We start from the raw sequence: 57671 nt of genomic DNA, 5'->3' as shown, positions 1-57671 counted from the left end.
CGCGGCACGTGTTTCGGCGTTCGCACGGCGAGCTGCGGTAGGCACCAGGCGGCCGGACGGCCCGCACCAGGAGTGGGCGCCGGAGGGCACAGTTGCCCCAGAACGACGCCGGCGGCATTGTCGGGCAATGCCGTTCACGGATCTACGGGACGTCCGTTAGGAAAGCCTGTCGTCTACCCGACACCGCGTAACGGCTGGCGCGGTGTCGACGGGAGGGTGGGTGATCGGGCCTGCCGCCCGCACGTTGTGCCCTGGCCATGACAGAGGCCACCGGACGTCCGTCAGTCTATTGTGGTGCCTCGGCTGCCGTCGGGCGGCCGAGCGTTGATTGACGGTGAACGTTCGGTTGTCTTGGCCGACTGTCCACCTTGGTATGGTCCAGATCGATCCTTGGGGGGGCTATGTCGGAAACCGAACTTGTCAGATTTGTAGTCCGTGATGGCACCTCGGTCATTGTCGAGGTGGAGGAAGAGCGTCGCGGCTCAACTCCCGCCGGCAGGCGGGTGAATGGCGTCCGGGAGGCACGCGAGTTCTTCGAGGCGAATCTGAGCCATATCCGCGACGCGGCCGAAGCCGTCCTCGCCGACCTGCGTCGAGCGTCGAGCCCTGACGAGATCAAGATCGGATTCGGGGTGAAATTGACGACCGAGGTCGGCGCTGTGATCGCCCGCTCGGCCGTGGAGGGCAACATCTCGGTTGAGCTGCTCTGGCGACGCGACGACTCCACGGACACCCGCCAGCCATGACCGGCGTCGATGAGGTGTGGCGATTGGAGGTGACCGGCGCGACCACGGGATGTGGCTTCGCTGTCACGCCGACCCGCGCACTCACCTGCGCCCACCTCATCGATCCCGGCCAGCGGCAATGCCGGGTCGCCTCGCTGCCCGGCGCCCGTACGGTAGACATCCCCAGCGCATTCGACGGCAACGTCAACCCGGTGCCGGACGTTGCCACGATCGACATTGCCGGTCATCCGGCGGACGCGGTCGCGCCGATGGGGCCGGCGACCCGACCCGCTGTGGGAACGATCCTCGATCTCTTCGGGCTTCCCGACCGGGGCCAGGAGGGGCGTCGAAGTCAAGCGCGGGTGTCCGGCCCGAGCCGCACCGGCGAGTGGCTCCAGATCGACGCCGTCCATGGTCACACGGCGTGGGTCGAGCCCGGCTTCAGTGGCGGTGCCGCTACGGACGCGGCAACGGGACTCGTGGTCGGCATGGTCGTCAGCGCGGACCGGTCGCTCTCGGAGCGATCGGCCTGGATCATTCCTAACGACACCATCGTCAAGAGCGCGCCCTGGCTCGCCGCTGTGCTCGCCGATCCGCTCGCCGGAGACCCCGACTACGTCACCCTGCTGCGGTCTCTCAACGCCCGGCGCTACACCGCAGCCCTCGATCGGCTCCCCGATCTGCACAGCAGGCACCGCCGTAGCTCGGATCTGTACTACTACTGGGCACTCGTGCTGCTGCAGGGTGTCCGCCCGGCGAATCACTCCGGCGAGGTCGTCGACGGCATCGAGCGGCTGCTGGGCGAAGCATGCCGCCTCGACTCGGGCTCGGCTCACGCACGGGCGCTCCTGGCGCTGGTCCGTGAGGACTACTACCGCCTGCGCAGCCTGCCGGTGTCAGGTCACGCCAGTCAGCACGCACTGGTCACGAGCCGTGTGTCGACCGGCCACGCAACCGAAATCGTCAGCCACGTCCCGGCACCGGAGTGTCTGACCTGGCGCAATCTTTATCGTCGATCCATGGGATGAGGGGCATGACGCAGAACCACAGTAGGGAAGAGTTGGTACACAAGTACTTCAACCGGGTGCCACAGAAGCCCTCGTACATCGGGCCCCTGATCGCGCTCGGCGGCGGCGGCCTGCTCCTTGTCATCGGCCTCCTGTCGCTCGTCGGAGCCTCCAGCGACAGTGGGCCGACAGGGTTGGCGTGCCTGGGCTGCCTGGGCATCCTCGGCGGTGGTGCGGCCGTCGTCGTCGGTGGGATCAAGCTCGCCGCGTCGTACTCGGCCTACAATGCGGCAATCTCCGCTGCCTACCCCCGCGCCACCGATGCTCAGATGGACGGTTGGCTGCAGGAGGGTGAGAACTACGCGGCGGACGCCGGCCGGCGGCGTCTGAACCGCCACCCGGGCGAAGTCACCCTCAAGTGGGGCGAGAACCTTCTGATCTTCCACGGTCTGCCGCCGGACGGCCCGTGCCAGATCGCCCGCGGAGCTGACGGCGTCCTGCGTGCCTCGCTCTACAAGATCCTGGTCGTGTATCTCTCGAACTATCGGCTACTGACCTACGAGTCCATCCTCGACATGCGCACCGGCGCGACTGTCAGCGATGCCACCAAGGAATACCACCTGCAGAGCGTGGACGGGCTGGAGACCGCCAGTGACCGGGTGAACTTCTTCATCCCGCCGGCAAACCAGGCGCCGCTGCCCCCCGGCCAGCCGATGCCGCCGCACCAGGCGGTGACCGAGATCCCCACCGCCAGTGGGGGCATCGTGCATCTGACCGGCAGGCAGACCCTGCGGCTCATGGTCGCCGGACGGCCCGCCATCGAGCTGGTGATGGGTATTTCCGCGACCGACCAGATCCACATCGAGGGTGTCTCGGGCTCGACCACGGAGAGCATGATCCATACCCTTCGGGAATACCTACGCCGCCACAACGGCGGCACCTCGGGGCAACCGAGCGTGCCCACCAACCTCCCTCCGCTACCACCGCTCGGCTCGGAGTGACGCCGACGACGTGAGTGCGGTGACCACGACGGTTGACGGTGTTGGGGTCAGGCTGCGTCTGTAGCGGACTGGCCCCAACGTCGTCGCGACTCGATGCGTCCGGCGACCGGCCCTGGAATCACGAGTCTGTCGGCTGCCGCGGGCCGTCGCCGGATGCCTGGTGAATCGCTGGCGATGCCAGCTGACGCAGAGTGGGCACCGTGAGTCGACCGAGGCTCGCCACCTGGACCACTGGTGGCTGCCCGTGGTCACCGATCATCACCACCGGGCACCCGGCAGCAACCGCGCTGGCAAGGCCCGTGGGTGAGTCTTCTACGACGGCGCAGCGTGCTGGCGGAAGACCCAGCCGCCGCGCCGCCAACAGATACGGATCGGGTGCCGGCTTGGTCCGCTGCACGTCGTCGCCGCAGACCACAACGTCGAACCGGGGCGCGCCGCGATGAACCATGAGGGCGTCGAGGATGTATCGGCTGCTCGATGTGACGAGCCCGACGGGCACGCCGTCCGCTCGCAGAGCCGCGATCAGGTGCAGCCCTTCGGCGTGCCAACTCGTCGCGCCGTCACGGTAACGCTGCCGAACCGCCACCTCGACTTCCGCCACATCCTCCGCGGGGTCCAAGCCGGACCAGCCGAACCGGCGGTGAATCGTCGTGACGGCCTCCAGTGCGGTGAGGCCGAGCAGTCCATCTGTCGCCCCCGCCGGAACGGGCTGCCGCGCGTCGATCAGGGCCCCGAGAGCGGACCACCAGATCGGCGCGGTATCGACCAGGGTGCCGTCGAGATCGAACAGGACTGCCCACTCTTCCATGCCGGTCATGGTGCTCCTCGGCAGGCCACGAATCAACGCGTCATCCTGGCTGGGCCACAGTGCTGCCCGATACGATCGGCAAACCGCTTTCCCGACGGAGGATCTGCTGAATGTACCGGGTCGAGCAAGCGATCGCCTTCGTTCTCGGCCGGGCGAAAGCCGAGCCTGTCGGGCTTGCCTTCCTTGTCGGGGAGCGGCTGATGCTGACCTGCGCACACGTGGTGAATGCGGCGCTCGGCCGTTCCCTCCGACAGCCGGAAGGAGTTCCGAAGAACAGCCGTGTCTCGCTTCATTTCGCTCTGCTGGGGGCGTCGAACAGCTGGATCGAACGCAGCGCCGAGGTAGTGGCGTGGCTGCCGACCGGTGACGACTTCGACGTTGCGGACGTTGCGGTGCTCAGGCTCGGCGAGGGCCTTGCCGGCAGTGGCGCGGAACCGGTTCGCATCCGGGCGGATCTGACGGACCGCTACAACGTGGCGGTGCAGATGTGGGGGCCGGGTCAGGGGCGCGACCTGGGCAGGCATGTGCAGGGCCGGCTGCTCGGCGCGGTCGGCAAACACCGGTTGCAGGTCGATGAGGTGGTGCACCGGGTCTTCCGGGTGCAGCGTGGGTTCAGCGGCGGGCCGGTCTGGGACCCCTCCACCTCTTCGGTGCTCGGCATGCTCCAGGCGATCACCACTGACGACTCGGCCGAGGTGCTGGTGCTCGATGGCGCGTTGCTGGAGCGGGCGTTGGCCGCGGTCGCCACCGCGCGACCCGGGCTGGTGCTACTGCATGACCATGGCGAGGTTCACTACGACGGCACGCAATACACCCTGCGCCAACGGCGCCTGCTGCACCACGGCGGCGGCACGCCTCGTGCGAAGTACGAGATGAAAGTGTCCGTGCAGCGCTTTCTCAACGACGAAGCCGTGGGCAATCTGCGCCACCACGCGCAGCACCCACTCAGTGTCGAGGACCCCGTCCGGGACATCGACCTGCGAGCCTGGTGCATCTTCGACGGCGAATCCCATCCCATGGATGCCAAGCCGACAAAGGTGCGGCACGAGGAAATCAACTTCGACCTGTGTTTTCCCGGATCGAAATTGTTGGTCCCGGGGCAACAGGTTGTTGTCGAGTACACGTACCGCGTCAGTGACGAGATGTGGGGCCAGTGGTATAGGCGCAACATCAAACCGAATACCGACCGGCTCTCGGTAGAGGCGCACTTGCCGACAGAGTTGGAGCCGGAGTGCTGGGGCGTGACGTCGCTGCCGTCGGAGACGGACCTTGAACCCTTGCCGGACGTTGAGATGCGGGTCGAGGACGACCGCACGATCTACTCCTGGGACCGCACGGCAGAGGAGGACGACCTCGCCGAGGAGCGTCGCATCCGCCTTGACTGGTTCTTCTGGAAGCGCATCCCGGACAGCAGCGTCTGCGACGATGCGCCCAGCGTCCTTCGACAGTTCGGCATCAGGCAGTTGCGCAAGCCGGCCCGCGGGCGAAGGTTGTCGGAGTTGCCGGCCAAGACGAGGGCGATCAACTTCGAGTCGCCGAGCGATCGGCTACTGGCCGGGCGGGTGCTCGCGCACCTGCGCCGCGTCGCCGGATGGGTCAACCGATATCACTCGTTCAAACCCGAGGTGAGTATGGGGATCGCCGCCCCTCAACTCGGCATGGCGTACGCCATTGCGATCGTCAAGGAGCCAGGCTCACGGGACTTCATCGAGCTGGTGAACCCGAGCGTGGTCGAGCGGACCGACGAGGAGGTCCGTGACTATGAGGGATGCCTGAGTTTCTTCGACGTCCGGGGCATCGTCCAGCGCCCGTACGGTCTTCGCGTGCGTCATTGGACGGCAGAGGGCGACATGCGAGTTGTCGAACTCACGGGGGGCCTCGCCCGCAGCGTCGCCCACGAGATCGACCACCTGAACGGCAAGGTCTACACCGATGCTGACCGCATGCCCGACGGCGAGGGGCCCGTCGATGTCGCACGTTACCGTCGGCTCCGCGAGGGTGGCTTGTTCACTCCACAGGTGCCGCCGGAGCAGTTGAGTTGGCAGCAGCCGGAGGCTCACTCCGCCGCCACGTGATGTTCACGGTGAAGGTCGCCTCAGTGGTTCCCTTGGTGAAGATGAGGCCGGTCTCCCCGCCTATGGCCAGCCCGAGTTCGACGGAGATCTCGTCCGGTGTGGCCGCCGACCCGAGACGGTCGATGACCGTACGTAACGCGGGTAGTGCCCGCTCCAGGGAGGCGGCCAACGTGGTCGCCGACCACTGGCCACCCCCATCGCCTGCCGCAGCCAGTTCGATCCCTGCGATGTCGCGGCGGTCAACCACGACCTCGATGTACTCGTCGCTACCCTCGGTGACCGGAACCTTGAGCAGCACTGTGCTCATTCACCCTCCCTGAGCCCGCCGTGACGTGCGGTGTCCGTCGTCTGAGCAATGTGTAGCAGTCGATTGCCCGCCTGCGGAAGACGACGCGGGTCGCGACCGGTGTGGCGGGTCCGACCCAGGTCCAAGGCGCTGGCGTGGACGCATCGCGTAGGCCAGACTTGAGATCAATGGAGGGATGGGGGATGGGCGCCTCCGCTCAGGGTGAGGCAGCTGCGGCGTTCGTCCGGGAACTTGTCTACTGGCGGCACCACCGGGCCATGTCCAAGAAGACGCTCGCTGGCCGGATCGGGTTCGACCCTTCGTATGTCAGCCACATCGAGAGCGGGCGACACCAGCCCACCGAGGAGTTCGCCCGCCGCGTGGAGGCGGTGCTCGAGAGTGGGAACCGGCTCTGGCAGCGGTACGTCGCCTTCGCCGGCACCAAGCTCCAGCGAGGTCTGGGCCTGGCGCCTGCTCCCACCGCGATCCCGCCGCCGGCTGGCCCGCACCTGGTGATCGAGGAAGAGCTGGCTGCCCTCTCACTCGTCGATGGTTGGTACGAATGCCGGATCCGGCGCCACCTGCACAGCGTGGGCACCGAGCCGATCACCCGGCACACCGTGCAGATCGACATCGACCGGTTCCCCGAAGACCCGGAACGATCCATGGCGTTTCACGCTCGTCATCCGCTCAGCATCGACGAAGTCGACTTTCAGGCGTCGATCGGCGCCGACCAGCCTGAGCCGATGAAATGGAAGGTCACCCGTAGCCGAAACGCCTTCATGAAGATCGTTCTTATGTTCGGCACCGAGGAGGTTCCCTACCCGCTCTATCCTGGCCAGCGCACGTTGATCCACTACTCGTATCGGGTGCCAGAGTGGAAGTTTGGTGATTGGCTCCAGCGGGACATCCGCCTGCCCACCCGTCGGCTGACCATCCGGCTTACCTTTCCGTCCTCCAGCCATCCTGCGGTCTGGGGCACTGAGACGTCCTTCACCACCGACGTAGCGGCACGTGTGACTCCGTCTCCCCGAGAGTGTGACGGGCTGGTCGAGTACGAGTGGGAGGTGCCGCGGCCACGGTTACGCGCCCAGTACCGGCTGAACTGGCGCTACCCGACCTGAGCCGGCAGTGACTGGAGCAGTGCGCGCACGGCTCGGCGAGCGACCGACCCCGGGCCCCTGTCAACGGGGGCCTCAGAGGGTCAGCGGTCGCCAGGGCGGACCAGCCCGCTCTCATACGCGATGACCACGAGTTGGGCGCGGTCGCGGGCGTTCAGTTTGTGCAGCAGGCGACTCACGTACGTGCGGGCGGTGTCCGGGCTGAGGTGCAGGGCCGCGCCGATCTCCACATTCGACCGGCCGGTGCCCACCTGTGCCAGGACGTCGCGTTCCCGCCCGGTGAGCCCGGTCAGCCGGGCCGGGTCCGCGACAGGGGAGCGGGCCGCCGCGGCGATGACCCGCCGGGTCACCGCCGGTGACAGCAGCGCGTCCCCGCCGGCCACCACGCGGACGGCGTCCCGCAGGGCGTCGGGCGGGGTGTCCTTGAGGAGGAAGCCGGCCGCGCCGGCACGGATGGCCTCGAAGAGGTACTCGTCGTCGTCGAAGGTGGTCAGCATGACCACCCGGACGTCGGTCAGCGTCGGGTCGGCGAGGATGCGGCGGGTCGCCTCGATACCGTCGCCGCCGGGCATTCGGACATCCATCAGGACGACGTCGGGTCGCTGATCGCGAACGACTGCCACGCCGGTTTGGCCGTCGCCGGCCTCGCCGACCACCGTGACGCCCGAGGCGCGTTCCAGCAACGCGCGAAGGCCGGTGCGCACCAGGTGCTGGTCATCGACGAGGACGACGCGTACCTCGCTCATACCGCGACCCCGGCCAGCGGTAGGTGGACCGAGACCCGGAAACCGCCGCCGACGGTCTCGCCGGCCTCCAGGGTTCCGCCGAGCAGGGCAACCCGTTCCGACATGCCGCGCAGCCCCTGACCCGTCTCGACCGCGGTGCCGCCGGCGGATCCCCGGCCGTCGTCGACGACCTTCACCGACAGCCGGGCCGGGGTCGCCCGGATCGTCACCGTGGCGCGGGTGGCGTGGGCGTGGCGCAGCACATTGGTCAGTGCCTCCTGCACGATCCGGTAGACGGTGCTGCCGACAACCGCGGGCAGGGCGTCGACCGGGCCGTCGAGGTGCAGCTCGACCGGCAGCCCACCGCGGCGGACGCCCTCAACGAGCGTACGCAGCTGGCTGAAACCGGGGGCCGGCTCGCGCGGTCCGGGATCCCGACGCAGCGTGCCCAACGTGGCACGCAGCTCGGCCATGGCGCTGCCGCTCACCGCGTGGATCGCGGCCAGGGCGGCCTCGGCCTGCCCGGTTTCGGCATCGGAGAGCGCCTCCCGCGCCACGGCCGCCTGCAGGGTGACCACCGACATCGTGTGTCCGAGCGTGTCGTGCACCTCCCGGGCGATGCGCAGCCGCTCGGCCTCGACCTGCCGTGCAGCCTCCCGGCGGCGTTCCTCGGCCGCCGAGGCGGCCTGCCGGGCCAACGCGACCCGCAGCGAACGCCGGTTGCGGACGGCGTCGCCGAGAGCGATGACAGCGAGCATCAGGGCCGCCTCGGAGCCGAGACCAGCACCGATCACGACGGAGATGTCGTCTCCCTCGATGAGCCGGGCCACCACCGAAACGGTCAGCAGACTCCCGCCGACGGCGACGGCCGGGACCACCCGGCCCCGCTGGGCCGCCACGTAGAGGATGGCGGCGGCCGGGGCGGCCACGCCGACCGGCGGCAGCTCCAGCGCGTAGTAGCCGAGGATGCCGGCTGCTGTCGCCAGCAGCGCCGGGACCGTCCAACGCCGGGCCACCAGCAGAAGTACGGCCAATCCGACCCCGAATCCGCCGGCCAGCGCCACCTGGGAGGTTGACGCGTCCTCGGTCACGACCGCCGCCGTGACCAGGCTCAGGACGGCCACAGCGAGCAGCGCCTCGGTACGGGTGGGTGAGGTGGCCTGCACGTTCGTGAGCCTAAGTCGGTGTGGGTCCGCGCCGCTGCCGTCCGCAGGCAACACCCCCGCCCCGGCAGGTACGTCGAGAAGCGATGCCAGCTCGCGCGCCCGCGCGGCAGACGGTCCCGGACCGGCGACCTAGCGTCGACGGCGACATGACAGATCGTGCCCGCAGGGGCCCGAAATCCGGGGGAGAAGTGCCGCTGTGTCCCGTATCAGGCTGACGTGGATCGTGCTCATCGTGCTCGTCTGGGCGGCGATGATGTCCTTCGGTGGGGTCGCGGCCGAGACCGTGATGCTCTACCCGAACATCTTCGGGGACGCACCCGCCTCGCTGGACCGGGCCCGCGAGTTCCTGGTCGCCGGTGGCCCGAGCGACTACTTCCCGCCGCTGGGCGCCTCGGTCGTGCTGACCAGCCTCGCCGCGACCGCCCTCACGTGGCGCAATCGGCGACTGCGGTGGTACGTAGCCGCCGCCGCGGCGGTCTTCATCGCCTGCGAGTTCCTGTTCTCGGTCGTGTTCTTCTGGCCGCGCAACGAGATCATGTTCGTCGACCCGGTCGGCACGCACTCCCCGGATTACCTGCGCCAGGTCGCCGAGGAGTTCGTCGCCGGCCACTGGGTACGCCTCGTCGGCGGAGCGGTGACATCCGCGTTGGCATTCACCGCGCTACTGCGCTTCGCCCGGGAAACCGCGCCGGTACGGGGCGAGCGATGAGCGCCGGACGTCGTACTCTCGGTTTCTCGTGGCCGGCCCTGGTCGCGCTCGCCCTGTTGGCCGCGCCGCGGGTGGTCCTGCACGACCTGCACGTCGTGGAGGAAGGGCAGGCCGCCGCCGTGCTGCTCGCGGTCGTACCGCTGATCTGTTGGGTGGTCGCCGTGCTGTGGCGGCGTCCGCCGCGCCTGTTCCTGACCGTTCTGGCAATCGGGGCGATCCACGGTGTGCTTCTCGCGGTCGGTCACCAGATTCTGTGGGACGAGGCGTTCGGAGCGACCGGGCCGAGACTCGGGGACTTCGACCCTCGGGCGCAGGAAGCGATCCTTCGGCTGGCGGCGGTGTTTTCCAGTCTCGTTACCGGGGTGCTTACCGGGGTGGTGACCGGGGCGGTGGCGGTGGTGCTGAGCCGCGTCGTCATCGGGCCGCGGCGCGCCACCGAGCGGAAGGTCGAGAAGGCGCGGTGCGGGCCGTAGACGCACCGGCGAGGGGGATGTAGGTGGTTGCGGGGTCCGTCCGGGCTGGCCGGGGTGGCGCGGTTGCGGCGAGTCATGCCGCTGGCCCTCCTGACGCAACTCCTTCCGCTGCGGTTCGTTGGTGCGACAAGGGGCGGACGGAGGCGGCGATGGCGGAGGGGCGGGGTGCCCAGCTGCTGCGTCCTCCGACGAGTTCGGGCCGTGCGACGTTTTTGGAGCTGTTCTTCGATCTGGCGTTCGTTGTGGCCCTCACCCGGGTCTCACAACGATTCGCCGCTCTCGGCGATGACACCGGCTGGGCGCTTGTCCTGGGGTTCGGGCGTACGCTGCTGCTCTTTTTGGCGCTCTGGCTGATCTGGTCGCACACCGCCTGGATCACCAGCCGTTACGAACCGGAGCGGCCGGTCATTCAGGCCGTCGTGATCGGCACCATGTTCGCCGGTCTGATCATAGCGGTGACGCTGCCGCGTGCGATGGAGGAGCGAGCGCTGCCGTTCACGGTCGCGTACCTGATGGTGATGGTGGTGCGGCCGTTGGTGATCGCCGCCGCGCTGCGTGGCCATCCGCGACGGCTGGTGCCGATCCGGCTTGCCGTGTGGGCTTCGGTGAGCGCGCCGCTGTGGTTGGCCGGCGCGTTGGGTCCGGATGACCTTTGCCTGCCGCTGTGGGTCGCCGCGCTCGCTGTCGACTACGGCGCGTGGGCCCTGGGTTGGCCGCTGCCGCGGCTGGGGGTCTCGAAGGTGGCCCGCTGGCGGATCGCGGGGACACATCTCGCGGACCGGTATCAGCAGATGTTTCTCATCGCACTCGGTGAGTCGATTCTGGTCATCGGCGTGGTTTTCAGTGGCGCGGACTATTCCAAGCTTCGGGCCGCTGCCTTCGCGGTCGCGTTCGCGACCAGCGCGCTGCTCTGGCGAATCTACTTCCACTGCGCCGGTCTGCTGCTGACCGATGCGTTGGGCCGGGTGGTCATGCCTGCTCGGCTGGGCTTGGCGTCGGAACGGACGCACCTGTTGATCGTGCTCAGCGTGCTCGTCACGGCGGTCGGTTACGAGTTGGTGATCGATCATCCGTTCGGGCGGATGCGGCCCAGTTGGCTGCTGTTCGTGGTCGGCGGTCCGATGCTCTTCCTCCTCGCTCGGGTGCGGTTGGAGTACGAAGTCTTTGGTCGGATCTCCCGTTCCCACCTGATCGGAGTGGTCGCCCTGCTGCTGTGCACTCCGGTGTTGGTCCTCTGGGCGCCGATGATCGGGCTGAGCATCGTGGCCGGAGTGCTGGCAGTGGTCGCGCTGGTCGACGCGTTGGGGAGGTGGGGACAGCCAGCGGATGTTCCCGCTTCACCGATCGGTGGGGCGATCGCCGATGTTGGCGACTCCGAGGCGTGACGCGCGGTCAGGCGCAGCCAACCCGGCGAGTCCTCGTACGCGTGCCTACTACTATTAGGTTGTAGCCTGATAGTGTTAGGCAGCGGTCAGGGGGGTCATGGAGAAGCGAGGGTTGACGCCGGAGCGTCTGACGCGAGAGGGGGCGGAGCTGGCCGACGAGGTCGGCTTCGACCAGGTCACCGTCTCGGCGCTCGCCCGGCGGTGCGGCGTCAAGCTCCCGAGCCTGTACTCGCACCTGTTGAACTCACAGGACCTCAGGGTCCGCATTGCGCTGTTCGCGCTGGAGGAACTAGCCGACCGGGTGGCCGATGCCGTCGCCGGTCGGGCCGGCAGGGACGCCCTGTCCGCTTTCGCCGATGCCTACCGTGACTACGCCAAAGAGCACCCGGGCCGCTATGCCGCCGCTCGGCTCCGGCTCGATCCGGAAACGGCCGCCGCCAGCGCTGGTGTCCGGCACGCGCAGATGGCGCGGGCGATCCTGCGCGGCTATGAGTTGAACGACCCGGACGCAACGCACGCGGTCCGGCTGCTGGGCAGCGTCTTCCACGGCTACGTCAGCTTGGAACTGGCCGGCGGTTTCGCGCACAGCGCGCCCGATGAGCAGGAATCCTGGGACTGGATCGTGGATTCACTCGACGCGCTGCTACGCAGCCGCAGCAGTTCCTGACGAGGCGAAGGGCCGCACCGTCCGCGAGTGGTTCGCGGCGCGGTGCGCCGATGAACACCGATATCCCGCGAGAGGCCTGAGGCAATGACCACCGAGCATCACTGGACCACCCCGATCACGCCGGACCTGCTGCGCGGCTTCGTCGACCTGGAGACGACCACGCGCGGTCTGCTGCCACACCGGCTGACCGCACCGGCGCGCCGGCAGATCCCCGACGACCAACTGGCCGTGGCCGAGGCCCAGCCCTCCGGGGTGCGACTGGCGTTCCGTACCCAGGCCACCACGATCGAGCTGGACACATTGCCCACCAAGCGGGTCTACCAAGGCTTCCCGCCCCCACCGGACGGCGTCTACGACCTGCTGATCGACGGCCGCCTTGCCGCGCAGGCCTCGGTGGCCGGGGGCAACGTCCGGACCGTCACCGACATGTTCACCCAGACTTCCGTGCTCGCCGAAGGTCCGGCCGGCACCGCCCGCTTCGCCGATCTGCCCGCGGGTGCGAAAAACGTCGAGATCTGGCTCCCGCACTCGGAGATCACCGAGCTGATCGCGCTGCGCACCGACGCGCCCGTCGAGCAGACCCCACCGAACGGACGCAGGACGTGGCTGCACCACGGCAGTTCCATCAGCCACGGCTCGAACGCCGGTCACCCCAGCGCCATCTGGCCGGCTCTGGCGGCGGCTGCGGGCGGCGTGGAGTTGGTCAACCTGGGGTTCGGCGGTAGCGCGCTGCTCGATCCGTTCACCGCCCGCGCGATGCGGGACATTCCCGCGGACCTGATCAGCGTCAAGATCGGCATCAACATCGTCAACGGCGATGTGATGCGTCTACGCGCCTTCACCCCCGCGGTCCACGGTTTCCTCGACACCGTCCGCGAGGGGCACCCGACCACACCACTGCTGGTCGTCTCCGCCATCCTGTGCCCGGTGCAGGAAGACACGCCCGGCCCGCTCGCGCCGGACCTCGACGGCGGGAGCCTGCGGTTCAAGGCCACGGGAGATCCGGCCGAACGCAGCGCCGGGCGGCTGACCCTCAACGTCATCCGTGACGAACTCGCCCGGATCGTCCAACAGCGCTCGGCCGACGACCCGAACCTGCACTACCTCGACGGACGCGACCTTTACGGCGAGGCCGACTACGCCGAACTCCCACTACCCGACGAGGTCCACCCCGACCCCGCCGGGCATCGCCGCATCGCCGAGAACTTCGGGCGGCTCGCATTCGGCGACGGCGGCCCCTTCGCCACCAGGACCGGCTGACCGTCTGGCGGCTCGGCTCGACGATAGGTTGGCTCGATGGAAGACCTCGGGCACCTGTTCCGCTCGGCCGCCGAGCATGCGGCTTACTATCGAACGTCGCTGTCGGAGCGTCAGGTCGGAGTTCCCGTCGACCAGGTGGCGCTGACCGATGCCTTCTCCGGCCCACTGCCCTCCGCGTCGTGCCCGCCGGAGCAGGTGCTCGCCGACCTGATCGCTGCGGCCGAGCCGGGGCTGGTGGCCAGCGCCGGCCCGCGGTACTTCGGGTTCGTGGTCGGTGGCGCGTTGCCGGCGGCGACCGCGGCGGACATCGTGGCAGCTGGTTGGGACCAGCTCGCGACCAACGCTGTGACATCGCCGGCCGCTGTCGCGGCCGAAGCCGCCGCAGGTGACTGGTTGAAGGAGTTGCTGGGTATTCCTGCGTCGGCGTCGGTCGGTTTCGTCACCGGTGCCCAGGCGGCCAACACCGCCGGGCTCGCCGCCGCCCGGCACCAGGTACTGGCCGATGCGGGCTGGGACGTGGAACGGCGCGGGCTGCTCGGGGCGCCACCGATCCGGGTGATCGCTGGTCAGGAGCGGCACGGGACCATCGACCGGTCGCTACGGCTGCTCGGCCTCGGGACCGACGCGGTGCGCCCGGTGTCCGCCGAGCCGAACGGTGCCATCGACCTCGAATCGTTGCGGGAGGCGCTGCGGGCCGGTTCGTCTGGTCCCACCATCGTGTGCCTACAAGCCGGAAACGTGAACACCGGTGCCTGCGACCAACTCCGCGAGGCCTGCGAGCTGGTACGCCGGCACGGCGGCTGGGTGCACGTGGACGGGGCATTCGGGCTGTGGGCGGCGGCCAGCCCCGCCACCCGGCACCTGGTGGACGGGCTGGAGTTGGCCGACTCGTGGGCCTGCGACGGTCACAAGTGGCTCAATCTTCCGTACGATTCGGCGTTCGCGTTCTGCGCCCGGCCCGATGTGCACGCCGCGGCGATGTCCTACAGCGCCGCGTACCTGGTCGGTTCGGGCGGGGTGCCAGCCGGAGCTGACCTGACCGCGGAGTCCTCACGACGGGCTCGTGGGTTCGCCGTCTGGGCCGGACTACGCGAACTGGGCAGCCTCGGCGTCGCCGCACTGGTCGAGCGCTGCTGCGAACTGGCTCGCCGATTCGCCGCCGGCCTCACCGCGGCCGGCTTCGAGGTCGCGAACGAGGTCGTCCTCAACCAGGTGCTGGTCGGCTTCGGCGACGACGCGCGCACCGACCGGGTGGTGGCCGCGGTCCAGGCTGACGGCACCTGCTGGATGAGTGGAACAACGTGGCGAGGACGGCGGCTGATGCGGATCTGCGTGTCCAATGCCGCAACGACCGAAGCGGACGTGGACCGGTCGATCGCCGCGATCACCCGTCTCGCGAGCTAACCGACCGGCGGGGCACGCGGCGCGCTTTCCTGTCGAATCGGCGCTTCCTTCACCTGTAGTGGCGAGCGCCACCCGCGCTTCGCACGCTTTTGCAGCGGCAGATAGAACGATCGGTCTTGACGATGAGGATCCGGCTCGGTACGGTTCTCAAAGACAGAACGTTCGTTCCACCCAGCGTTCAGCTGGTTGTGCCGAAGGAGAGCCCCATGCCTACCAAGATCACCCTGATCATCGGCAATCCCGCCAACCCCGACGAGTTCGAGAAGGTCTACGCCGACGTGCGCCGGGCCGCGGAGACCTTCCCGAAGCTTCAGCGGGTCGAGTCGGCCAAGGTATGGCCGAAGGAGGACGGCACGCCCACTCCCGCGTACCGGACGCTCGACCTCTACTTCGCCAGCTACGAGGACGCCTCCGCCGCAGTCGCGACACCCGCTGCCGGCGCCGTCTTCGGTGGGCTCCAGGGCGCTCAGGTGGAGATCACCGGGCTGTTCTCAGACGTCGAATAGCCCCGCCACCCGTCCCGGCGGTGGTCTGCACCCCGCTGGGCGTCCGTTCGCCCTGGAAACACCGAGAGGATGACCATGACCACCGTTGCCGCTCCCGGCATCTCGACGACGGCCGCTGCCTTGCGGCGGCTGTACTTCGGTCGCTTCGCCTTCGCAATCGTCTGGGCTGCCGTGACGTTCCCACTCGCGAAGCACCTCAACCCGCTCACCGCCACGCTGCTCGTGCTCTACCCGCTGTTCGACGTGGCCGCCGCCATCGTCGACGTCCGCGCGTCGCGGGCCACCGGATCGCCCACCCTGTTGTACGTGAACGTCGCGATCAGCCTTCTCGCCGCGGTGGGACTGGGCATCGCCGGCACGTCCGGCGTCCCGGCGGTCCTGCGCGTCTGGGGTGCCTGGGCGGTCGTGGCCGGGCTGGTGCAACTGATCGTGGGCGTCACCCGCCGCAAGATGGGTGGCCAGTGGCCAATGATCATCAGTGGTGGCCTCTCCGTACTCGCCGGCGGATCGTTCGTCGCGGCCGCTGCCGCTGACAATCCGGCGCTGACCAACGCGATCGGTTACGCCATCCCCGGTGCGATCTTCTTCCTCATCGCGGCCATCCGCCTCGGCCGCACCGCGAAGGGAAACTGACGTGCAGAACGCCACCTACGACGTCGTTGTCATCGGCGCGGGTCCGGTGGGGGAGAACGTCGCCGACCGCGTCGTGCAGGGCGGCCTGACCGCAGCGATCGTCGAGCGGGAACTGGTAGGTGGTGAGTGCTCGTACTGGGCCTGCATGCCGACCAAGGCGTTGCTGCGCAGCCAGACCGCGCTCCGGGCGGCTCGCCAGCTGCCCGGGGCGCGCGAGGCGGTGACCGGCGAACTGGACGCGGCGGCCGTGCTGCGCCGCCGGGACTCCTTCGCCTCGCACTGGAAGGACGACGGACAGGTGTCCTGGCTGACGACAGCGGGGATCGTGCTGCACCGGGGCCAGGGACGCATCAGCTCCGAGCGGACCGTCGAGGTGACCGGCGCGGACGGCGCCCTGACCTCGCTCACCGCCCGACACGCGGTCGTCATCGCGACCGGAAGTAGCGCACTGCTGCCGGACACCGCCGGTCTGAGCGAGGCGACACCGTGGACCAGCCGGGAGGCAGCCGCCGCGAGCCAGGTCCCCGGCCGACTCGCCATCATCGGTGGTGGCGTGGTGGCCGCGGAGATGGCGACCGCGTACGCGGGTCTCGGATCGACGGTGACGGTGCTCGCCCGGGACGGAGTGCTCACGCCGGCGGAGCCGTTCGTCGGTGAGCGGGTCACGCGGTCCCTGCGGGAAGCTGGCGTGTCGGTCCGTCTCGGCGCCGAGGCCACGTCGGTGAGCCGCGACGGCGACGGCACGGTGCACATCACGCTCACCGACGGCGAACAGGTCGACGCCGACGAAGTCCTCGTCGCGATCGGCCGTACGCCGAACACACACGACGTCGGCCTCGACCGGATCGGCCTGAACCCCGGCGCCTGGCTCACTGTCGACGACACCCTGCGGGTGGTCGACGGTGCCGGGGCGTTGATCGGCGACGGATGGCTCTACGCGGCCGGGGACGTCAACCGGCGTGTGCTGCTGACCCACCAGGGCAAGTACCAGGCTCGCGCGGTGGGCGACGTCATCGTGGCGCGGGCCAGGGGCGAAGCGGTGGACGACCGCCCATGGGGTCGGCACGTCGCCACCGCCGACGCGCGCGCCGTGCCGCAGGTCGTCTTCACCGACCCGGAGGTCGCGTCGGTGGGGCTGACCGCAGCCGCCGCCGAGGCCGTCGGTCTGCGGGTCCGGGTCGTCGACTACGACCTGGCCGCCGTCGCCGGGTCCGCGCTGCACGCCGACGGCTACCAGGGGCACGCCCGGATGGTCGTGGACGAGGACCGACAAGTGATCGTCGGCTTCACAGTGGTCGGCCCGGACGTCGCGGAACTGCTCCACGCCGCGACGATCGCCATCGTCGGCGAGGTCCCACTGGAGCGGCTGTGGCACGCCGTGCCCGCGTACCCGACCGTCAGCGAGGTCTGGCTGCGCCTGCTGGAGGCGTACGGCCGCTGACCTGAGCCGGTCGGCCGTGTGTGCCCTGGCCGGCCGAGCACCGCCGAGCGACCAGCAACGCCGAATCTTGGACACTTCCGTGCACGTGCGGTCGAGGTGCGAGATCCGGCGCGGCTGGTCGCTGGTGCCTGGCTGAGGTCGGGCTCACCACCATTCGGCACAGGCTCGGGGCGGCCGCCCTGCGGGCTAACGTGCCGACTCTGCCGACTGACGCTCCGAGTTGATCCTGACGAGCCCTTCGACACCGCGCAGGAAGGTCTCGGACACCAGCGTGGGGTCGGAAAGGCATCCGGCCGCCATGGCGCCGTCCCGGAGCATGATGAAGTGACGCGCTGCGGGACCCGCCGTTTCTTGGTGGACCTGCGCCATGAGCATGGTGATGGTGTCCAGGAACCATTGCCGGTGGGTGAGGAGCTCTTGGTGCACGGGATGGTTCGTGTCGGGATATTCCGCTGCGGCGTTCAGGAACGCGCACCCGCGAAACCCGGGGGACTGGATGTTCTGCGCGATGGAACCGGCGATGGCCAGTAGGGGATCGACCGGCGAACGGTTGGCGGCGAGGGCCTCTTCCACCATTTCGCGATCCATCTGGTGCACCTCACGCAGGTAGGCCAGGATGAGGTCGTCCTTGCTGGGGAAGTGCCGATAGAAAGTGGCCCTGGTCACCTTGGCCTCGGCGATGATCCGGTCGACGCCAACGGAGTGAATGCCCTCCGTGTAGAAGATCCTCGTCGCCGTGCGGAGAAGCCTGAGTCGCGCCTCAGAGGGCCGGGCGTCGGGTTCGTCGCGCGTCATCTGACCATCTTAGCGAATAGAACGTTCGGTCGAGCTGCGCGACGGGTGGCCCGTACCTGAGTCTGATGGCCCACTCAGTTTTCTCGATCTCGGCGCCAGCGGCCTGACAGTGCTGGATTCTGGAAGCTGTAACCCACCCGGTCCGGGATTGCGGGCGGATGCGCGCTGCCGGGGAGATGCCCGTCGACCGTCCTCGTCGATTCGGCCTACGTGCCAGATGCCGCGAGCGGCGAGGAATTTCGAGAGGAATCCCAGATGAGCTCTGCTCCAGACAGCTCTGCCCAAGAGGCAGGAATGCCGACGATCGTGCTGGTCCACGGGGCATTTGCCGGCTCGTCGAGTTGGAATGGGGTGATTGCCAACCTCAAGCGCCGAGGTTACCCGGTCATTGCCGTTGCCAACCCGTTGCGCGGTGTGCAAAAGGACGCCGCTTACGTTCGGGCTCTTCTGGACAGCTTGCCCGGACCGGTCGTGATGGCCGCCCATTCCTACGGTGGGCTGGTCATGACCGAGGCCGCGGATGGCGCCTCCAACGTCAAGGCTCTGGTGTACGTCGCCAGCGTGAGCCCGGACGTGGGCGAGAGTGTGATCGGGTTGCTCAGCAAGTACTCCGGAAGCGCGCTCGCCTCGAGCATCAAGATGGTGCCGGTCCCCGCCGACGGGGGCGGCATGACCATGGATCAGTACATCCTGCAGGACAAGTTCCCCGAGGTGTTCGCCGCCGACGTCGACCGCGGCACCGCCGAAATCATGGCGGCAACGCAGCGGCCCGCCTCGGCGGGCGCCCAGGAGGAGGCTGCGACCAAGGCCGCCTGGAAGACGATCCCCACGTGGACCCTGATCACCACGCAGGACAAGGGCATTCCGCCGGACCTGCAGCGCTTCCTCGCCCAGAGGGCGGGGTCCACGACAGTGGAGATCGCCGCTTCCCACGCTGTGGCAGTCTCGCAGCCCGGCCCGGTCGCAGACCTCATCGACACCGCCGCCCGGGCCACCACGAGCTAGGTCCTCGCAGCCGGCCCGCCAGGGTCAGCCAGGAAAGTGGCCCCGAATCGTTCGATCGGCCGGCGTCACCGCAGCTCGCTGTGAGCGGCGATGGCGCGCAGACCGGCCAGGTCCAGCACCGCGATGCGCCGGTACCCGGTGCGGATCAGCCGCTTCGCGCGGAGCGTGCGCAGCGCCCGTTGGGTGGTGTCCGTCGCGGCGCCGACCAGGGTGGCGAGCTCCGCGTGGTTCAACTCCACGCCGATGACGAGTTCGTCGTTGTTGGTCCATCCGCAGCTCGCCGCGATCTCGGCCAGCACCCGGGCCAGCCGTACGTGCACCGGAAAGGCGGCGAACTCTGCCCGGCGCTCGTTCGCCCACCGCAGGCGCTGACCGACAGTCGCGGTGACCTGCGCGGCGACCGCGGGACGACGGTCGAGGAAGCGGAGGAAATCCACCTGCCGGATGACGGTGCACACCACCACCCCGCAGGTGGTCACGGTCGCGGAACGACCCTGACCGCTGATCGCCGCGAACTCTCCCACGAGATCGCCGGGTAGGCGGATGGCCAGCAGCCGGTCCGCGCCGTCCGTGCTCGTCGTGATCTTCACAAAGCCGCGCCGGATCACCTCGACGTGGGTGTCCCGAGCTCCTTCGGTCAGTAGGCGCCGGCCAGGCGACACCGTACGGGTCACGCCGAGGGCCAGCAGCTCCGTGCGGTCGGCGGGAGCAATCCGGTCCAGGAACGATCCCTCCGCCCAGACAGCGTCGACGTCCAGCGGTGCGGCAGCCATGACCGGGCCTCCTCAGGGGGCGGACGAGATCCCGTCCTTCCCCGGAATACCGCTCACCGGGCTGGGATGCAATACCCGCAGAGGCCCGGATCTGCCACCTGCCGAGGGGAGTTGACGTGGAATCCCACCGATGACAGTCGTTCCGCTGCCCCGAATGATGAGTCGGTGGCCCGCCGGGCCACCGACTCATCCGTCTGTCCGTCAGATGTTTGACAGATGACCCGCAGGGCGGTGTGGCACCGATCGGAGGGGATATGGCTACCTGCGACCCGTCGCCCGCGCGCCTTCGGGCGGTGGTGGAGCCATGAGCAATCCGCCGCCGCCCGGGGAGCCGCCGCCCGGAGGGCTGTCGCCCGAGCAACGGGCCCGCCTCCGACGGCTCTTGGAACTGGAGTTCGGCGAGGCGTGGCGAGCCGCCGCCGCGGCCGGAGCCGACCCGGCCGCCCTCGCGGACGCGGCTGCGCACCGGGTACGGAAAATGTTGTCACTTGCCGCCGTCGGCGACGATACGGAGCACCTCGTCGACGATCCGCCGGAGGGCCCGGTCGTCGGCGAGCACGACTGACAGCCGTTCCTCCGGTGCCGGCACACTGCCCGGCGTACGGTCCATCCGCTCGCTGTCGGTGCCAGAGCCGAAGACGACGCCGAGCACTTCCACCACCGCGTCGGCCGGGTCCGCGCCGCAGCGGAGACGCTGGCTGATCAGCTCCACCGCGGCGGCGGCGAGATCGGTGAGCTGGGCCTCGTCCCGCTCGTGCGAGCCGATCACGACCAATGGTCGGGGACCCGCCCCGTCGGCGGCGACGGCGAGCACGGGGGCGTACTTGTGGCCGAGCGGCCGCTCCACGTAGTCCGCGTACCACTGGGGCCGCCGCCGCATTGCGGCGAGCACCCGCTCGATCTCCACGGACAGCGTCGGGCTGTCGCTGCCGGTCAGGTCCCCGGTGGCGACCTCCCGTCGGAGCGCCCAACTGTCCAGTGGCCACACCTGCGTCCCGGCGGTGGTGGGCACGCCGACCCAGGTGAGGATCTGCACGGCCAGTTCGATCAGCCACTGATCACCGCCGAGTTCCGCGGCGAGCCACGCCGGAATCCGGGGCCGTTGCAACGCGCCCCGCTGACCACGCCGACGGCGGTGACCGTCCACGGTGGCCGCGGTGAGCCGGGCCGACGACCACCGCTCGACGTCGACGATCGGCACCTTGGCGTTGGTCAGCAGGTCGAACACGACGGACTCGACGTCGTCGTGGTGGCGGTCGAGGCAGTCGTCGGCAAGCTGCTCCACCGAGTTCGCGCAGACCCAGTGCCCTCGCCGGCGCTCCATGGGGCGGGTCACCCGGGCGAAGACGATCGGCCAGACGATCGTGTACGCGGCGCCGCTGAGCCAGGCGCGGACCTCGGGCGTCGCGGACGCCACAGCGTTCGCCAACTCCCCGCGGCGGGCCAGGTCGCGTAGCTCGTCCACGGCGAGACGGACGTCGGGCTTCCGTGCCGTGCGCGGTGCCGACCAGGGCGTCGACGATTCGACGGCCCCACCCGAGGGGCTTCGCACGCTCGGATCATCCACGTTCGTCATCACGCCCCCTCCAGAATGCCGAATGCGTCGCGTCGCCTGCGCGCTGCATATTGCGTCCGGGAAGATTCCGGCACCTGTCAACAACAATGTGGCGGTTAGGCCGGGAAGGCGAGCCCTCACTCACCGAAGAGGCGGTTCGTCGCACATCGGTGACGAATCCGCCGAGTTGCGTCCGCCCTCCCGTCGGCCCGGACACGGCCGTCAGGGCGACCGACGCCCGTTCGCGGCTCGGCCGATCGGGGGCTCGGCACCTGGATCGAGATGTGCTATGACCATCCATTGTCTTCACCCGCATGACGGGGATCGATTCCTTGTTCTCTGAGGCGGCGAGGGGACGCGTCCATCCTCGTGCGCAGGAGGCATCGACACTGGCCAGAAGGTGGCCTTTTTCGTGGCCAGATAATGGTCGTAGGCGGGATGCCCGGCGCACGACAGGACCACGGGCCCGCTGAAGTACCGGTAACCTCCGCACGGTCCTGACGGACCACCAAGAGAAGAGGAGAGGGCCCTGCGTCCCGGGAACGACACCCATGCCGCCGACGGGCTCCGACAGGAGTTGCTGGACCTTCGCCGGGGTCCGGGCCTACACAGCAGCCCGTTGCACCGCCGGCTGGGGCCGCGGCTGGCCGCCCTCTGCGGCGTCTCGCCGGCCGACTCGGAAGCAGCGGTACGGGCGAAGGTGCGCGCCACCCTGCTCGCCCTCTCCACCGACCTGCCCGGTGACCTGCGCCGGGCCGTCGTCCTCGCGTACGGCCTCGATCCCGCCCACGCCTATCTCCGGCTGGACCGCCGCACCGACCAACTCGCCCGTGAGCTGTCGGTCCAGCAGCGCACCGCCCGTCGCCGGATCGACGAGGCAGTCGCCCGGCTGGTCCGCGCCGCTGAACCGGCAATCCCCACCGGTTCGACCGACACCGGCCCCGGCTGGCACCTGCGCGCGATGAACGCGCTGCTCCGGCTCGACACGTCGACACCGGAGCTCTACGAGACGCGCAGCGTCGTGGCCATCCGCCCGATCGACGAGCTGACCGTGCAGTTCAGCCTGCCGCGCCAACCCGACGACGATGATCGCGAGCACGGCGTGCACGCCGATGTGCTGTTCGGCGCACGGATCCGCCAGCTGACCCGGCACAACTCGGGCCAGTACGTCCGGCTCACCCTCGCCCTGCCGAGGACGCTGGAACCGGGCGAGCGGCACGACCTCTGCCTGCACTACCGGCTTCCCGAGGGCCAACCGATGCGGGAGCACTACGTCTTCCAGCCGCTGGCGCCGTGCGCGCACTGCACCGTCCGGCTGCGGTTCCCGACGGACGGTGGGCCGGCAACGGCCTGGCGGCTCAACGGCGTCCCGCCCCGCGCGGTGGACGAACGGACTCCAGGCCCGGACCGGCTGCGACCCGACGCCGTCGGCGAGGTGACGTCGGTCTTCGACGGGTTGCAGCAGGGCTACGCGTACGGGATCGCGTGGACCTTCGCCGATGGTCCGCACACCTGAGCCGTTCGGCCGCGTCTCGTGCGCCACGGCGGCCCGTCTTCACGGCGGTCCGTCAGATCAGAACGTGGCGAGCTTTTCCGCCCGGCTTCGGGCCGGCAGGTTCTGGGGCCGACACCTCGTCCGGCGGTCGTCGCCGCGACCCGACCCCGAGCTGGGCACTGTGCACGCGACGTTGCAGCCGCGCGGGCTCGTCGAGACCGGCGGGGTCATCGTCGCGGCCTGGTGGGTCGGTGACGGGCCACCACCGGCGGCCGGTGCCCGTGTCCGTCGGCGGCCTGATCCGGACGGGCGCTGGCTGGCAGAGGCGGTGGTGGACACATGAACCCCTTCGCGCTGTTCGAGGAGGACAGCGATGAGCCGGACGAGATCCCGTTCATCACCGACACCCACCGACGTCGCTTCGTGGCGCTCCTGATCGACACCTCCTGGTCGATGGCGGCCACCCAGAACAATGGCGTACGCGCGATCGACGCGCTCAACCGTGAGCTCGCCCGGTGGCTGCCCAGTGTGCGTGCGGAAGGCCGCGGACCACTCCGGGACGTTGAGTTCCTGGTGATCACCTTCGGCGCGGGCGGGGTGGGTGTGGTCTCCGGCAACGGAACGCCGTCGGCCGAGGACGACGGTGCCTTCGTACCGGCGTCGCGGCTGGAGTTACCGACCCTGGTCGCGGGAGGCGCCTCGCCGATGGTGGCGGCGGTGGACCTGGCCCTCACCCTCGTCGAGCAGCGCCGCCAGCACGTTCAGACGGTGCACGCCCAACAGACCGGCGGGCCCCGGCTGATCCTGGTCAGCGACGGTGCGCCCACCGACGAGGAAGGTAACCCCACCGACGACTGGCGGCCTCTCGCCCGGCGGTTGGAGCAGTGGCGCTCGACGCGGCGCCTGCAACTGTTCGCGTTCGGCGTGCCCGGGGTGGACGACGAGGTCATGCGGGCCCTCGCCACCCCGAGCGGTTACTTCCCGCTGGACGACCTCGACCTGCGCAAACTGCTCGACCTGATCCTGGTGGCCACCTCCGACCACGTCGACTTCGAGCGGGTGCGCAGCCAGGTGTACGGAGACGACCTTCGATGACGACGCGATGGTCGGTCCTGGGCGGCAGCGCCGCGGGCGGAGCGCACGTCCGGGCCGGGGTCAGCGGCCAGGACGCGTACGCGGTCCACGAGGTCGACGGCAGCTTGCTGCTGGTGACGGCCGACGGTGCGGGCAGCCGCCGCTGCGCCGCAACCGGCGCGTCCCTGGTCGTCACCCTGGCCGTGCAGATACTCGTCCCGCTCCTCGGCGACCAGCCACCGACCTCCGCCGCCGCCTGGTCCGGGTGGCTCGACCTGGCGGGGGAGCGGCTGTTCCGCCGGTTCCGCCGGGCGTCGCGAGCGCTGGCCCGAGCCGTCGGTGAGTTCGAGCCGGACGACCTGGGCACCACCGTGACCGTCGTGGTCGCCCGCCCGCCGTGGGTGGCCGTACTCGCCGTGGGCGACGGCCTCGTGGTGGTCCGGGCCGCCGACGGCAACCTCGATCTGCTGCTCGCCCCACCCGGCGGTGCCGACCGGCACCCCGGCGCGACGACGCTCCTGCCCAACGCCCGCGCCGGGAAGCAGGCTCGTCGGCTCGTCGCCCGACTGCCCGATCTCACCGGGCTCGCCGTCTGCACCGACGGTCTCGACAGCCTCCTCGTCGAGTACGACGGCAGCCGAGCCCGCCAACCGGGCGCGGCGGTCTTCGCACAGCTGTTCACGCTCGTCGAGGGCGCCGAGACCGACCCGTCGGCGCTCGTCCGGCTGCTCAGCGGTCGGCGGGTCGGCGCCCTCACCGACGACGATCGAACCCTCCTGCTGGCGGTGCCCCGATGAGCCTCGACGTGTGGCTGACCGGCCCGCAGGGCCAGCAGACGGCCGACACCCTCGGCACGCCGATCGGCTCGGTCGGGTCGCAGGGGCAGGTCTTTCGGCTGCGGCAGCGGGCGGACACCGTGGTGAAGGTCCTGCACCGCGCTGACCCGGAGGAGTTGGCCGCCCGTACCCGGGTCATGCTCGCCGAACCGACCGGCTGGACCGTGCGGTCGGGGCGGCCCGTGGTGGCCTGGCCGACCGCCGCCGTGCACCGGCGTGTCGACGGGCGGCTCCTCGGCTACGCCGCCCCGCTGCTCGCGCCACCCCGGTTCGCGCCGCTGCCGCTGCTGTTCAACCCCACCGTCCGGGCCCGGATGCTGCCCGGCGTCACCTGGGCCTGGTGGCTGGCCCTGGCGGAGGATCTGGCCCGGCTCGTCCAGTCCGTGCACGCGCGTGGGCACCTGATCGGCGACCTGGCGCCCGCCAACATATTCGTCTCCGCCGGCGGCGGCGTCTGCCTCATCGACGTCGACGGTTGGCAGTTGCACGACCGGACGACCGGGAAGGACCTGGCGTGCCCGTTCTCGCGTCCGGAGTACACCGCACCCGAGGACCTCGGACGTTCGGGCCAGCGGCGGGAGGCGCCCAGTGACAACTGGGCGCTGGCCGTGCTGACCGCCCAACTGGTCTGCCTCGGTTTCCACCCCTACGGCGGGGTGCGGCCAGGGGCGACCGGTCCGGTCGAGGAGGTCGACAACGTCCGGCTCCGCTGTTGCCGGCTGCTCGGGGCGGACGTCCGGTCACCGGTCACCGCGGTACCGCCGCAGGCGCTGCCGGCCGTGCTGCTCCGCCGGCTCAGCGAGGCCCTCGATGTCGGGTACGACGCGCCAGCCGTGCGGCCCGGCCCGCAGTCGTGGGCTGCCGCGCTGGCGTACCTGCGGAACCAGCTCGTCGGCTGTTCCGCGAGGCCGACCCACGTGTTTTCGCGCGAGCACCGTGACTGCCCCTGGTGCCGGATGATGGCCGCCGGTGCACCCGACCCCTTTCCCGGGAAGCGACGATGACCACGACCATCCAGATCAGCCGGGTCGCCGACCGGACCGCCGTGCTCGGGCCAGGTCTGCGCGCGGTGATCTGGGTACGAGGATGTCCGTTGCGCTGTCCCGGCTGCGTCGCGCCAGAGGACCTACCCTTCGCAGGAGGGGTCACCCGCACCATCGACGACCTCGCCGAGTGGCTGGGCGGTCTGCCGTCCGACATCACCGGGGTGACCTTCTCCGGTGGCGAGCCGATGGCCCAGGCGGCCGGGCTCAGCGCGCTCGTCGAGCGGATTCGCGCCGACCGCGACTGGTCGGTGATGTCGTTCAGCGGGTGGACCATCGAACACCTGCGTCGGCGCCACGACGCCGATCAGCTCCGGCTCCTGGACCAGCTCGACATCCTGGTGGACGGCCCGTACGTGGCCGCACGGCACGCCGACCTGCTCTGGCGTGGCTCGACGAACCAGCGGCTGCACTTCCTCACCGACCGGCACACGCCGTCGGCGCAGGACACGTCCGCCGGCATCGAGCTGCAGCTGGCTGAGGGCGGCGTCCAGTGGGTCGGTGTCCCTCCGGTGCCCGACTTCCGCGCCGGATTCGAGACCGCCATGCGAGCTCAGGGCGTCGAGATCGCGCCGTGCACGCCCACCAGACCCGCCGACGAGGGAGGCCGATGATGTCCGGCAGTCCGAAGTACACGACCGTCGCGTTCGACAACGCCCGCCGTGAACAGTTGGCGGCCGCCCGGCGCCGGCGCGAGGAGGAACGCCGGCGGCGGCGGGAGGAGCACCGCCAGCGACGTCTCGCCGCCGGCATCCGGGCCGCCGACGTACGTCGTGACGCGCTGGCCGCGCGACTGGGCGAACTGGTGGACACGTCGCGTGGGTTGCCCCAGCATGCCCAGGTGACTGCGGCGGCCGACCAGGTCGCCGGCCTGCGCCGTCCCACCGACGAGGCCGGGCTGAGCCGGATCGGCCGGGAGCTGCGGGGCTCCGAACGACGTGCCGACGAACTTACCGTCGCGGTGTCCCGGGAACTGACCCGCCAGGAGCAGGGCCGGGCGGTCGAACTGGCCGTCGCGCCGCTGCGTGGGCTGACCGACGGGGCACAGTTCGACCCGGTGGGACACCGCAGCATCGCAGCGCTGGTGGACGAGACCAGGCGGCGCGCGGGGGACGCGCGAGGCTTCGCCGACCTGCACCAGCGGCTCGGCGAGGCGGTCGGCGCACACCTGGAGACGGTCCGCGACCGGCAGGCACACCTGCTGCGCCTCGCCACGCAGACCGACGAGCTCTCCTCCCAGCTGGTCGACGTGCTGGCCGACGCGGCGGCGGCGGGCCTAGCGGTGGGCGAGGAATCCGCGCTGCGCGCCGAGCTGACCGCGCTGCGCCAGGAGGCGGCCAGCGGCAACGTCGACCGATGGGAGCGGCGCGTCGCCGGCCTGCGTGATCGGGTCGAGGCGGTGACCGCGGCGACCGACAGCCGACTCGACCAGCTCGACCGGATGGCCCTGATCGTGGAGGCGGCCAGCGCCGCGCTGCCGGCGGCCGGCCTGCGGGTCGTGCCGGACAGTCTCGCGGAGCGCGCCGACGCCGTGGTCTTCGTCGCCGAACGCGCCGACGGCTCACCCGTGGAGATGACCGTCTACGCGGGGGACGCCGACGGCAACCGGTTGGAGTACCGTACCGCCGGATCCGACATCGTCGTGGAGAACGGGGTCGACGGGGAGATCTCCCGCTGTGACCTGACCGAGGAACTACTCGAACGCTTCCACGCCGAGCTGGCCGACCAGGGGGTGGAGACCGACGGCCTGCACTGGGAGGGCAAACCCGGCCAGCCTCGGCCACCGGCCGTGGAAGCGCTGCGCCGGCCGGCGCACGACGACCGGAGCCGATCGTGACCGGCGTGCCCTCGGGCCGGCCCACCGCACCACCGGCGGCGGCCTGGCTGGAACGGGTCACCGCCGAAATCGCCCGGGGCCGGCACATCGTGATCCACGGCAACGTGCGCGACCTGGTCCGCTGGGACCGCTCATTCCACCCGCTGCGCACCGCCGTCTCCGGCCTACTATCGATCTTCGGCTACCAGCTCACCGGCTACTTCGACCCGGTCGACGGGCTCAGTTTCGCCAACGTGGACGACCAGCGGGAGTTCCACCGACTGCTGGCCGGGCCGGACGTCGCCCGGCCCTCCGCAGCCGAGCCGCCCTCCGGCACCGATCGGGCCGGAACGGTGCGGAGCCGGCTCTCCACCGCGCTGCGGGACGCGCCCGCGCCGACTCTGACCAACCCGTACGACTCGCTGGCGGCGATTCGGCGGGTCCTGCGGAAGGCCGGCACCTCGTCGGCGTTCCTCATCGACCAGGCCGACCTGATGCTCTCCCCGCCGGAGCGGGGCGGCGACGCCGAGCGGCGGCTGCTCGGCACGATGGCCAAGGCGATGACCGAGGCCGCCCAGACCGGCAAGCTGCGTAACCTGCTCGTGCTGGTCGCCGACGACCTCGCCGCCCTGCCGGCCTGGGTCTACCGGGACCGCCCGTACGTGCAGGTGGTCGAGGCGACCCTGCCGACCTTCGACGAGCGGCACGTCTACCTGCACCAGCAGGCCCGCCACTTCCACCAGGCGGCCACCGCCCGGAAGGCCCCGGAGGACCTGCGGGTGCTGGCCAACCTGAGCGAAGGTATGGCGATCAGCGAGCTGGACGGGCTGTGGCGGATGAGCAACCTGCAGGAGATCCCGCTCGACGAACCTCGGACGCTGATGAAGCGCACCCTGTTCGGTCCGCGCCAGGACCCGTGGCGCCGGGTCCGCGACCGGCTCGCCCGGTTCGGGCCGATGGCCGCTGAACGGGTCATCGGCCAGCCCGTCGCGGTCAACCGGGTTCGCCGGGCGCTGACCTCGGCCACCGTCGGCATCGACTTCGTCGCGGACCCGCACAACGCCGAGTCCCGGCCCAAGGGCATCTTCTTCTTCGTCGGGCCGACCGGGGTGGGCAAGACGGAGCTGGCCCGGACGCTCAGCGAGTTCGTCTTCGACGACGAGACCGCGCTGGCCCGCTTCGACATGTCCACCTTCGCCGAGGCGCACTCCGCGGAGCGGCTCACCGGCGCGCCGCCTGGATATGTCGGCCACGAACGCGGTGGTGAACTGACCAACCGGGTGAGCCAGCGCCCGTTCAGCGTGCTGCTGTTCGACGAGATCGAGAAGGCGCACGCGTCGGTGTTCGACAAGTTCCTCCAGGTGCTCGACGACGGTCGGCTCACCGACGCGCTCGGCAACACGGCCTACTTCTCCGAGACCGTCATCATCTTCACCTCGAACCTGGGCGCAGCCGAGACGTACGGCTGGCTCGACGGCGGTGAGCTGCCCGACTACGAGAAGGTCAGCGCCCATTTCGAACGCGCCGTACGCGACCACTTCACCACCACCCTGGGCCGGCCGGAGCTGCTCGGCCGCCTCGGCGGCGGCATCACCGTCTTCGACATCCTGCGGCCGGAGTTCGTCGATCAGATCGTCGGCAAGCTGCTCGCGCAGCTGGTCGCCAGCGCCCACCGGCAAGGGGTCCAACTGACCCTCGACGAGCAGAGCATCGTTGCCCGGGTGCAGGAGGTGATGCGCCGGCCAGAGGCGCTGCGGCTGGGGGTGCGCAGCATCCGTGACGTGCTGGACCGCCTGGTACGAGAGCCCCTGGTCGAGCACGTCTTCGCCAGTCCCGGGCAGGCCGCCCTGCGGCTGTCGGTGCAGCCACAGGGCACGGTGATCCGGGCCGACTGAGTTCAGCCGGCCCGGCTCTTGGTCGGCTTGGGCTTGGGTTTCGGACTGGTCGGGGTGGGTGACGGCGTGGGCGGGGGCACCGGTGTGGCCCGCTCCCGCAGCGGCGCCAGGAAATACGCCACGACCTGCCCGGCCTGCTCCCAGGCGCCCCTGGTGAACCCGTCCGCGGCGGGCGACACGACGCCGGCGGCGAACGCGGCCAGCAGCGCGCCGAGAAGCACCAGCCGTGCCGCCCGGTGACCGGGCGGCATCCCTCCCTGCCCCTGCTCAGCCAAGACCGCTCCACTCTCTGGTGAGGATCCAGTTCGTCGGCCCGAACCCGCCGTCCGGGCCGGCGTCCCGCCCGGACACCAGGAAGTAGCGCACCTCCCGGAAGTCCCGTTCGACCGTCAGCACGAGGTTGTTCAGCCCGTTCTCCCGCAGCCAGGTCCGCACCCCGGCGGGATCGTCGGGACCGGCGGACATCTTTTCGAGCAGGTCCGCCTTGGACACCACGAAGGCGAGCCGCCGTCGGCCGGTGGGGACGCCGAACTCCTGCAACCGCTGCACTGTGGCGTTGTAGGCGTCCTCCGGGTCGTAGGTCGCCGGGTTCGCGGCCGCGAAGACCTCCGGCGCCCCAGCGGCGAACTCGTCGCGCACCCGACGGACCGAGAACGGGTCGAGGACGTAGATCAGGGAACGCGCGTGGTCGAGGTATGCGAGCCGGGCATTCTGCTCGCGGTCGACCAGGTTCTCGCCGGCCGCGTCGAAGAGGTGCACCAGCGCTACCCGCGGCCCCTTGGTCAACCGGAGGGTGACGGCCACCGGCGGGCCGGCCGCCTCGGTCTTGGCCGGCGACGCTCCCTCGCGCATCAGCCGCGCGTACACCTCGTGTTGTTGCCGGCTGTGCTCGTCCGGCAGGGCCACCGCGACGTTGACCCGCTTCGCGGCCTGCTCCAGGCCCGCCAGGGCCGACATGATCAGCTGGGTCTTGCCCGCCGAGGCGGCCCCGAACACTGGCATCCGTACGTCGGTGACCACCCCGGCACCCGGGAGCAGCGCCTCGGTGCAGGCGGGGCAGCAGGCATCCAGCCGGCGGCTGAACGCGGCGCGCAGCACGGTGGTGGGCAGCAGGGCGCCGCAGCCGCAGCGCCGCCAGAGCACGCCCAGCCGCCCTGGACGCAGATCCCGGTGCAGGTCCGCGCCGGTCAGCCGGTCGCCAGGCGGGTGCGGCCCACGGCAGCGGTACGCCGGGACCGCCGCGAGCTGATGGCAGTGTTGGCAGCTCGCCCGCGCGCCGAACACCGCCTGCCAGCCCGCGTCCAAACCCCGCAGCAGCAGAACCACCGGTACGCCGACCAGCCAGGCGGCCGCCGAGACGGTGCCGGTCACCAGCCCGGCGCCCAGCACCGCGGCCACCACGCCCACCGCCACCCCGGCCTGCGCGGCGAGGACCGGCGCGTAGAACGGCCACCACCACTTCAGTCCGTGGGCGCGGGCCCACCGATAGGGCGCGACCCAGACCCCACGGGTGAGCAGCCGCACGCGTTGCACCACCGCCCGAGCGTCGAGCAGCACCTGCGCGGCGAAGTACTGCGGCCAGGCCCGGTCCCGCCGGACGAATGCCGGTGCCACCCGCCCCGCCAGGGTGCCGCCGTGCACGTCGTCGGGTGTGCGTACCCGAACCCAGGAGGCGCGTCCGACCAGGACGACACCGGCGACCCCGAGGACCACGGCGGCCCCTGCGGCCAGGCCACCGAGCACGGCGAGGTTGGCCAACGGCAGGGCGACGACGAACAGCAGACCGACGCTGAGCGTGAAGTGCAGGAGACGCCCGAGGAGTCGCACGGCTCACCGGTCCCGGAACGGGTGGGAGAGACGGTACATGCGGCGGCGACTGCTGTAGGCGTCGACGTAGCGCTGCCAACTCTCGTGCCAGGCGCTGCTGAGCGGCGCGAAGTGCCGACCGGCCCGTTCGAGCTGCCCGCCCGAGGACCGGGTCAGCCACCGTCCGAGCGCCTGTTCGAGGCGCGCGACCCGCTGCGCGGCGGGCGCACCCGAACCAGCGGCCAGGTAGAAGGCGAGCACCGCGGGCGCCTCACCGTCCTCCGTCGTCAACGCCTCGACGAGCCGGTCGACGAAGGGCGCCATCAGGCCCGGATGCCGGTTGAGGAGACCGTCGAGGCTGAGGAAGGCCACCACCCCGCTCATCGCCGTGACCACCTCGGCCTGCCGCATCTCGATCAGCCGTGCCGGGCAGTCGCGCAGCCGGCGCAGCAGAACCGCACCGCGACCGTCATTGGGTCGTTGCCGCAGCTCAGTGAGGGCGTCGGTCAGCTCGTCGTCCTCCGCCAGCGCGGCGGCGACCCGGGCACTGGGTGTCATCAGGCCAGGAACGACCAGCCGGTGACAGAGGTCGAAGAGACCCCGGTCCGCCACCGCCGCGCGGGTCACCCCCTCGGTGACCTTCCAGAAGACCCGGTCGGGCAGGCGGGCACCCTTCGGCGCGAGGTCGAGCACCAGTTCCAGCTCCGCGGTCGTCGGCGAGGACTGGCTCCACAGCGCCCCCGCGACCCAGGAGAATTCATCGGGATCGTTCCGGGACGCGGTCAGGTACCGCTTGACCACTGTGTCCCGCTCGTCGCCGTGGCGCACCGCTGCGCCGAGCACCGCCTCCGCCAACGGGAAGTCCAGCGTCTTCAGCCGGGGCAGCAGCGACCGCCACCAACCGTCGCCGACCTCCGCCCGGTCCTGCGGACTGCGCCGAGCGCGAGCCTCCAGCACCGCCTGGAGCCGCTCCTCCAACCGGTCGCGGCAGGTGAGCCCGGCGGGCCGCACGTCCCGGGGGTGGTCCGCCCAATACCTGACGAAGTCTTCGGCCGCCTCGGCGATGTCGGACCACCGCACGTCCACCTCGAACCGGGTCGCCACCCGCAGCAGCGCCTCGAACGGCTGCGGTGGGACGCCGGAGGTGAGGGCTTCGGTGAGGAGCTGCCGTGCCTGGTCGCTGTGGTCGGGGTGCCACTCGCCGGCCGGCAGCGGGGGTAGCCGACGGTCGGTCACCGCCCCCCGGAGGCGGGCGTCCGTCAGCTCACTGATGATCAGGGCGAGTCGGACATCGGCCGCCCGGCCGGGCACCAGGCCGTCACAGCCGACCTCGTCGAGCAGCACCAGCACCCGCTGCGGCCAGCGTTCGGGTGTCTCGGCGAAGAGGTCCGCCACGTCGGGGCCGTACGCGTGGCGCAAGCCCTCGGGCCCGGTGCGCAACCACCCCACGATGGCCTCGGCGTGCCGGGGCTCGGGAAGGCGGTGCAGGATGGCGGCCAGCCCGAGCGCGGCGGCGGCCTCGTCGCGGCCGTCGTCGCCGGCCAGCCCGGACGCCGCCGCGACACCCAGGGCGTCCACCACGTCCCGGGGGTCTTCGGTCAGGAAGAGATCGACCCACCGGCGGGCCCACGCGGTCGGTTCGATCGGCGTGTGCTGGTGCTGATGCAGATCGAACACGGCGTAGCCGAGCGGGTTGTCGATCCGGCCGGCCGGGCCGGCGAACTCCGACCGGACCGCGACGACCGGCAGGGCCGAGCGCGCCGGGTCGGTCGAGAAGATCTTGAAGCCCAGCTCCAGCGCCCGCTCGCGCGGCAGCAGGAGGGTTCCGGCGACGAGCCACCCCACGATCGAGGCGATGTCGTCGCCGACAAAGAGCACCCGCGGACGCCCGGGGCGACCGGCGTCGGCGAGCGCGGAGACCAGCGCCAGCAACGTCTCCCGTCCGCGTGGCTGATCGAGGACGAAGGCCTGTGCCTGGGTGGGGGAGTGGTCGCTCCCCGCTCCGTCGCCGAGGCGCACCGGATCCGACTGGGTGGTCGGTGCCGGCGCGCTCGACCAGAACCCGGCCTGGAACAACTGCGCCGGACGCAGGTCGGCGTAACTGGCCGGATCGGTGGTGACGATGGCGTGGGTCAGCTGGTTGCCCTCCCGGGTGCCGTTGGCCTCCCGGCCGAGGTAGAGCCCGGTCGCCGTGGCCAGGATGCCATTCGAACTGATGTGCGCGAACGAGGGCGGGTACTGCTCGACCGGCCGCCGGTCGGCCATCCACCGCGACGGCGGCTCATAGAGCAGGTGGTCCCGCACGAGTGTCTCCGCCGCCGCGGCGGCGTCCGCCGACCGGGACTGGAACTGGAGTCCCGCGCTGCCCTTCAACCCCTGCCCCTGGCGGCAGTCCGTATAGACCAACGTCTCGAAGTGTCCGGTCATCGGGCCGCCTGGCGGCGCGGCACCACGTTGAACTCGCTGAGCAGCCACAGCAGCGGCTCGTCCACCCGGAACGGTTGGACCCCTCGGGCGTCGACCTTGTTCGCGTCATAGTCGGGCTCGGTGCCCAGCGAGGAGACGGCGAAGTATCGGTAGTTGCGATAGTTGTGTATGAGGTGGGTGTCGATGTCGTCGGCGCCCCAGTCGTGCAGCAGCGCGCGGACATGCTCGTGAGTATCCCGCCCGGCCCGCTCGTCGTAGTGCGGACCGGGCTCCGGCCGGCGGACCAGGGGATGGTCCGCGCCCAACACGTCGAAAAAGGCATCGATCTTCGCGAAGACCACTGCCACCGGGATCGGGATGTTCCTGCGGCCACCCAGGCGGTGACTGATCCGCAAATTCTCGGTCACCCGGTTTACCACGTCGATGGTGTTGGCGCTCGCGTCGATGGCCGATTCGGGGAGCCGGATCCGGTCCCGCGCCTGCGGGATCGTGAACGGGTCAAGGATGAGGATGAGAGCATCGGCCGCGCCGAGGTAGCCGAGATTGTCGACCGTCTCCTGGTCGAACAAGTCCTCCCCGGCAGTGTCGAAGAAGGACAAGAAGGTCGTCTGGTAGCCCTTCACCCGATGGTTCTGGCGCCAGGCGAACACGATCGGTTCACGTCGTCCGCCCGGCGCCTGCGCCGTCTTCTGGTATAGCCCACCGTCCGGGAACAGTGCGCCGGCCGGGTCGAGGGAGTCACCGCCCCCAGTCGCGGGCCGAAACTGACCGTCGCCCTCCAGCCGCACGTCGGCACCGAACCGCTGCCCCATGCCCCGACGGAGCTGGTGAGCCAGCACCTTGAGGTACACGCTCTTGCCGGTGCGCCGGGCGCCGGCCATGGCGATCAGCGGGCTTCGTCCCTCGCCGAACGCCGCCGGCAGTCGGCTGTGGCAGTGCGGGCAGACCTTGACCGCAGACTCGCTGCCACAGTGCGGACAGGGAGCGGCGGCCACCGGGCGCAGGGTGCGTCGGGGCCCGGCGAACGACGGCAGCACCAGCTCCTTGATGCCGAGTTCCTGCTCGCGCGCCTTGTCCTCCTGCGGCTTGCAGGGCTCCTTCCCCGGCGACCGCCGCCCGGTGCACCGGAACCACGGCCCCCGAGGGTCGATCTTCCCGTAGCAGTACGGGCAGGAGAGGGTCGTCATCTCAGGACACCTTCATTTCGTCGATGGGATCGGTGACTCGCGCGTCAGGCGGTCGGATCACGAAACAGCGCAGCCAGTACGGCTTGGTCAGCCCGGTGGGCAGCGTGAAGGGCAGCTGCCACGGCGTGTCCGGGTGCAGCGAGATCCCGGTCACCCGGCTCACCACCGTGCCCCGCTCCGGTCGGGCCGGCATCGCCACGCCGGACGCGGCCACCAGGAGCAGCTCCACTCCGTCGCACGCCTGATCGACGTCGACGCTGAGCAGTCGCCTGCGGCTGAACAGGCCGCCGTCGCGCCGGATCCGGTAGCCGAACGCGACGGGTACCCCGGCCACCGGCACCGACTCGGCGGCGGAGTACGCCTCGCCACCGGGGCCGCGCTCCACCGTCCGAACCGAGACCCGGCCGCCGGCGGGACCCACCCGAAGGCGACACCCCGACTCGGTGACCTGTCCCCGGGTCAGTCGCCGCACCGTCGGCGGACCGTGTGGCGGAGTGAAGGTGACCTCGGCCAGGTTGACCGCGGGCGGCCACACCCATGCCACGTTCACCTCGTCACCCGTGCGGCGGGCGATGAGCTGCTGGACCGGCTCGGTCACCCCGAGCGCGAGAGGCTCACCCACCACGGCGGTGTCGGTCGCACGGTCCACTGTGAACGGGACGTACACGAATCGTCCGTTTGGCACGGTCACCTCGAGCAGGGTCTCCGCCTCCTGCACGATCCGGTCGCTGACCAGCGCCTCGCCGTACCCCTCCATCTCCTCGCGACGGATCCGGGCGCCCGCTGCCCAGGTCGGGCGCAACTCCGACCGGCGGATCGACACGGTCCCGCCGACCGGCGTGATCCAGGCGAAGTGCGCCGTCGCGGTCCGGGCGTCGAGGGCCGTGACGTGGGCGCGCAGCCGCTGCACGTGCGACGGCGCCGCGTCCCGCAGGACGGCGCGCGCCACCACCAACGGCCCTTCCACTTCGGTGCCGTTCTCATCGCGGTAGACCGGGACGATGCCGTAGTACCGGTCGGTGACGTCGTCTCCGGTGTCGTCCGACAACCCGGCACGGCTCGCCGGCACCGGCTCCCCGTCCGCCGCCGACGCTGGCGGACGACCGAGGGTGCGGCACACCCGGACGCCCTCGGCGGCCGGGTGCGCTCGCCAGGAGCAGGACAGCTCGCCGGGGCGGACCGACACCCGCACGGCGGTGACGGGCGGGACGATGCGCGTCACCACCGCGGCGGGACGCGACCAGTCCCCGCCGAGGCTGGCGAAAACGCCGTAGTGCAGGGACCGGGCGGGCGGCGCGGCCGGGTCCGTCGTCTCGGCCAGCGGGCCCTCGCTGACCGTCTCGCCGTCAGTGGCCGACTGGGGTGGCCGGTCGGACCGGACGACCCGGTAGCGCACCTCAGCAACCTGGCCCGGCGGGGCCGTCCAGGTCAGCCGAACGCCGGTTTCCGTCGCCCGGGCCGCCAGGCCACGTGGGGGCGGCGGCGCGAGCGCGGCGAGCCGATCGACGAGGTCGTCGTCGTCAGCGGCGATCCGCAGCGCCGACCGGAGCAGCCGGGCCGCCTCTTCCTCGCGCTCCGAGTGGCCGGCCTCGTCGGCGGCACGCCGCAGCGACTCGACCTCGCCCAGCAGGGTGTCGACCTGGTCGCGCAGCTCATCCCGGTGCGGGTCGTCCACGGGCAGCACCGCGACGGCCTGGCGGGCCGCGAGCAGTTGCCCGTCAGCGACCAGGTCGCGGATCCGGTCCGCCGGACTGGCGTCCTGTCCGGTGTCGAGGGGCAGATTGGCCACCACCGACCGGGCATCGGACTGCTCCAGCCCGGCGTCGGTGGCGATCCGCACCAGCATCCCGTCGGCGAGCCCTCTGGCCCGCCCCGACCGGAGCCGGTCGACCACCTGGAACAGGGCCACCAGGCGGAGATCCACGCCGTCGGCGGCGGCCCGCTCCAGGAGGCCGAGCGCCTCCTTGCGGTTGCGCACCGCGGTGGCGTCGGCGAGCCGGTTCGCCTCTTCCGTCCGGGCCCGCACGGTGGCGGCGTCGAGCGGTACCGCCTCCGCGCCGAGCAGCCGGAAAGGTGCGCCGTCGGGATGCAGCACCTGGACCACTGTGGGCGCACCGAGCAGGTCCTGTAACCGCAGCAGCGAACGGTAGGCGGTGCGCGCCATGCCCGACTCGGTCGGCAGCTCAACCGGGTCGACCACGGCCAGGCCGGCGCGCCGGACCGCCTGGTCGATCTGGTCGGCGTCCAGGCCCGGCCAGTGCCCGGCGATCTCCTTGAGTTGCGCCTGGGTGATCCGGCCGAGGGCGCCGTACGACTGCGCCAGATCCCGGGCGAACCGCTCGGACTCCGCACGTGCCCCGCGACCGTGTTCCTCGATCCGTTCCCGCCACCAGGCCGGTTCGAACATGGCCGCGCCGTGTTCGGCGCGCAGCTGCTCGTCCCGGCTGAACAACTGCGCGCAGACCCGGGCGCCCGAGTCGACGCCGCTTGAGCGCTGGTTCCACAGTCGCCGGACCGCTGTCAGCTGCTCGCGCAGCTCGGCCGCGGACATTTCCGCGGTCACCGCGTAGTGCCGGGCGAGATCGGTGGGCGACAGATTGCCCGGCCGGTCCCGCAGCGGACCGATCACCTCGCGTAGGTAGGCACGCTGGTCGAACGCCATGGTGGTCAGCCCCGCACCGTGATCCCCGCGACGATGTCCCGAGCCGCCTGCACTTCCTCCTCGGTGAGCAGGCTGACCTGCACCTCGATCAGAAGTTCCTTGCCGTGGCTCAGCTCGACCGCGTGCAGTTTCAGCTCACCGCCGTCACTGACATCCATCGTGATGCTGATCGGCGAATGCCGGGGCAGCGGGGGTATCTTGCTGATCTGGCCCTTGCCCTGGTCCACCGGCTTGTTCGCCGACAGCTCGGGGCTCTCCTCGGCGCCGGCCTGCTCGTAGAGCTCGATCTCGATCGCGGTCTGGCCCTCGACCACCGTGCGGGCACTCAGCTCGCGCTGCTTGATGGGTAACGACTCGTTCGCGTGCACCAGGTGCTCGATGTAGTACTTGTCCGGCTGGGTTGCCCAGTCGCTCGCCGTGGTGTCCTGGAGCCTGACCCCGAACGACTTCGGCAGCACCGTGACGATCCGCTTGTTGGCGCTGGCGGTCAGCGCCTCCTCGTCGACCCCGGTCGCCAGCGCCAACGCCTGGACCCGGGAACGCTTTTCCTCGTCGGTCGGTGCGGCATCCTCGCCTTCCCACGCCCACACCGCGCGGCTGAGCGCGTAACGGGCCGCGCCCTTCGCCACCGCGAGGTCCGGGTCGTGCAGACGTGGCGTCCATCCCCACTTCTCGGCCAGCTGCCGCTCCACGGCGGGCATCTTGCTGGACCCGCCGACGAGCAGCACCTCGTCGATGGCGGCGGCCGGGTCGTCGACCCCGAGCTTCTCGCCGAGTGTGCGCAGTGTCCGCTCGGTGTACACCATCGTCCGGTTGAGCAGGTCGCCGGTGATCTCCTCGAACGTCTCGCGGCTGACCTCCACCGAGGCGGCTGCGCCCGCGTAGCGCATCGGCACCTTGCGCGACGTCACCGTCGACAACTGTCGCTTGACCTCCTCGGCGGTCAGCGCGAGGTCCTGCATGAACTCCTCGTCGAGCGCCGGGTCCTCGGCCGGCTGCGCGCGGGCGACGAACTCGTCCACCAGGTACCGGACCAGGCGGGCGTCCCAGTCGGCGCCGCCGAGCTGCTGGTCGCCGTCGGTGCAGAGCACCTCGACCGCGTCCGCGCCGATACGGATGACCGTGGTGTCGAAGGTGCCACCACCGAGGTCGTAGACGAGCACCGTCCGGGTGGTGTCCTTGCCGGGGTCGTACTGCAGGGCCGCGGCGACCGGCTCCGGCACCACCTCGACGACGTCCAGGCCGGCGATCCGGCCGGCGTTGCGGGTGGCGTCGCGCTCCAACAGACCGAAGTACGCGGGAACGGTGATCACGACCTTGCTGACCGGGCGGCTGGTGTAGTACTCGGCGTCCTGCGCCAGCTGCTTGAGGATCAGCGCGGAAATCGACTCAGGGGTGTACGTCTTCCCGTCGAACTCCCACTGCGCCTCCTTGCCCATGCTCCGCTTGACCCGCTCGACCACTCGGGACGGGTAGAGCCGGGACACGTTCTTGGCGGCCTCGCCGACCACCACCTCACCGGTGTCCTGCTCGAAGTAGACGACCGAGGGGGTGGTCTCGTTGTTGGTGATGACGTTGCGGACGACTGCGGGCCGCCCGGTCTCGTCGATGTACGACACCACCGAGTAGGTGGTACCCAGGTCAATTCCGAAGAAGGTCAGGTTCTCGTCCGACATCCTGCTCCTGTCCGCCGATGGATCGGCTGTCACGGTGTGGGCGCGTGTTGGTTGTCGCTCGTCGGCTCCGGGCGGGGCTCGCCCGCCGTGGGCTCCGGGTCGGGAATCCAGCGGTGCACGCGGACTGCGGCGGGCACGGCCGTGCGGCCCGTCTCGACGTCGTGGTAGCCGTCCAGGACCACGGCGGCGACGGTCCCGTCCTGGGCTGGGTCGCTCGCGGGCTCGGTCGCGGTGGCCCGCTGCGTCGACGGGTCGAACGTGGCGCCGACCGCCGGCGTCAGCACGCTGATGCCGCCCCGTTCCAACGTCAGTTCGAGGTTCGCGGCGTAGCTGCGCAGCATCTGCGCGGCGGCCACGGCGTCGAACGTCGGGGGCAGCCCGGCGGCGGTGCGCAGCAGGTCGTGGCGCAGTCGCTGGAGGTCGGTCAGGAGCGGTCGGAGCAGGTGCCGTCGCTCACCGGCCCGCAGCAGTTGGTTCTCCGCGTGGAGCCGGTCGATGACCTGCTCGCGGGCCGCCGCCCGGTCCTGCGTGCGGGCGATCTCGGCCCGCAGCCCAACCAGCTCGCCGGTGAGCCGGTCCGTCAGCCCGGCCAGCTCGCTCGCCATCCGCTCGGTCAGGCTGTCCAGCCCGTGCGGCGCGGCGCTCGCCGGTTCGGCAGGGACCTCGCTCGTCGGTTCGGCAGGAACCTCGCTCGTCGGCTCCGCGAGAGCCGCTGCTGCCGGCTCCGGCCGCTCGGCCGTCAGCTCCCACGGCGGCTCGGCCACCGGCCCGGTCGTGACGACGCTGGCCTCCTCCGCGGGACCGTGCGCATGCTCGTGCACCGGTGCTCCCTCCCCTGGTCCGTTCGCTGCCACGGTGGGCGTCTGGTCGTCTGTCCCTGACGGACAGCTCGGCCGTCCGTCAGGGACAGACGACCAGACGGCGGGTGCGGAGGGCGATCAGCATGATTCGGCGTACGGTGGCAGCCGCCGCGGCGGCACTGACGGCGGTGACGATGATCTGCCTACCCGTCGCGCCGGCGGCGGGGACGCCGGCGAACAGCGACGAGGTGTACGCGGCGCTCGGCGTCAACCAGGTCGCGGCCGACTACGTGGTGATGGTCGACGTGTCCCGGTCGATGCGCGACGGTGGCCGGTACGAGCAGGTGCGGCGGGCGCTGCGATCCTTCCTGGCCGCGCTCGCGCCGGACGACCGGGTTGCGCTCGTCACCTTCGCCGATTCGGCGCGGGTGGTGCACGATGGCCCGGCCGGGCGTGCCCCCGACCAACTGGTGGCGAAGCTGCCCAGGACCGCGGACGGGCGGTACACGGACATCGGCGCGGCCATCGAGACCAGTCTCCGGCTGTTGGCGCGCAACGGTGTGCCGCCGATCGCCACCGTCGTCCTCCTCACCGACGGGCGGCACGACCCACCTGTGGGCAGCGCGTACCCGTTCGAGCAGGGCTACGCCTGGAACGAGCTCGTCCGCTCCGGCCGGTCGCTGAAGAAGGCCTCCCTGACGGCGTACGCCGTGCCGTTGACCGGCTCGACGGGCGCGCCGCTGCTCGCCCGGGTCTATCCCGGTGCCAAGCTGCTCGCACCCACGTCGATCGACCGGCTGGGCGGTCAACTCGAACAGCCGAAGGCGTCGGCCCGCGCAGCGAAGGCGCGTAGCGTTCTCGGTGCCGACGTGTCCCACGGGGTCCAGGTCGTCTGGCCGGCCGAGGCGGGCCGCCTGGGCGCCGGCCGGACCCGGCTGGAGGTCCGCCTCCGGTCCACCACCACCAAGGTTCCGCTGGTCGTCGACCACCTCGTTGTTCGCAGTGACCGGCCCGACGTGCGGTTGTCCGTGCCGGGCGGGCCGGTGGAGCTGCCGGCCGGCGGCACCGCGATCGTCCCGGTGACGGTCGACTGGGACGCCGGCCCCCGGCGGGTGGCGCCGTTGGCCCGGGTCACAGCGGACGCGGCGTTGACGCTCGACGGCGAGGTCGACTCCGCGTGGGCAGAGGTTCTTACCGATGAGCTGGGCCTCAGCTTCGCCCCGCGGCTGGACGGCGGCCCGACCCGCGGCACCTTCTCGGCCCAACGCGGCAGCATCTGGTGGTGGTCCCTGGGTGCGGCGCTGCTGGCGGCGCTGGCAGCGGCCGGCTGGTGGGGCCGCGGGCGGCGGCGGCAGCCGGCCCTGGCCGGCACGTTGCGTTTCCGCGACGCCTCCGGCGGTGACCGTGACCTGGTGCTCAGCGGCCGCCGGACCGCCATCACCGCGGACTCGACCGGGCTGCCCGGGTATGGCGAGGTGACCGCACGCCGGCCCTCCGTCGGCGCATCCGAGGTCCGGTTGGTGATCGGCTACTCCCGGGACGGCTCGGCCGCCGCCCGAGAGGTCGGCACCTGCGGCCCGGAGGAGACAGTTGAACTGGGCGGAGTCGACTTCACCTGGCGCACGGCGACAGCCGCGTCCGCCGTGCGAAGCGGATTGATCGGTCGGTCGCGGTGATCGACGGCCCGGTAGCGACCACCTCAGGTCCGAGCGCTGTGGTTCCGCTTGGCGACGGCGACCTCCTCGCCCTCGGCGAGCTGGTGTCGACCGATGGCCGTGGCCCCGGGGACGACGGGCCAACCGAGCCGATCAGCGTACGGTGCGGGCGACCCCTGCTGTACCCAGTGCCCGGCGAGGACCTGCCCGTGCACCTGCGCCGCCGCGCCGAGGCCACCGGGCGGCGGTACGTGGGGGCGCTGTTCGCTTTCGACCTCGACGCTCTGCCGCGGCGGCAGCGGTATTCGGCGGCCCGGTTCGAGGTGAACCTGACCGACCCGGCGGCCCTCGCGGTACGGCTTGACGGCGACGGCGGCACACTCGGGTTGAGTTGGCCGGCGGCGCTCGCCGAGCCGGCCTCGACGACGGCGGTGCACGCGGTGGCGGCGGCCCGGGCCCGACCGGGCTGGCTGGCCCGACTGGCGACCCGGGCGGGGTCGCCGCGCGCCCACGCCTTCGGCATCCATCGCCACGACTTCGGCTGGGTGTACGAGGACCCCCGAGGGGACCTGCTGGTGCCCCGGGCGCATGGCATGCACGCGCTGCTGGAGTTGCCGCCCGGCGTGACTCGGGTCGCCGGGGCACTCGACGTGCGGGTGCGGGTGACGGGTGGGCGCGACCCGTACAGCGCGGGGCTGCGCGAGTCGGTGACGTTCGACGAGGCGTTCGAGGCCGGCAGTGCGGCCGAGGGCGCGGCGGTGCGGCTCTGCATGGCCGTTGACGTCACCGGCTACAGCCGGCGCAGCACCGCCGGTCACGAGCAGGTTCAGCGCGATCTGGTTGAGTTGCTGTCCGAGGTCCGGCAGGGCGCCGGCGTACCGGAGTCGGCCGTCCGGCCCCAGCCGCAGGGCGACGGCCAGTTCACCGTGTTGCCGGCCGGGATCGACGAGTCGGTGGTGATCTCCGACCTGGTCGCTGGTCTGGGCCAGCGGTTGCGCGCGCTCAACGCGGGCCGGCCGGCGGCGGAGCGGCTGCGGATCCGGGTGGCACTGCATCGGGGCCTGGTGAAGCCCGCGTCGAACGGGTGGGTCGGGGTAGCGGCGATCGCGGTGCACCGGATCCTCGACAGCTCGCCCCTGCGCGACGCGTTGACCGCCCGTCCGGCCGTCGACTTCGTCCTCGGCTTGCCCGACGTGCTGTTCCAGGACGTCATCCGGCACGCCACCGCACCACCGCTGCCGGCGGACTTCGCCCCGGTCACCGTGGAGTTGCCGGCGAAGGGGTTCGTCGAGCACTGCTGGCTGCACATCGGACCCGAGGAGACAGCGTGAGCACGCTCTACGCCCTGCTGGTCGGCATCAACTCGTACCGTGCGTCGACGGTGCCGGACCTGCGCGGCTGCCGTACCGACGTGATGGAGGCGCGGGCCTTCCTGGAAACCCGGCTGGCGCCCGGCGTGAGCCTCGAACCTCTGTCGCTGTACGACGGCCAGGCCACTCGGGCGGCGGTGATCGAGGCGTTCCGGTCCCACCTGGGCCTGGCCGGCCCGGCGGATTCCGTCCTGTTCTGGTTCAGCGGTCACGGATCCGAGGCGCCCGCCCCGGCGTGGTGGTTCGAGGAGTCGACGCTCATGCTCCAGACCCTCGTCTGCGCGGACAGCAGGGACGGAGAGGTGCCCGACCTGCTGGACAAGGAGCTGTCGATCCTCCTCGACGAGGTCGCCGGGCGGGCCGGGCACGTGGCGGTGGTCCTCGACTGCTGCCACTCGGCGGGTGGCACCAGGGAGCTGCCGGGCACCCACGCCCGGACGGTGGTGCCGATGGCCGCCGCGCCGGACCGAGCGCTGCTGCTGCCGGAACTGGCGGTCGCGGCGCCCGGACGGACGCCCGATCAGGAGCACGTCACGCTGGCCGCCTGTCGCTCGGACGAGCTGGCTCGGGAGATGCACCTGGGCGGCCGGCGGCGGGGTGTGTTCAGCTGGGCTCTGCTCAACGCCCTCGGCCGGTTGGGTCCGGCGGCAACCTACCGGGATCTGCTGGTCGCCGCGCAGACGGAGGTGGAGCAGAACGTCTACCGGCAGGTGCCGCAGCTGTTGCCGGCACACCGGGGGATCGCCGACCGACCCTTCCTCGGCGGCGGGCTGGCCCCACCCGCCTCCGGCGTGCTGCTGCGGTACGTCCGTCAGGGCTGGGAGGTCGACGCGGGCAGCTGTCACGGGCTGGTCGGTGCCGGCACCACGGACGAGATCCGGCTGGCCGTGGTGGGTGACGTCCCGGTGCGGGAGGTCCGTGTCGTCCAGGTGCTCCCCGAACGGAGCCTGGTCGAGCCGATCGGCTGGCAGCCGGACCGGGACCGGCAGTATCGGATGGTGCTCAGCCAGGTGCCGCTGCCGGTCACCACGGTCCTGGTTGGCGGGCCCGGTCAGGACGGGCCCACCGCAGCGAGGGTCCTCGAGGCGCTGCGCTGCGCCGGTCCCGGAGGCAGCCCTTCACCGCACCTGCGCCCGGTCGACCCGTCGGACGCCGACACCGCGCCGGAGCTGATGGTGCGGGCTCCGCGGCGCGGAGTGGCCGTGGTGGTGGACCGGTCCGGCGCAACGCTCACCGGGGAGCTGACCGACATCGGCCCGGACGGGGCGCGGCAGACCGTCCACGTCCTGGAGCACATCGCCCGATGGCGGCAGATCCGTGAGCTGAACAACCCGGTGACCGGCCTGGCCGGCGCGGTGACGGTGGAGGTGGTCGCGGCACGACCGGGCGAACACATCGTGCCGTTCGACCGACCGCCCATCGCCGCCGACGCCGATGGCGTGGTGCGGCTCCGCTACCAGCGTGGGCCGGGCGGCTGGACGCCGCAGACCGTCTTCGTCCGCCTGCACAACCGCAGTGACCGGAAGCTGTTCTGTGTTCTGTTGGATCTGACCGACCGGTTCCGGGTGCACGCCGAGCTTTTTCCGGGGAACTTCGTCGCCCCGCACGGGCGGGCGGCGGCCCTGCGGGGACGTCGAGTCGTGGCCGCCCTACCGCCGGGGGAGGCGCCCGAGCCGGGCGCCCGGGTGCGGGACTGGCTCAAGCTGGTGGTGGCCGAGGAACAGTTCGGACCGACACCGTTCGAGCTGCCGGCGCTCGGTGCGCCGCGCGGTGTCGACCGAGGTCCGCTGGCGGTGCGGGGGTTTCTCGACCGGATCGGGCGTGCGGTGCAGCACCGCGACCTGGTGGCCTCCGCCGAGGACGGCGCGTACGACTGGACGACGGTGACAGTTCCTCTCGAAGTGGAGGTGCCCGGAGCCGAGCGGCCGGCCTAGAGTCCCCGCAGAACCATCGCGGTCCGGTACGCCGGGTCGGTGAGGTCCAGGTCGGTGCGCCCCACGAGGGTCGCCGGCAGCAGGGCGGGGGCGATCCGTTCCGGAGCCCGAAGCCGTCGGCCGACCGCCCGCACGGCCGCCGCGGGGCGCAGCCCACCGCGGACCAGTTCGGTGTGCAGGATGTTCAGCATCAGTGTGGAGACCGGGCGGGGCAACGGCCGGACCCAGTCGACCACGGCGGTGAACCCGGCCGTGAGCAACGCGTCGGCGAGCGGTGCCGTTGTCGCGCCGACGGATGGCAGGACTGCCAACCCGCCCTCGCTTCCGGCGTGGCCCGCCCGTCCGATGATGGCGTCCGGTGTCAGCGCGGCTGGCCCGGCGAGGGCGAGCGCGCCGTCGGCGTCGACGCCGCAGTTGAGGTGCAGCATCGAGGCGTCGAGGTGGGCGAGGACCTCGTCCGGCGTGCCGGCGCCGTCGGCGCCCGGGCCGACCCGGCCGAGGACGACCGACCGGGGGTAGAGCTGCCGAAACCGCTCCACCTCGGCCGGGCTGCGGTCACCGCGCGGATCGCTGACGAGCACCGGTGCCTCGGTGACCCGCATCGGCACCCGGCGGGCCAGCTCGGCCGCCTGCCGGGCCGAGGTGACTGCGGAGACCACCACCTGGTCGTCGTCCGGCATCCGGCCGCCGCCGACGACGGCGACCCGGTTGGGTAGAGCGTGACCGGGAGGCAGGTGGTCGAACCGGCCGCTCTCGGTGTGCAGCAGCAGTATTCCGTCGGCAAGAAGCCAGGCCAGCGCCGCGACCCGTGCGCCGTGCAGCGCCGCGGCCACCGGGGCGAAGCTCGCTCGCAGGGTCTCGCTCAGCCGTCCGGCGGGGTGGCGCTCGTCGATCAAACCGGCCAGGTCCAGGGCGAGTGGGGCGACGCCGGCCGGTTCGCCGGGCAGGGCGTCGCTGACCGCCAGCAGGTGCGCGGCGGCGGACCGGACGTCGTCGTCGGTGTCTCCCCAGCCGTCGTCGGCGTCGGCCCTGCCGCGCAGGTACAGCGCCACCGCCAGGGTGATCCGGTCCGCGGGGGTGGCCGCGGATCCAGCGGCATGGGTGACCGAGCTGGCCAACCCCACCAGGTCGTCCACCAGACCGGCCGGGGGCGTCGGAGCGCCGGGACGCAGCAGAGCCGCGAGGGCAGCATCGGGTTCAGCGCCGTCGAACCGCTCGCTGAGGGCGCGGCGCAGCGTCACCGGGTCGGGCGGTGGCGCCGCCGGCCGGGGAGTGGGTACGGGTGCCTCCTCGGTGCCGTCCGGCACTGTCACGACGGTGACGGCGCGGTCCAACGGGTCGACGGTGGCCTGGGCGGACAGGTCGAACAGCGAGGGCATCGGGACTCCGGTGACGGGGCTGCTCCCCATCCGTTTCTGCATCTCCTGGAGGGTGGTCATCATCCGCATCATGGGTGCGAGATCGAACGGCGTGGTGCCGGTTTTCGGCGCACGGAAGAAGTCCCGCACCGCCTCGGCCATTTCCAGCGAGACTGCCGTGGTCTCGGCCATCTCGGTGCCCAGCTGGTCGGCGGCGGTCACCTGGCGAAAGCACTCCACCGCCCGCTCGGCCTCGGCCAGCGTGGTGGGGTCCGCCGGGACGCCACTGAGCCGCCCCGCCAGTTCCTCGTTGCCGAGGCGGCGCACGACGCCGACCACGTAGAGCTGACCGAGGGTGAAGCGAGAGATGACTGCGATGGCGGGTGGTAGCCCGACCGCGGCAACCGCCTCCTCCAGCAGCTCGATCGCCTGGTTCCGGTCCTCGCCCGGGCCGCCGTGGGCAACGTGCCGCGTGCTCAGCAGCCAGCCCAGCTGGGCGGCGATCTGCGCGCGCAGTGGGTCACCCGGGTCGAACGTGCCGTGTGCCTCCGCGAGGCAGCCGATCGCGTCGTCGAGCGTTGGCCGTCCAGCCGGTTGGCCGGGGCCGATGCGCCAGTAGCGGTCGCTGAGGATCTGGGAGAGTTCCATCAGGGGGCGGACGCGGGCGGGCCCGGTCAGCCGGGCCAGTTGAGCCCGCAGCCGCCCTTCCTTCTCCTCGTTCACGATTGGCCCCTCTCGTCCTCGCGGTGTCGCATCACTGCCCCCAGTGGACAAAGCCGGCCCAGGCCGTGACATGGGAGAGTTCGTCATGGGCCAGGTTCCGGCGCAGTGGCGCCGGCATACCCTCCGGAATGGACCGGTCCGGGTCAAGCATCCAGCCCTGCGCCTGCCGTAGCGCTTCCCACGCGGGCAGCCCCATCGTGATCAGGTGGTGGTGGAACATGTACATCAGCACGGAGGTAGCCCGGTCGGGGATGGCCCACTGGGTCGAGAGCACCGACCGGACGCCGCCAGCGAGAAAGGCGGTGCCAAGGCTGTACGCCTCGTCGTAGCCGCTGATCGCCTGGCCCGTCCGGCAGGCGGCGAGCACGATCAGTCCGATGGCGCGCTCGGGGGAACGCGATATCAGCTCGACCAGCTCCTCCGCGGTCAGCCGACCACCGTCGGCCAGCAGCAGGTAGGAGGTGGCCGCCGCCGGGTCGGTGTTGATGACGCCGTGACAGGCGAGGTGCAGCATCCCGCCGGCGCCTGGGTTCCTGCCGGTCAGCCAGGCCCGCACTTCGTCGACGCTGCCAGGTCCGGACCGGCTCGGCGACCCGTCGGCCCGCCGACCCACGTACCGGCCGCCGGGGTAGAACGACCGGTGGATGGCGTACGCCTCCAACCGGGCCGCGGCCAGGTCCGGCGCCTCGCCGCCCGGGTCCGGATCTCCGACGACCAGGCCGACCGGCGTCGGCGCGACCGGAGCAAGCGCCGCCGAGTGGCAGAGCATCCGGGCCGAGGCGGCCTGCGAGATGGCGACCAGCCGCACCGCGTACGTGCCGTCCGGCCGGCGGGCCGCCTGCCACGGGATCCGGGCGAGTTCCCCCATTGGCACCAGGACCATCCGGGGCGGTCGTTCGGTGGTCGGGCGGGGCAGGGAGGGTAGGTACCGCTGCACGAGTGGGCCGATCGCTGCCCGCCATGCCCAGTCGCACATGGCATCGAGGCTGCCGGCGAAGTCGGCGGGGTCGTCGAGCGCGGTCAGGTCCCGCTCCGGGTCCGCGATCACCGCGTCGCGTCGGACCAGGGCCGTCAGGTAACGCTCCACGTCCAGGTCGTCGAAGAGATGCAGGTTGGGCAGGGCCAGGTAGGCGGGCGGACCCTGCGCGGCCGCGATGACCGCGTAGCCGGGCATGGGCGCTGCGCCCGGCACCAGGTAGACGAGCGCGTCCGCGTCGAGGGTGTGCAGCGCGGCCCGGATCTCGCCGAGTGTCGGCGCGTCGAGCAGGGCTCCGGCGCTGCTCTGCTCGGTGAGCACGGTGAGGACCTCGCGGCGCAGGTCGATCGGGACTTCCTCCGCCGCGCCGGACGCTGCGGTGCTACGCCAGCGAGACGCGAGATCGGGTCGGCCGGCGTCCTTGAGCCGACCGGGGATCTGCCGGTTCTCCGTCGCGGCGTAGAGGGCCAGGCCCCGGCCCGCGTCGAGCGCGCGGATCGCGCTGGCCGGATCGTGGAACACCAGGCACTGACCCGCCACCTGGACGGCTTCCTGGGCGGCTCGGCGGGCGGCGGAGTTGGCCGCCCTCAGGTCGGTCTGGAGCAGCACTCGCCAGACGTGTTCGCGCAGGCCCTCAAGGGCGACGATGTGCGGGTCCGCCACACCGGCGTGCCGCCGTTGTACCTGTGACAGCAGTTCGTTGATGACCGACCACATGGGGTGCGCAGGCCCGCCGGCCAGCCGCTTCGCCCGCTCCAACACCCCGTCGGCCTCGACCGCGTCCGCCACCGAGCCGGTCACGTCGCCCTGGGTGGTCAGCCCGAGCGCCAAGCCGACCAGATGCGAGGTGAGGCGTGGGTCGTCGGGTGGGGCCAGGTCCACCGCCGTGCGGAAGTGCGCGACGGCCTGTCCGACACGGACCGGGTCGCTCTCCTCGCCGAGTCGGAGCATCGCACCGCCGATTCCGGCGTAGCGCATCGCCCGGTCGCCGGGGGAGAGGTCAGGTTGTTGTGCCGCCGTCGTCATCGCAGCGAGCTGTTCGGCCGTGACGGCGGGGGCCGAGTCAGTCTCGTCGACACCCGCACGAGTGGCCGCCAGCGGTATCACCATCGGCTCCAGGGACAGCACCGAAGCCCGGAGCGGATCCTCGGGCGGCAACCGCTCCACCGTCTCGCGGAGTTGGGCGAGGGCCGGCCGAAAGTCGCCGCCACGGTGGTGCACAGTCAACATGTCGGCCAGGTTGGCGAAGGCATCGCCGAACGTCGCCAGTGCCGGGTTGGCGCCCAGCGTCTCGCGAACCCGACGGGCGTCGTCGGGCAGCCGCTCCATCGCGGCCTCGTCACCGTTCTCCATCGCCCGCAACGCACCGATCATGGTCTTCATCGCGTCCCACAACGGCGCCAACTTCGCGTCGTCGCCGCTCGGCGGCACCTTCTTGAGGAGGGACTCCGCCTCGGTGAGCACGACCAGCGGGTCCGCAAGGTACCCCTCTGTCCGGGCTTGCAGCATCGGCACCATCCGGGCAGCGGCGTGCACCATCGGCCACTCCGGGGTGTCGGGTGGAGACCCCTCGGCGATTTCGAGAAGGCTGTCGAGTTGGCGTAGCCGGTGGGGATTCGCCGTCGGGACGCTGCCGATCAGAGCACCGAGCAGGTCGGCCGCCAGGATGCCCCGGACGGTCAGGTCGGACGGCAGCCGGTGCAGGTCCTCGACCGCCGCGTCGAGGTCGCCCCGGCCGAAGGCCGCCCGACTGATCGCCACACATCGCCTGGTGATGTCCGCTGCCCCGTCCAACCGTGTCCCTCCCGCGTGCCACCGTCCGACTACTTCACCTGACGGACAGCGGCATGCGGGAGGGTGCGCTGGTTGGGGTGATCAGGCTGTTCGGCGGGTCAGCGGCCCGCCCCCCGACCGTCGGTGGCTGGCTGGACCCGCTCGAACCGCACCCGGCTCAGCCATCCGGGAAGGTCACTGAGGACGTACAGTTCGCCGTTCACGTCGGTGCCGATCGCGGTCGGCTGGATCGGGAAGTTGCCGATCGTCGTGGACTCGTAGCCACCCGTCGGTTTGGGGCGCACCGCGAACGCGAGAGTCGAGCAGTAGTCGCTCGCGATGTAGGTACCCCGCGCCTCCGGGGTGGCGGACCCCCGGTACACCACGCCGCCGGTCACCGAGCAGTTCTCCGTGAGGTAATGCTCGTACTCGAAGACCGGATCGGTGTACCGCACGCCCGGCCGGCACTGCTCCTGGTCGAAGACCGGTGTGCCCTCTCGGCAGGACCAGCCGAGGTTCGCACCACGCTGGTGCGGGCGGATGTGGTTGATCTCCTCGACCAGGCCCTGGCCCACGTCACCGATCCACAGCGAGTTGTCGACCGGGTCGATGGAGAACCGCCACGGGTTGCGCAACCCGTAGACCCAGATCTCCGGCCGCGCGCCCGCCACGCGAACGAACGGGTTGTCGAAGGGCACGCAGTAGGGCTTCGGGCCGCAGGTGCGGTTGACGTCGATCCGCAGGATCTTGCCGAGCAGGGTGCCGAGGTTCTGACCGGACTTGAACGGGTCGTTCGCGTGACCGCCGTCGCCGAGCGACCAGTAGAGGTAGCCGTCGCGGTCGAAGGCCACCTGTCCACCGTTGTGGTTGCCGTACTCGGCGTGCTCCTGGGTGAGCAGCACCTGCAGTCGATCAGGAGCGCTGATGGGCACTCGCGCCAAGGTCAACGCCCCGGCCGGAAGGCTCGTGTAGGCCACGTAGAGGATCCCGGTCCGAGCGAAATTCGGCGCCGGCGTGATGCCGAGGAGGCCGCGTTCGTTGTCCGACGTGTCGATCCGGGCGGTCAGGTCGAGCACCGGCTCGGCCGCCAGGCCGGTGTCGGGGTGATAGGCGCGGACGGTGCCGTTCTTCTCCGCGATCAGCATCCGGCCGTCCGGCAGCCCGGTGATCGCGATCGGACGCTGCAGACCGAAGGCCACCTGTTCGGATACCACGGTCAGCTCAGCGAGTGGCACCGCGCGGGGGCGGGGTGCGCCGGCTGCGGCGGTGCCGGCCACCGGAGCCGGCGGTAACAGCAACGCGCACAGGGCCAGAATGAGAAGCCCGGCCAGCATGGTGGCCGGGCGACGACGCCGTCGGGACATGTTTCAGCTCCTCAAGCAGGTGGGATTGGGGACGCAATCTGGGAGCGTTCCCACGATACATCGATTCGTGCCGATCTCAAGCCCCGGCGGCCCTGTCGGCCGCCCGGCAGGCCGGCCGGGCCAGTGCATGTTGAGTTACGTCGATGTTGCGAGAGCGGATCCAGATGTGTTGGAATGGCTCATATCGCCGCAGCGCGGGGGCAACCGCGCTGGGAACGGCCAGCACGGGAGCATCGCAGTGCCGGCAGGGCGTCGCTCTGGCAGACGCTCGCATGCCGCATCGCCGGGCCATCTCCATGCCGACGGGCACTCGCCGGGCAGGCATCGTCGCCCGCCCGTGCGTATTTCCCGGCCCGTGTCCCCGGCGGCCGACGTGCTCGACGTCTGACCCGCCGGGGCGTCCGATTCGGTCTGCCAGCGCACCAGAAGCGGCGACGAGGTGAGAAGCAGTCATGATTTCCCGAGAGAGCTTCGCGGGTTGGTATCGAAACCGCTTCGTGTGGGTGGCGGTGATCCTGCTGGTGGTGTCGACAGGCGCGGTCGTACTGGTCAACCGGGCCGACCAGCAGACGGAGCCGGCGGATCTGCACGGGCAGATCACGGCCCGGATGCGTACCACGCTCGAACAGGTTGACCCGGGGCAGCACAACCACGCCGGACACGGCGTCCAGCAGGCGGCCACTCAGGAAAAACCGGCAGTGATCTGCGGGGTCCGTGTCTACGGCTACGAGCCGGCCGACGTCACCGCGCTCGCCGACGTGCGGACGGTCTACGGCTTCCACCTCTGTGGGGTTGCCGAGCAGAAGCGTCCCTGGGACGTGGCGGTCAAACTGGCCGGCCCCGTGATCATGGACATGTCCACCGAGCCTCCCGGCATCCAGGTGGTCGAGGCGACCGCCGACGTCAGGTTCGTCGACCGGCTGCGGGAGATGTTTCCGGACAAGTACGAGGAGGTGGCGCTCAAGGAGGCGCTGACCGAGTCGGAAATGGCCGACCAGCGCCGCCGGTACGACGCCGCAGCCGGGCTCTGACCACGCCGGTCGGTCGGGTGGGACGGTCGTACCGTGCCCGCGGGACCGCCGGATCCGAACCTGCGGACCTGGGCGTGCACACCCGGCCTTGATCCGGCGTCGGCTCGGTAACCCGTCACGCCACCGTCCGGGTGGGTGCTGGTGATCCGTGCGCTCGACGGTGGGTTGGTCGGCTTGATCCACATTCGATAGTTAATAGATCCGTATTGATATCTAAGCTCATAGATGTAACAGTTGGTTTGGGAGCGTTCCCATTGCGATCTCTGGTACCGAAGAGCGGAGGATGAACAGTGCGTTCACACAAGCCCGATCAATCCGGGGGGCGATCTCGGTCACCCGTCCGTCAGTCCATCCGAGTGCTCGTCGTGCTGTTCGCCATGGTGGTCGGTACGTTGCCCTGGACCGGCGCAGCCCAGGCCCACGGCACCATCATCAACCCGGCGAGCAGGGCCTATCAGTGTTGGAAGACCTGGGGCAACCAACACATGAACCCGGTCATGCAGCAACAGGACCCCATGTGTTGGCAGGCGTTCCAGGCCAACCCCGACACCATGTGGAACTGGATGAGCCAGCTGCGCGACGGCCTCGCCGGCCAGTACCAGGCCCGTACCCCGGACGGTCAGCTGTGCAGCAACGCCCTCTCCAGGAACAACTCACTGAACCAACTCGGAGCTTGGAAGGCGACCAATGTCAGCCCCAACTTCACGGTCCAGCTGTACGACCAGGCCAGCCACGGTGCTGACTACTTCCGGGTCTACGTCACCAAGCAGGGATTCAACCCGAGCACCCAGCAGGTCGGGTGGGGCAATCTCGACCTGATCGCGACGACCGGGCGCTACGCGCCAGCGCAGAACATCTCGTTCAACGTCTCGGTCTCTGGACGCACCGGAAGCCACGTCCTGTTCGTGATCTGGAAGGCGTCGCACCTGGACCAGACCTACATGTGGTGCAGCGACATCAACATCACCTGATCGGCAAGACCCGCGACACGATCCGGCCCAGGGCGTTGACGCCCTGGGCCGGATCGTTCTTCAGCTCAGCCAGCTTGCCGCCGGATCAGGCGGGGCTTTGGTGCCTGCGCCGCGAATGGCCTCCAGAGCCTTGCCTGGTGTCAGGTGGTCAGTTGGCGAACCATCTCGGAAGAGTCGTGCAGGTTCGTCATCTTCGCGAATCGGCCGTTGCTCACGGTGTAGATGGCGTACTCGACGATTTCGAACGATGCTCCGGAGGCGGGAACACCGAGCCACTCCTTCACCGGAGTGCCGGTGCTGATCGCGCGCACGGCGATGCGGTCGCGGTCGATCAGCAGCTCCGTGAACTCCCAATGAATGTCGGGAACGGCGTCGACAATCCCCTTCAGGATCGTCACGACGTCATCCCGCGTGGCGGGCACGCCGTCCAGGAGGACGGCGTCGTTGATGAATTCGTCCATGCCGTCGAGCTCGTGGTTGTTGAGCGCCTCGGCGTAGCGCAGGTACCAACTGCGTAGATCGCTGTCAGTCATGGGGAATGCCCTTCCTCCGTCCGGACTGTTGGGGAGCCCCCCGTGGGTCCGCACCTACTTGTGCACCGATCGGTGCAGAAAACTACTGCACTTCGGCACCGATCGGTGCACAAGGTGTAGGATCGTGTGATGGAGAAGGCGCAGCTGGGTCGGCCGCGAGCGTTCGACACCGAGGAGGCGCTCGAGAAGGCGATGGTGGTCTTCTGGAGCCAGGGATACGAGGGGGCCAGCCTCGCGGACCTCACCGAAGCCATGGGCATCTCCCGCAAGAGCATGTACGCGGCCTTCGGCAACAAGGAGGAGTTGTTCCGCAAGGCGTTGCAGCGCTACTCGGAAGGCCCCGGCGCCTATGTCGCTCAGGCACTGCAGGCCCCTACCGCACGCGAAGTGGCCATGGCGTTCCTGACCGGTTCGGTTCAGGCCAACACCCAGCCCGGCTGGCCCACTGGCTGCCTCGGCGTGCAGGGCGCGCTGGCCGTCGGTGAGACTGGCCAGGTCGCGCGCGACACCCTGCGTGAATGGCGTGCCCACGGCCAAGAGCTCCTCCGCGACCGGTTCCAGCGGGCCGTCGAGGAGGGTGACCTGGCCGCCGACGCGGATCCGGAATGGATCGCCCTCTACGTCATGACCATCGCGAACGGCCTGGCCGTGCAGGCGAGCGGTGGCGCGGCCTGCAAGGATCTCCAGCGCGTGGCCGACACCGTTCTACGGAACTGGCCACCGGCCTGACGGATCCGCACTGCGGCCTGTTCCGCCACGTCCGCCCGCCCGCCAGCCAGCCCGGCACTCCACGTCAAAGGCCAGGGACGGGGTGACTAAGCGCCCTGTCCCTGGTTCTGCATCAGCCCACCGTCCATGAAGTACGTCGACCCGGTGACGTAGTCGGCGTCGTCGCTGGCCAGGAAGACGGCGAGCTTCGCGATCTCCTCCGGCTGCGCGGCCCGCTTCCAGGGGATGGACTGCACCTGCTCCTCCAGGAATTTCGGGTCGTCGATCGCCTGCTGGTTGAACGGGGTGAGCACCATGCCGGGGCCGATGTTGTTGACGTTCATGTGCATCGGGGCGACCTCCAGGGCGATGCTCTTGGCCAGCTCCAACATGCCGCCCTTGCTGGCGTCGTAGTCGGAGCCGCCGGCACGGGCCACCTCCTGATGGACGGAGGTGATGTTAATGATCTTCCCGTGCCCGCCCTGGTCGCGGCGGTGCTGGATGAACCGCCGGCAGCAGAAGAACATCCCGTAGAGGTTGGTGCGGATGGCCCGGTCCCAGGTTGCGGTGTCCAGGTCGGCCACCGGGATGCCGGAGGCGTCCACGCCCGCGTCGTTCATCAGAATGTCCAGCCTGCGGAACTCCGCAAGCGCCTCGTCGAACATCGCCTCCACCTGATGCTCGACGCTGATGTCGCCCTGCACCACGACAGCCCGCTGGCCGGTCTTCTCGATCTCGGCCTTCGTGTGGTTCGCGCCCGCGTGGTCGTGCAGGTAGTGCACCACCACGTCGGCGCCCTCCCGGCCGAACTCGATAGCGGTGGCCTGCCCGATGCCCGAGTCGGAACCGGTGATCAGTGCGGTCCTGCCGGCCAGTCGTCCGGTCATCAGCACGCTCCCTCCGTGGCTGTCACTTCAGCGCGCTTACCCGCTCACCGCGGCACCAACCGAACGGGATCGCCGGGTGGTGACAGTGCCGCATTCGCCGCTCGCAGGCCTGGCGGGTGGCATCGCCGCTGCGGAACTCGCGCGGCACATCGGCCCTACGGTGTGTTTCCGGACTCGACCTGGTCGATGGTCCACGCGGCGTTGACGAGACCGATGTGGGACAGCGCCTGGGGGAAATTCCCGATCAGGCTGCCGTCGCTGCGGTCGATCTCCTCCGACAGCAGACCGAGATCGTTTGCCCGGCCGGTGACATTTTCGAAGAGTTGCTTGGCCGCGTCGATCTGCCCGGCCCGGGCCAGCGCCTCGACCAGCCAGTACGAGCAGATGATGAAGGCGCCTTCCTCGCCCGCCCCCGTCCAGCGCTGCACGAGACCGTCGCGCCCCAGTTCGTTCCTGATGGCGTCCACGGTGGCGAGGACCCGGTCGTCGTCGCCGGGAAGAAACCCGAGGATCGGCATGACGAGCGCCCCGGCGTCGAGGTGGTCAGACCCGAACGCGCCGGTGAACGCCCGGCGCGAGGAGTTCCAGCCGTCGGTCAGGATCGCCACCCGAATCTCTTCCGACGCCCGCGACCACCGCGGCACCTGCGCCTCGGCGTTGAGAATCGGCGCCAGCTTGACGGCCCGGTCCAGGGCCACCCAGCACAGCAGCTTCGATGTCAGGTAGTGCCGCTCGCCCTCGCGCCCCTCCCAGGTGCTGGAGTCGGTGTCCCGCCACGCGTCGACGGCCCGGTCGGCCAGTGAGCGCAGCAGGCTTGCGGCGGTGGGGGACAGGTCCGCGAGTTCGTCCCGCAGGACCCATGCGCACTCAAGGGGTTCGCCGAGGACGTCGAGCTGCTTCTGCTTCCAGGCGTCGTTGCCGATCCGAACCGGTCGGCTGCCCTGGTAGCCCTCAAGGTGGTCAAGGGTGTGTTCGGTCAGGTCCCGCTCGCCAGCCGGGCCGAACATGATCGGCACGTGGTCCTTGGCGTCCACCGACCCCATGGAGGCGGCCATCCAGTCGAAGAAGCGGTGTGCCTCGTCGGGGCAGGCGGCGACCCACAGCGCCCTGAGGGTGGCGCTGCCGTCGCGGAGCCAGCCGAACCGGTAGTCCCAGTTGGCCGCGCCGCCCACCTCCTCCGGCAGCGCGGTGGTCGCCGCCGCGACCACCGCACCGGTGGGCTGGTAGGTCAACGCCTGCAGAACCAGAGAGCTGCGCCGGACCTCGTCCCGGTAGGCACCCTGGTAATACTGGTGGATGCCGTCCCAGGACTGCCAGGCGGCGATGGTGTCCCGCAGTGCGGCGCGCCCGTCGAGCGGCACGGTCAGCGGGTCAACGGCCCGGCGATGGTGCAGCGCGAACATGGCGCTCTCGCCTGCTGCGAGAGTGAAACGCCCGGTCACCAGTGAACCGTCGAAGGCAAGATCACGGTCGGTGGTCAGGAGCAGACGGTCGACGCCTCCGGATATTTCCATCCCCATCGGGGTTTCGGTGACCGTGGGGCGGACCAATCCGTACTCCGGACGGGCCGCGACCTCGACTGCCACCTCCACCGTGCCGGCGACGACCTCGACCTGCCGTAACAGGACGTGCGGGGACCCGTGACCGATGCGGTGACCGCGTTCCCCGGCACCGAGACTGAGGGCCTCGGTCAACCGCAGCACGCCGTTTTCCGTGTGGAACTCCGTTTGAAGCACCATCGTCCCGTCGAGGTACTGGCGGGAGGTTGTGTACCGGCCGAGCGGTCGAATCGACCAGAAACCACCGCTGGAGCCGAGCAGACGCGCGAAGACGCTCGGTGCGTCGAACCGGGGTGGGCACCACCAGTCCACGGAGCCCTCCGAGGAGACCAAGGCCGCCCCCTGACAGTCGCCGAGAAGTGCGTAGTCACTGATCACAGCCACGTCCGGCTCTACCCGTCGTGGCGCTCGCTACGCCCGGACCGGACTGGGCCCGGAACCTCGCCGGGCGCGGTCCGATCCGGGCGTAGCGCGGGGTGCAGACCATGACCCAGTGGTCTCGTTCGGGGTCGTGTGGGACGTCTAGATCCAACGCCGTTCAGTTAGGCGTTTTGGTGGGCCGTCAAGCGTGTCGTGGAGACGAGGCAGCGGA

The 57671-nt window shown here is 70.7% G+C and carries 49 protein-coding genes; 29 read left to right on the top strand and 20 right to left on the bottom strand.

Annotated elements, in window-relative coordinates:
* The first annotated feature begins 401 nt into the window (after positions 1-401).
* The 3 genes from V6U86_RS26925 to V6U86_RS26915 are packed head-to-tail and all read left to right on the top strand — an operon-like array spanning position 402 to position 2733.
* The gene (locus tag V6U86_RS26925; protein ID WP_334507912.1) at positions 402-746 is read left to right on the top strand and encodes a CU044_2847 family protein; all 345 of its coding nucleotides are present in this window, start codon (positions 402-404) and stop codon (positions 744-746) included.
* Complete coding sequence (locus tag V6U86_RS26920; RefSeq protein ID WP_334507910.1) at positions 743-1753, top strand: S1 family peptidase; 1011 nt, start codon at positions 743-745, stop codon at positions 1751-1753. The genes V6U86_RS26925 and V6U86_RS26920 overlap by 4 nt, the downstream gene beginning before the upstream one ends.
* On the top strand, positions 1711-2733 hold the full coding sequence (locus tag V6U86_RS26915) for a hypothetical protein (RefSeq protein ID WP_334507908.1): 1023 nt from the start codon (positions 1711-1713) through the stop codon (positions 2731-2733). The genes V6U86_RS26920 and V6U86_RS26915 overlap by 43 nt, the downstream gene beginning before the upstream one ends.
* 118 nt (positions 2734-2851) lie before the next feature.
* Here V6U86_RS26915 and V6U86_RS26910 read toward each other — a convergent pair whose 3' ends face one another.
* Positions 2852-3550: an HAD family hydrolase gene (locus V6U86_RS26910; protein ID WP_334507906.1), complete on the bottom strand. Its 699-nt coding sequence runs from the start codon at positions 3548-3550 to the stop codon at positions 2852-2854.
* A 101-nt stretch (positions 3551-3651) separates the two neighbouring features.
* On the opposite strand from V6U86_RS26910, the gene V6U86_RS26905 reads away from it, so the two are divergent.
* Positions 3652-5616: a peptide deformylase gene (locus V6U86_RS26905; RefSeq protein ID WP_334507903.1), complete on the top strand. Its 1965-nt coding sequence runs from the start codon at positions 3652-3654 to the stop codon at positions 5614-5616.
* On the opposite strand, the gene V6U86_RS26900 is transcribed toward V6U86_RS26905, so the two are convergent.
* Entirely contained in the window at positions 5549-5923 is a 375-nt protein-coding gene (locus tag V6U86_RS26900; protein ID WP_334507901.1) for a CU044_2847 family protein, read from the bottom strand. The two genes, V6U86_RS26905 and V6U86_RS26900, sit on opposite strands and share 68 nt — an antisense overlap.
* A gap of 182 nt (positions 5924-6105) precedes the next feature.
* Between V6U86_RS26900 and V6U86_RS26895 the strand changes: the two genes are divergently transcribed.
* Positions 6106-7026, top strand: a complete 921-nt coding sequence (locus tag V6U86_RS26895) for a helix-turn-helix domain-containing protein (RefSeq protein ID WP_334507899.1) — start codon at positions 6106-6108, stop codon at positions 7024-7026.
* Between the two features lie 80 nt (positions 7027-7106).
* Here the strand turns inward: V6U86_RS26895 and V6U86_RS26890 are convergent, their stop codons facing one another.
* Together V6U86_RS26890 and V6U86_RS26885 are read right to left on the bottom strand one after the other, a co-directional pair.
* A complete protein-coding gene (locus V6U86_RS26890; RefSeq protein WP_334507897.1) occupies positions 7107-7769 on the bottom strand; it encodes a response regulator transcription factor in 663 nt (220 codons plus the stop codon).
* The gene (locus V6U86_RS26885) at positions 7766-8914 is read right to left on the bottom strand and encodes a sensor histidine kinase (protein WP_334507895.1); all 1149 of its coding nucleotides are present in this window, start codon (positions 8912-8914) and stop codon (positions 7766-7768) included. Before V6U86_RS26885 ends, V6U86_RS26890 begins: the two co-directional genes overlap by 4 nt.
* Positions 8915-9110: 196 nt before the next feature.
* Here V6U86_RS26885 and V6U86_RS26880 point away from each other — a divergent pair, with 196 nt between their 5' ends.
* The 9 genes from V6U86_RS26880 (at position 9111) to V6U86_RS26840 (ending at position 17392) form a co-directional block, all read left to right on the top strand.
* Positions 9111-9623 (top strand): DUF1772 domain-containing protein, encoded by a 513-nt coding sequence (locus V6U86_RS26880; RefSeq protein ID WP_334507893.1) that lies wholly within the window; start codon positions 9111-9113, stop codon positions 9621-9623.
* Complete coding sequence (locus tag V6U86_RS26875; RefSeq protein WP_334507891.1) at positions 9620-10096, top strand: hypothetical protein; 477 nt, start codon at positions 9620-9622, stop codon at positions 10094-10096. The genes V6U86_RS26880 and V6U86_RS26875 overlap by 4 nt, the downstream gene beginning before the upstream one ends.
* 149 nt (positions 10097-10245) lie before the next feature.
* A complete protein-coding gene (locus V6U86_RS26870) occupies positions 10246-11481 on the top strand; it encodes a low temperature requirement protein A (protein ID WP_334507889.1) in 1236 nt (411 codons plus the stop codon).
* A gap of 112 nt (positions 11482-11593) precedes the next feature.
* Entirely contained in the window at positions 11594-12148 is a 555-nt protein-coding gene (locus V6U86_RS26865) for a TetR/AcrR family transcriptional regulator (RefSeq protein ID WP_334507887.1), read from the top strand.
* 84 nt (positions 12149-12232) lie between these two features.
* Positions 12233-13408, top strand: coding sequence for a GDSL-type esterase/lipase family protein (locus V6U86_RS26860; RefSeq protein ID WP_334507885.1), 1176 nt, complete (start codon positions 12233-12235; stop codon positions 13406-13408).
* 36 nt (positions 13409-13444) lie between these two features.
* Entirely contained in the window at positions 13445-14812 is a 1368-nt protein-coding gene (locus V6U86_RS26855) for a pyridoxal phosphate-dependent decarboxylase family protein (RefSeq protein WP_334507883.1), read from the top strand.
* Positions 14813-15018: 206 nt separating this feature from the next.
* Positions 15019-15318, top strand: a complete 300-nt coding sequence (locus V6U86_RS26850) for a hypothetical protein (protein WP_030328301.1) — start codon at positions 15019-15021, stop codon at positions 15316-15318.
* Between the two features lie 75 nt (positions 15319-15393).
* Positions 15394-15951 carry a hypothetical protein gene (locus tag V6U86_RS26845; protein WP_334507879.1) on the top strand — a complete coding sequence of 186 codons (558 nt, stop codon included), beginning with the start codon at positions 15394-15396 and terminating at the stop codon, positions 15949-15951.
* 1 nt (position 15952) lies between these two features.
* Positions 15953-17392: a dihydrolipoyl dehydrogenase family protein gene (locus tag V6U86_RS26840; RefSeq protein WP_334507876.1), complete on the top strand. Its 1440-nt coding sequence runs from the start codon at positions 15953-15955 to the stop codon at positions 17390-17392.
* 186 nt (positions 17393-17578) lie between these two features.
* On the opposite strand, the gene V6U86_RS26835 is transcribed toward V6U86_RS26840, so the two are convergent.
* The gene (locus V6U86_RS26835; protein ID WP_334507874.1) at positions 17579-18187 is read right to left on the bottom strand and encodes a TetR/AcrR family transcriptional regulator; all 609 of its coding nucleotides are present in this window, start codon (positions 18185-18187) and stop codon (positions 17579-17581) included.
* Positions 18188-18481: 294 nt separating this feature from the next.
* Here V6U86_RS26835 and V6U86_RS26830 point away from each other — a divergent pair, with 294 nt between their 5' ends.
* Positions 18482-19192, top strand: coding sequence for an alpha/beta fold hydrolase (locus V6U86_RS26830; protein WP_334507872.1), 711 nt, complete (start codon positions 18482-18484; stop codon positions 19190-19192).
* 65 nt (positions 19193-19257) lie between these two features.
* Here V6U86_RS26830 and V6U86_RS26825 read toward each other — a convergent pair whose 3' ends face one another.
* Positions 19258-19965 (bottom strand): Crp/Fnr family transcriptional regulator, encoded by a 708-nt coding sequence (locus tag V6U86_RS26825; protein WP_334507870.1) that lies wholly within the window; start codon positions 19963-19965, stop codon positions 19258-19260.
* A 484-nt stretch (positions 19966-20449) separates the two neighbouring features.
* Positions 20450-21517 (bottom strand): hypothetical protein, encoded by a 1068-nt coding sequence (locus V6U86_RS26820; protein ID WP_334507868.1) that lies wholly within the window; start codon positions 21515-21517, stop codon positions 20450-20452.
* Between the two features lie 622 nt (positions 21518-22139).
* Between V6U86_RS26820 and V6U86_RS26815 the strand changes: the two genes are divergently transcribed.
* From V6U86_RS26815 to V6U86_RS26780, 8 genes are all read left to right on the top strand, one after another.
* Positions 22140-23036, top strand: a complete 897-nt coding sequence (locus tag V6U86_RS26815; RefSeq protein ID WP_334507866.1) for a hypothetical protein — start codon at positions 22140-22142, stop codon at positions 23034-23036.
* A gap of 64 nt (positions 23037-23100) precedes the next feature.
* Positions 23101-23358, top strand: a complete 258-nt coding sequence (locus tag V6U86_RS26810; RefSeq protein ID WP_334507864.1) for a hypothetical protein — start codon at positions 23101-23103, stop codon at positions 23356-23358.
* Positions 23355-24110: a vWA domain-containing protein gene (locus V6U86_RS26805; protein WP_334507862.1), complete on the top strand. Its 756-nt coding sequence runs from the start codon at positions 23355-23357 to the stop codon at positions 24108-24110. Before V6U86_RS26810 ends, V6U86_RS26805 begins: the two co-directional genes overlap by 4 nt.
* Positions 24107-24886, top strand: a complete 780-nt coding sequence (locus V6U86_RS26800) for a protein phosphatase 2C domain-containing protein (RefSeq protein ID WP_334507860.1) — start codon at positions 24107-24109, stop codon at positions 24884-24886. Before V6U86_RS26805 ends, V6U86_RS26800 begins: the two co-directional genes overlap by 4 nt.
* A complete protein-coding gene (locus V6U86_RS26795) occupies positions 24883-25929 on the top strand; it encodes a hypothetical protein (RefSeq protein WP_334507858.1) in 1047 nt (348 codons plus the stop codon). The genes V6U86_RS26800 and V6U86_RS26795 overlap by 4 nt, the downstream gene beginning before the upstream one ends.
* The gene (locus V6U86_RS26790) at positions 25926-26582 is read left to right on the top strand and encodes a 4Fe-4S single cluster domain-containing protein (RefSeq protein ID WP_334507856.1); all 657 of its coding nucleotides are present in this window, start codon (positions 25926-25928) and stop codon (positions 26580-26582) included. The genes V6U86_RS26795 and V6U86_RS26790 overlap by 4 nt, the downstream gene beginning before the upstream one ends.
* Positions 26582-27805 carry a hypothetical protein gene (locus tag V6U86_RS26785; RefSeq protein ID WP_334507854.1) on the top strand — a complete coding sequence of 408 codons (1224 nt, stop codon included), beginning with the start codon at positions 26582-26584 and terminating at the stop codon, positions 27803-27805. The genes V6U86_RS26790 and V6U86_RS26785 overlap by 1 nt, the downstream gene beginning before the upstream one ends.
* A complete protein-coding gene (locus V6U86_RS26780; RefSeq protein WP_334507852.1) occupies positions 27802-29679 on the top strand; it encodes an AAA family ATPase in 1878 nt (625 codons plus the stop codon). The genes V6U86_RS26785 and V6U86_RS26780 overlap by 4 nt, the downstream gene beginning before the upstream one ends.
* Positions 29680-29681: 2 nt before the next feature.
* Here the strand turns inward: V6U86_RS26780 and V6U86_RS26775 are convergent, their stop codons facing one another.
* From V6U86_RS26775 to grpE, 7 genes are read right to left on the bottom strand one after another with little or no spacing between them, the layout of a single operon-like run.
* Positions 29682-29954, bottom strand: coding sequence for a hypothetical protein (locus tag V6U86_RS26775; RefSeq protein WP_334507850.1), 273 nt, complete (start codon positions 29952-29954; stop codon positions 29682-29684).
* Positions 29947-31506, bottom strand: coding sequence for a TRAFAC clade GTPase domain-containing protein (locus V6U86_RS26770; protein ID WP_334507848.1), 1560 nt, complete (start codon positions 31504-31506; stop codon positions 29947-29949). Before V6U86_RS26770 ends, V6U86_RS26775 begins: the two co-directional genes overlap by 8 nt.
* Before the next feature lie 3 nt (positions 31507-31509).
* Entirely contained in the window at positions 31510-33912 is a 2403-nt protein-coding gene (locus V6U86_RS26765) for a GTPase-associated protein 1-related protein (protein WP_334507846.1), read from the bottom strand.
* Positions 33909-35099, bottom strand: coding sequence for a hypothetical protein (locus tag V6U86_RS26760; RefSeq protein ID WP_334507844.1), 1191 nt, complete (start codon positions 35097-35099; stop codon positions 33909-33911). Before V6U86_RS26760 ends, V6U86_RS26765 begins: the two co-directional genes overlap by 4 nt.
* Position 35100: 1 nt before the next feature.
* A complete protein-coding gene (locus V6U86_RS26755; protein WP_334507842.1) occupies positions 35101-37761 on the bottom strand; it encodes a hypothetical protein in 2661 nt (886 codons plus the stop codon).
* Positions 37762-37766: 5 nt separating this feature from the next.
* Positions 37767-39437 carry an Hsp70 family protein gene (locus tag V6U86_RS26750; protein ID WP_334507840.1) on the bottom strand — a complete coding sequence of 557 codons (1671 nt, stop codon included), beginning with the start codon at positions 39435-39437 and terminating at the stop codon, positions 37767-37769.
* A gap of 29 nt (positions 39438-39466) precedes the next feature.
* The gene (gene grpE / locus V6U86_RS26745) at positions 39467-40258 is read right to left on the bottom strand and encodes a nucleotide exchange factor GrpE (protein WP_334507838.1); all 792 of its coding nucleotides are present in this window, start codon (positions 40256-40258) and stop codon (positions 39467-39469) included.
* A gap of 122 nt (positions 40259-40380) precedes the next feature.
* On the opposite strand from grpE, the gene V6U86_RS26740 reads away from it, so the two are divergent.
* The 3 genes from V6U86_RS26740 to V6U86_RS26730 are packed head-to-tail and all read left to right on the top strand — an operon-like array spanning position 40381 to position 45196.
* A complete protein-coding gene (locus V6U86_RS26740) occupies positions 40381-41913 on the top strand; it encodes a vWA domain-containing protein (protein WP_334507836.1) in 1533 nt (510 codons plus the stop codon).
* Between the two features lie 38 nt (positions 41914-41951).
* The gene (locus V6U86_RS26735; RefSeq protein WP_334507834.1) at positions 41952-43223 is read left to right on the top strand and encodes a hypothetical protein; all 1272 of its coding nucleotides are present in this window, start codon (positions 41952-41954) and stop codon (positions 43221-43223) included.
* On the top strand, positions 43220-45196 hold the full coding sequence (locus V6U86_RS26730) for a caspase family protein (protein WP_334507832.1): 1977 nt from the start codon (positions 43220-43222) through the stop codon (positions 45194-45196). The genes V6U86_RS26735 and V6U86_RS26730 overlap by 4 nt, the downstream gene beginning before the upstream one ends.
* On the opposite strand, the gene V6U86_RS26725 is transcribed toward V6U86_RS26730, so the two are convergent.
* The 3 genes from V6U86_RS26725 to V6U86_RS26715 all read right to left on the bottom strand — a co-directional run bounded on the left by V6U86_RS26725 (position 45193) and on the right by V6U86_RS26715 (position 51390).
* Positions 45193-47277 (bottom strand): hypothetical protein, encoded by a 2085-nt coding sequence (locus V6U86_RS26725; protein WP_334507830.1) that lies wholly within the window; start codon positions 47275-47277, stop codon positions 45193-45195. The genes V6U86_RS26730 and V6U86_RS26725 overlap by 4 nt on opposite strands.
* 31 nt (positions 47278-47308) lie before the next feature.
* Entirely contained in the window at positions 47309-50014 is a 2706-nt protein-coding gene (locus V6U86_RS26720; protein WP_334507829.1) for a CHAT domain-containing protein, read from the bottom strand.
* 131 nt (positions 50015-50145) lie between these two features.
* A complete protein-coding gene (locus tag V6U86_RS26715; protein WP_334507827.1) occupies positions 50146-51390 on the bottom strand; it encodes a PQQ-dependent sugar dehydrogenase in 1245 nt (414 codons plus the stop codon).
* Between the two features lie 452 nt (positions 51391-51842).
* Between V6U86_RS26715 and V6U86_RS26710 the strand changes: the two genes are divergently transcribed.
* On the top strand, positions 51843-52421 hold the full coding sequence (locus V6U86_RS26710; protein WP_334507825.1) for a hypothetical protein: 579 nt from the start codon (positions 51843-51845) through the stop codon (positions 52419-52421).
* 356 nt (positions 52422-52777) lie between these two features.
* Positions 52778-53392, top strand: coding sequence for a lytic polysaccharide monooxygenase auxiliary activity family 9 protein (locus V6U86_RS26705; RefSeq protein ID WP_334507823.1), 615 nt, complete (start codon positions 52778-52780; stop codon positions 53390-53392).
* Positions 53393-53532: 140 nt separating this feature from the next.
* On the opposite strand, the gene V6U86_RS26700 is transcribed toward V6U86_RS26705, so the two are convergent.
* Positions 53533-53925: an ester cyclase gene (locus tag V6U86_RS26700; protein ID WP_334507821.1), complete on the bottom strand. Its 393-nt coding sequence runs from the start codon at positions 53923-53925 to the stop codon at positions 53533-53535.
* Positions 53926-54054: 129 nt separating this feature from the next.
* Here V6U86_RS26700 and V6U86_RS26695 point away from each other — a divergent pair, with 129 nt between their 5' ends.
* The gene (locus V6U86_RS26695; protein ID WP_334507819.1) at positions 54055-54654 is read left to right on the top strand and encodes a TetR/AcrR family transcriptional regulator; all 600 of its coding nucleotides are present in this window, start codon (positions 54055-54057) and stop codon (positions 54652-54654) included.
* Positions 54655-54740: 86 nt separating this feature from the next.
* On the opposite strand, the gene V6U86_RS26690 is transcribed toward V6U86_RS26695, so the two are convergent.
* Both V6U86_RS26690 and V6U86_RS26685 read right to left on the bottom strand, forming a co-directional pair.
* On the bottom strand, positions 54741-55520 hold the full coding sequence (locus V6U86_RS26690) for an SDR family oxidoreductase (RefSeq protein ID WP_334507817.1): 780 nt from the start codon (positions 55518-55520) through the stop codon (positions 54741-54743).
* Between the two features lie 155 nt (positions 55521-55675).
* Complete coding sequence (locus V6U86_RS26685; RefSeq protein WP_334507816.1) at positions 55676-57463, bottom strand: glycoside hydrolase family 15 protein; 1788 nt, start codon at positions 57461-57463, stop codon at positions 55676-55678.
* Positions 57464-57671 lie beyond the last annotated feature (208 nt).

This window comes from Micromonospora sp. CPCC 205558 (genome assembly GCF_036902955.1).
GTDB lineage: Bacteria > Actinomycetota > Actinomycetes > Mycobacteriales > Micromonosporaceae > Micromonospora.
Note: the sequence above shows the minus strand (reverse complement) of the source record. Positions and strands in the feature narration are given on the sequence as shown.

Coding starts and splice junctions, on each gene's coding strand:
- V6U86_RS26845 (WP_334507879.1), top strand. CDS start 15,394: ATGACCACCGTTGCCGCTCCCGGCATCTCGACGACGGCCGCTGCCTTG.
- V6U86_RS26800 (WP_334507860.1), top strand. CDS start 24,107: ATGACGACGCGATGGTCGGTCCTGGGCGGCAGCGCCGCGGGCGGAGCG.
- V6U86_RS26910 (WP_334507906.1), bottom strand. CDS start 3,550: ATGACCGGCATGGAAGAGTGGGCAGTCCTGTTCGATCTCGACGGCACC.
- V6U86_RS26900 (WP_334507901.1), bottom strand. CDS start 5,923: ATGAGCACAGTGCTGCTCAAGGTTCCGGTCACCGAGGGTAGCGACGAG.
- V6U86_RS26875 (WP_334507891.1), top strand. CDS start 9,620: ATGAGCGCCGGACGTCGTACTCTCGGTTTCTCGTGGCCGGCCCTGGTC.
- V6U86_RS26785 (WP_334507854.1), top strand. CDS start 26,582: ATGTCCGGCAGTCCGAAGTACACGACCGTCGCGTTCGACAACGCCCGC.
- V6U86_RS26920 (WP_334507910.1), top strand. CDS start 743: ATGACCGGCGTCGATGAGGTGTGGCGATTGGAGGTGACCGGCGCGACC.
- V6U86_RS26850 (WP_030328301.1), top strand. CDS start 15,019: ATGCCTACCAAGATCACCCTGATCATCGGCAATCCCGCCAACCCCGAC.
- V6U86_RS26740 (WP_334507836.1), top strand. CDS start 40,381: ATGATTCGGCGTACGGTGGCAGCCGCCGCGGCGGCACTGACGGCGGTG.
- V6U86_RS26870 (WP_334507889.1), top strand. CDS start 10,246: ATGGCGGAGGGGCGGGGTGCCCAGCTGCTGCGTCCTCCGACGAGTTCG.
- V6U86_RS26925 (WP_334507912.1), top strand. CDS start 402: ATGTCGGAAACCGAACTTGTCAGATTTGTAGTCCGTGATGGCACCTCG.
- V6U86_RS26805 (WP_334507862.1), top strand. CDS start 23,355: ATGAACCCCTTCGCGCTGTTCGAGGAGGACAGCGATGAGCCGGACGAG.
- V6U86_RS26825 (WP_334507870.1), bottom strand. CDS start 19,965: ATGGCTGCCGCACCGCTGGACGTCGACGCTGTCTGGGCGGAGGGATCG.
- V6U86_RS26750 (WP_334507840.1), bottom strand. CDS start 39,437: ATGTCGGACGAGAACCTGACCTTCTTCGGAATTGACCTGGGTACCACC.
- V6U86_RS26765 (WP_334507846.1), bottom strand. CDS start 33,912: ATGACCGGACACTTCGAGACGTTGGTCTATACGGACTGCCGCCAGGGG.
- V6U86_RS26895 (WP_334507899.1), top strand. CDS start 6,106: ATGGGCGCCTCCGCTCAGGGTGAGGCAGCTGCGGCGTTCGTCCGGGAA.
- V6U86_RS26690 (WP_334507817.1), bottom strand. CDS start 55,520: ATGACCGGACGACTGGCCGGCAGGACCGCACTGATCACCGGTTCCGAC.
- V6U86_RS26905 (WP_334507903.1), top strand. CDS start 3,652: ATGTACCGGGTCGAGCAAGCGATCGCCTTCGTTCTCGGCCGGGCGAAA.
- V6U86_RS26715 (WP_334507827.1), bottom strand. CDS start 51,390: ATGTCCCGACGGCGTCGTCGCCCGGCCACCATGCTGGCCGGGCTTCTC.
- V6U86_RS26700 (WP_334507821.1), bottom strand. CDS start 53,925: ATGACTGACAGCGATCTACGCAGTTGGTACCTGCGCTACGCCGAGGCG.
- V6U86_RS26695 (WP_334507819.1), top strand. CDS start 54,055: ATGGAGAAGGCGCAGCTGGGTCGGCCGCGAGCGTTCGACACCGAGGAG.
- V6U86_RS26860 (WP_334507885.1), top strand. CDS start 12,233: ATGACCACCGAGCATCACTGGACCACCCCGATCACGCCGGACCTGCTG.
- V6U86_RS26795 (WP_334507858.1), top strand. CDS start 24,883: ATGAGCCTCGACGTGTGGCTGACCGGCCCGCAGGGCCAGCAGACGGCC.
- V6U86_RS26830 (WP_334507872.1), top strand. CDS start 18,482: ATGCCGACGATCGTGCTGGTCCACGGGGCATTTGCCGGCTCGTCGAGT.
- V6U86_RS26835 (WP_334507874.1), bottom strand. CDS start 18,187: ATGACGCGCGACGAACCCGACGCCCGGCCCTCTGAGGCGCGACTCAGG.
- V6U86_RS26890 (WP_334507897.1), bottom strand. CDS start 7,769: ATGAGCGAGGTACGCGTCGTCCTCGTCGATGACCAGCACCTGGTGCGC.
- V6U86_RS26710 (WP_334507825.1), top strand. CDS start 51,843: ATGATTTCCCGAGAGAGCTTCGCGGGTTGGTATCGAAACCGCTTCGTG.
- V6U86_RS26760 (WP_334507844.1), bottom strand. CDS start 35,099: ATGACGACCCTCTCCTGCCCGTACTGCTACGGGAAGATCGACCCTCGG.
- V6U86_RS26755 (WP_334507842.1), bottom strand. CDS start 37,761: ATGGCGTTCGACCAGCGTGCCTACCTACGCGAGGTGATCGGTCCGCTG.
- V6U86_RS26855 (WP_334507883.1), top strand. CDS start 13,445: ATGGAAGACCTCGGGCACCTGTTCCGCTCGGCCGCCGAGCATGCGGCT.
- V6U86_RS26790 (WP_334507856.1), top strand. CDS start 25,926: ATGACCACGACCATCCAGATCAGCCGGGTCGCCGACCGGACCGCCGTG.